Here is a 54,200-nt window from a genome sequence, read left to right as displayed (position 1 = left end):
ATGCGTGCCGCCAAGGTTCCGGTGTCGGTGCGCGAGCTGCTCGATCTGATCAACGCGCTGAAACACAACGTGGTCTTCGCCGACATGGACGAGTTCTACTTTCTGGCGCGCACCATTCTGGTCAAGGACGAGCGGCATTTCGACAAGTTCGACCGGGCGTTCGGCGCCTACTTCAAGGGCCTGGAAAACCTCAATGAACACCTTGAAGCGCTGATCCCCGATGAGTGGCTGCGCAAAGAATTCGAGCGCCTGCTGACCGATGAAGAAAAAGCCAATATCAAGTCCCTGGGCGGTCTCGACAAGTTGATTGAAGAGTTCAAGAAGCGCCTGGAGGAGCAAAAAGAACGCCACGAAGGCGGCAATAAGTGGATCGGCACCGGCGGCACCAGTCCGTTCGGCTCCGGCGGCTATAACCCGGAAGGCGTGCGCGTCGGCGATGCCGGCAAGCGCCAGGGCAAAGCGGTCAAGGTCTGGGATCAGCGCGATTACAAGAACCTCGATGATTCAGTCGAACTCGGCACCCGCAATATCAAGGTGGCCCTGCGTCGCCTACGCAAATTTGCCCGCGAAGGCGCCGCCGAAGAGTTTGATCTCAGTGGCACCATCGACCACACCGCCAAAGACGGCGGTTTGCTCAGCATTCAGATGCGTCCGGAGCGGCGTAACAAGGTCAAATTGCTGATTCTGTTCGACATCGGCGGCTCCATGGACGCCCACGTGAAAGTCTGCGAGGAGCTGTTCTCGGCCTGTAAGACCGAGTTCAAGCACCTGGAGTATTACTACTTCCACAACTGCGTGTACGAGTCGGTGTGGAAAAACAACCTACGGCGCACTTCCGAGCGTTTTAGCACCCTGGATTTGCTGCACAAGTACGGCGCCGACTACAAGGTGGTGTTCGTCGGCGATGCGGCCATGGCGCCCTACGAAATCACCCAGGCCGGCGGCAGCGTCGAGCACTGGAATGAGGAGCCAGGCTACCAGTGGATCAAGCGCTTTATGGCGAAATACAAAAAGCTTATCTGGATCAACCCCTACCCCAAAGAGACCTGGAACTACACCGCCTCGACCAACATCATGCGCGAACTGGTCGATGACCAGATGTACCCGCTGACCCTGACCGGGCTGGAAGAAGGCATGAAGTTTCTCAGCAAATAAAACCCGTGGGAGGGGCTTTAGCCGCAATCGCGGCTAAAGCCCCTCCTGCAAATAGAGGCAAAGCCGGCACTACCATTAGTGCCGATGCCGCGCCAGCACTTGCTTGGTACGCCCAACCCCAAACATAAAGCCAATACTGACCAACAACAGCTCCACCAGCCAAGCCAGCAGTAAGGCGCAGCTCAAGCCCCAAGCGATGGCCTCGGGCGCCAGCAGCACCTGATAGCGGTAGCCGTTATAGGTCTCCAGCAGCAGCTCTTGATTGGCCGCCGTCAGCAGGTGCGTCACCTGCTTATACCAAGGCCCTTGCATGGCCCACCACTCGGCTGTAAGCAAGCTGTCGCGCTGCACCAGGTTGGCGACGCTTTGGCCGTCGCTGCGCATCACCGGATCATCGCTGACCCGGTAGTGCGCCACCAAGGCATCCAGATCGCCCTTGAAGAACTTCTGCGCGGTGGCGCGAAAGCCCTGCAGGCTTTGCAAGGCTTCACTGCGATGGGCATCCAGCCGCTGGCTGTAATCGGTGATAAACCCCGGCACCTGCACGCCCACCAGCAGGCCGAAGGCAAACAGCACTAAACGCAGGTAGCTTCTCAGCATTAATTTCTCCTTATTTTCCCGGATTGCATCCGGGCTACGCGCGGCCATGGGCGATGCACTCACCGCCACGCCACAGGCGCCACTCACCGGGCTGGTAGCAGTTCCACAGCTCGTTACTGGTCAAGGCTTCAGTGGCCAGCAAGGTGACCACATCATTAGGCGTGGTTTGCGCTTTGAAATCCACGCTCAACTGCGCATCTTTCAAACAGGCCGGGCCGAAAGGTGCGCGGCGAGTGATATGCGCCAGCTTGGTCGAGCAAAAACTGAACAACCAGTCGCCATCACTGAGCAGGCAGTTGAATACGCCCAACTGATGGTATTCGCCACAGGTTGCCACCAGCACCGGCAAGAGCACATCCACCGATACGGGTTCCGGGAAGGCTAAGCGCAGGCGATTAAGCAGCGCGCAGAATGCCGCCTCGCTGTCGGTGTCGCCCACTGGCCGGTAAAACCTCTGCGTGGCGGCGAACTCCGGCAACTGGCCGTTGTGGGCAAAGCACCAGTTGCGGCCCCAGAGTTCGCGCACAAAAGGATGGGTATTGGCCAGGCTCACGGCGCCGACATTGGCCTGGCGGATATGGCCAATCACCGCCTGGCTCTTGATCGGGTAGCGCTGCAGCAGTCGCGCCACTTGCGAGTCAACACTCGCGGCCGGGTCTTGAAACAGCCGCAGGCCACGCCCTTCGTAGAAGCCAATGCCCCAGCCATCGCGGTGCGGGCCGGTGCCGCCACCGCGCTGCATCAAGCCGGTAAAGCTGAACACGATATCGGTGGGCACGTTGGCGCTCATGCCGAGCAGTTCACACATCAGTTAGCGTCCTTTAACAGGCCGTTGAAAAACTACCTGCGTTGCCGATACGGCGTTAAAAACAGGCTCAAAATGCTCAGTTACAACACGTAAACTCCGCTTTTTCGCCTGTTTTTGCCTTGTCTCGGCGGCCTCGCCTACATTTTTCAACGGCCTGTTAACAGAGCACGGCTGCGCAACTAGCAGACCGCCGTTGTGCTTTACAGCCGTGGTTCGATGCGCACGCGGCGATCACCACGCGGCTCGATACTGCTATCAATATAGGTGCCGGGGCGTGCTTGCGGTTGCTCGAGAATCTCGCGCAGCGTCGGCTCATCATCGCTGGCCGCCGCCGCTTTGCGCTGGCGACGACGGGCTTGGCTGCTGCGTTCAAGCGGCCAGCGGAGCAACGCAAACAACAGGTAAGCCGCGAAGGCCAGCATGGCATACAGGCTTAAATCGGCCACTGCGCGCCAGGCGTTGTTGCCCACTTTAAACAGCAAATCCAGCGCGGTGATCGCCAGCGCCGGGGCGAACAGCTCTTTGGCCGGATCAACCAGAGTTGGCGCCAGTAACAGCACGGCCATCAGCACCCGCAAGGGCTCGCGCAACCAGCGCCACATCCAGCGCGTGATCCGCCAGCCGACCAGCAGGCAGCCTAAGGCGGCCCCTGCGTACAGGGCCAGAGCAAGCTGATAGTCGTGTTCATTCATGCGTGTGGATGGCCGGGCTGGCAAAAGGGCGCTTATGATAGCGGCTTTTGCCCGCCGAAGCCTCCCCCTGCCATCGGCCCGCACAAGCCCAGAGTAGCCCTCCATGTCGACTGCCCCACTTACCGCCCCGATCGCCCGCACCGTTAACGGTCCAGACCCTTACGTCTGGCTGGAGGAGCGCGACGACAGCGCCGTGCTGAGCTATTTACAGGCCGAAAATGCCTACCTGGAGGTCGAACTGGCCCAGCAGGCGGAACTGCGCGAGGCGCTGTTTAGCGAGATCAAAGGCCGCATTCTGGAAACCGACCTGTCGCTGCCCTCGCCCTGGGGGCCGTGGCTGTACTACCAGCGCACCGCCGCCGGCGATGAATACCCACGGCACTACCGCTGCCCGCGCCCGGCCGACGGCTCGTTAAGCGTTGATCAGGCCCAAGAGCAATTGCTGCTCGACCCCAATGAACTGGCCGACGGCGGTTTTATCTCCCTGGGCGCCTTTACCATCAGCCCCGACCACCGCCTGCTGGCCTACAGCCTGGACACCCATGGCGATGAGATTTACCAGCTGTACGTCAAGGATCTCGCCAGCGGCACCATCACTGCCCTGCCCTTCGAGGATTGCGACGGCAGCCTGACCTGGGCCAACGACAACCAGACGCTGTTCTTCGGCGAGCTGGACGACACCCATCGCCCGCACAAACTCTATCGCCACACCCTGGGCAGCGACGCCGCCGAGCTGGTGTTCGAGGAGTCTGACGGGCGCTTCTTTCTGCATTGCTACCGTTCCAGCTCCGAGCGCCAATTAATCCTGCTGCTGGGCAGCAAAACCACCAGCGAGTCCTGGGTGCTGGATGCCGACACGCCCCAGGGCGCGTTCCGCTGTATGGCCCCCCGTGAGGACGAGCACGAGTATGACGTCGACCACGGCCTGCTCGACGGGCAGTGGAGCTGGCTGATCCGCAGCAACCAGAGCGGCATCAACTTCGCGCTGTACTCGATCAAAGAGAGCGCCGCGAGCGAACCAGCGCCCGAGCGCCGGCACTGGCGCGAACTGCTCGCCCATGACCCGCAGGTGATGCTCGAAGGCCTGAGCCTGAACCACGACGCCTACGTGCTCAGCTTGCGGGTCGCCGGCCTGCCGATCATTCAGGTCCATCCCCACGGCCTGCCGAGTTACCGGGTGCAGCTACCGGATGCGGCCTACAGCCTGTCGGTGCAGGACACCCTGGAATTCGCCAGCCCAGTGATTCGCCTGCGCTACGAAGCGCTCAATCGGCCGGCGCAGATCCGCCAGCTGGAACTGGCCAGCGGCGCCCAGCAGATATTGAAAGAAACCCCGGTGCTCGGCCCCTTCGCTGCCGACGCCTATGTCAGTCAGCGCCTATGGGCCACGGCCAACGATGGCACACAAATCCCGATCAGCCTGGTGGGCAAACGCGAGGTGCTCGGCCAACCGGCACCGCTCTATCTGTACGGCTACGGCGCCTATGGCGAATGCCTCGATCCGTGGTTTTCCCACGCCCGCCTGAGCCTGTTGGAACGCGGTTTTGTGTTTGCCATCGCCCATGTGCGCGGCGGTGGCGAGCTGGGCGAGGCCTGGTACCGCGCCGGCAAACTGGAACATAAACACCACAGCTTCAGCGACTTTATCGCGGTGGCCGAACACCTGATCGCCTGCGGCTACACCGGCCCCGAACAACTGGCCATCAGCGGCGGCAGCGCCGGCGGTTTGCTGATTGGCGCGGTGCTCAATCAACGGCCCGAATTGTTCGCCGCAGCGATTGCTGAGGTGCCGTTTGTGGACGTGCTCAACACCATGCAAAAACCGGATTTACCCCTGACCGTCACCGAGTACGACGAATGGGGCGACCCGACCGACCCAGCGGCCTATGCGCGGATCAAGGCCTACGCGCCTTACGAAAACGTCGTCGCCCAAGGCTATCCGGCGATGCTGGTGGTGGCCGGTTATAACGACAGTCGCGTGCAATATTGGGAAGCGGCCAAGTGGGTGGCTAAACTGCGCGCAACTAAAACCGATACGAATTTGCTGCTGCTAAAAACCGAGCTCGACGCCGGCCACGGTGGCATGAGCGGCCGCTACCAGGCCCTCAAAGACGTCGCCCTGGAGTACAGCTTTTTGCTTAAAGTGTTGGGCTAAGGTCGTGACGGGCCTCGCGTGCCAGCGAGGCCCAAAGCTAGCCATGCAGGCCGGCCGTGGGCGCCCTGGCAATTCAAGGTAGACTGCCCGCCCTTGTGCCCCCCCGCCTCCTATTTTCCCGAGACCGCCATGAAGCGTTTTGTCCTGCTCGATACCGCCCCGATCCCCAATGACGGCGGCGCCCTGTGCCTGTTCGAGTACGGCGAAGACTTTGTGATCAAAATCCAGGGTGGCGATGGCGGTCAGTTGATGAACACCCGCATGCACGGCTCGGAAGACGCCCTGGCGGAAATCCCCTGCAAGCGCATCGCCGGCAGACCCAGCCCGCGGGTGTTGATCGGTGGCCTGGGCATGGGCTTTACCCTGGCCTCGGCGCTCAAGCACATCGGCAAGAATGGCCAGGTGGTGGTGGCCGAACTGGTGCCGGGGGTAATCGAGTGGAATCGCGGCCCGCTGGGGGAGAAATCCGGCCGCCCGCTGCTCGACCCACGCAGCGAGATCCGCCTGGTGGACGTGGCCGATGTGCTGCCCGCCGAGCCCCTGGGTTTCGATTCGATCATGCTCGATGTCGATAACGGCCCCGAAGGCCTGACCAAAAAAGGCAACAGTTGGCTGTATTCCATGGCCGGCTTGCATGCCTGTCACCGGGCACTGCGGCCGGGCGGCATTCTGGCGGTGTGGTCGGCGGGGGCGGATCGCAAGTTTGCCGAGAAAGTCGCCAAGGCCAACTTCAAAGTCGAAGAGGTGCAGGTCTACGCCCACGGTAACAAAGGCGCCAAACACACCCTGTGGATTGCCACCAAGCGTAAGGTGGGTTAGCCGCGCAGCGGCGTAACCCGCCAGCGGCACGAGCGGCACCCGCGACGCCAGCAAGCACCGGGGCGCTTGGGCAATAACCGCGAAAGCGTTAAGCTTTATTCCATGATTAAACGATTTAACAGGTGACAGCATGAGCACGGAAAAATCTGCGGCGACCCTCAAGACCGACCGCATCATCGCCGAGGCCCAGCGTTCGCGCGAAGACGGCTACCGCGACAAGGCGCTGAAAATGTACCCCCACGTCTGCGGTCGTTGCAGCCGTGAGTTTGCCGGCAAACGCCTGAGCGAGCTGACCGTGCACCACCGCGATCACAACCATGACAACAACCCGCAAGACGGCTCCAACTGGGAGCTGCTCTGCCTGTTCTGTCACGACAACGAACACTCGCGCTACACCGACCAGCAATACTTCGCCGAAGGCTCGACCGCCAGCCCCCAAGGGCCGAAATCGACCCACAAGGCTTTCGCCGACCTGGCTGCGTTGCTGAAAAGCAAAGAGTAAGCCGCAGGCAGCAGCTCATAGGATGGGTTGAGACGCGCAGCGCCGATACCCATCGCCATTTCCTGATGGGTATCGTTGCACTCAACCGCATCCTACGGGGTTGCGTGCCGGCCATAACCACGCCGGTTTAATCAGCATTTTTTAAGAGCACCCGCCCGTGGCCAACAGACGCTACAGCTGCATCGGTTTATTCAACCCCAAGTCACCGGCCAATGTCGGCTCGGTAATGCGCGCCGCCGGTTGCTACGGAGTGAACTCGGTGTTCTACACCGGCACCCGCTATGACCGCGCGCAAGACTTCATCACCGACACCAAGAAGGTCCATCAGGATATTCCGCTGATCGGCATCGATGACCTGCAAAAAATCCTGCCACTGGGCTGCACGCCGGTGGCGGTGGAAATGGTCGAAGGCGCCCGGCCGCTGCCGGAATACACCCACCCGGATCGCGCCCTGTATATCTTCGGCCCGGAAGACGGCTCCCTCGGCAAAGAGGTGCTGGACTGGTGCGAAGACGTGATCTACATCCCCACCAACGGCTGCATGAACCTGGCGGCCACCGTCAACGTGGTGCTCTACGACCGTTTGGCCAAAGGCCTGAACACCAAGTCCGGGCCCAAGTTTGCGCCCTGACTGGGTAAAACAAAGGCTCCGCCCCAGTTATGTGTTGAGGTGTGTGTGGGCCTGTTAGGCGATACCTGGTGCGCGGTAATTCGTAGGGTGGGTTAGCGGCGCGGGCGGTGGTTGTTTGCACCACCGCGCAAGCCGGGCGCCGCGTAACCCACCATGCGGTTTGCCGGTCGAGCGCCATGGTGGGTTACGGCGCGGTCGGGTTTTGTGTTGTTGGCAGGCCGTGGTTCGCGCAATCCCCATGGATGGGGTAAATGCCGCAAGCCCGCCGGGAGCGGGCGCGGCCTAACCCACCCTACAAAAGCTGTGTGCAACACGTAACGGGCACATAGCCAAAACAAAGCCTATTTTAAGCCGCCGGCTTGGCTTTAGGCAGGCGCAGCAACTTGCTGTCGAGCACCTTTGACGGCTTGCCGATCAGGCTCTCGCTAAGCTCGATGAAACTCTCGGTATTGACCCTGTCCATGCGCATCAAGCCTTGGGCCACGTCATCCAGGGAATGCTTACCGGCGCTGCGCTGGCGGATTTCCAGGTCCAGTTCCTGCAGCAATACCACCGCCCGCGCCGTGACCGCGCCGGTGGCATGTTCGCCACGCAGGTTGTTGACCTTACTGCTCCAGAGGGTGAGTTTCTTGCGCACCTGCTGGTAGCGCTCCTCGCTCATGCCGCCGGCGCGACGCAGTAATTCGATGGCGTAGTACTCGGCGATGCCTTCGCTGATCCAGTCACTGGCATCGGTGTCGCGAATGCCGCTGAGCACATGCACCAACTCATGGATCAAGGAGCTGGTGCCGTTCTCACTCACCAGCGGCCGCTCGGCATGCATAAACAGCGAGTTGGGGCCCGACAAGGCGCCGCGCCACATGGGATCGCCGGCACCCACCACCAGCAGCTTGCGCGGATCACGGGGGAACACCGCTTGCGCGTGCGGCCACACGAAGGTCAGCAGGGTCAAGGTATCCATGCGGCGCATGCCCGAGCCGATGGGGGCGGCGATGGTGACATCGGTTTCGCCTAAACGCGTACGCCGCGTACCCATCTTGCCGGCCAAGATCCAACCGGTCGGCCGATCAAAGGACTGCGCGGGGTTGTCGATCCGAAAGCGGTTCGGACCGATGCGCGGCCAGCCGCTCTCGACGCTTTTCCAGCCTTTGGGCAGCTCCACTTGCAGGCGTGAAACCAGCTCGACTTTGTCATACAACACTACGTCGGCGGCGGGCACCAGATCATCGCCTCGCAGTAGCGCCCAATCCGCGGTAATCAGCGCCGAGTAGGCCCCGGAGGGCTCGAGCTGATTGATCCGCACCCGATAGCTGAGGCTGGCTTTGCCGCTGGCGGGGGTCCAGGTGGCGTGCCCCCGGCCGTCCTCAGTCCACTGACCGTCGGCCTTAAAGGCCACATAGTGCTCAGCCTTGGGCAGATAAAATTTAACGCTCTGCACCAATTCGCCCTTGGCCAGGGTCAGTTGTACTTCGGCCTCGGCGCTGGCCGGTAAAAACCGCAGCTGATAATCCAGGTCGACTTTTTTAGCCGCCAACCCTGGCGTGCTCAGTAGCAGCAGGCAGGCTGCCAAACGCAGGCGTATACCGATAAACATGAGGCAGAATCCTTATTGGCAGTGCAACTTGCTGCCGGTCGAGCCGGCACAGGCCAGCTAACGGCAAAACATCCAACGTTTCAGGTCGTGTGAAAACGTAGCGAGCGAAGGTTATGCCTGTTTTTAACGCCGCATAACCGAGCGCAGTAGTTTTCACGCGGCCTGACTAACCGGAGCGAAAAATCAGGTAATCCTCCCAGTCATCCTCGGCCACGCTGTTCTCGCTGAGCATGCGCCCGGATTGCGAGATGCGCTCGCGGTGCACCGCATCCACGTCGCCGCTGACTAAATAATGCCAAGCGGGCAAGTCGCGGCCCTCGGACACCAAACGATAGGCGCAGGTTGCCGGCAGCCACTGGAATTGATCGGCTGCCGCTGGCGTCAACTGAATACAGTCGGGAACAAACTTGCGTCTATTAGGGTAGTCGGTGCAACGGCAGCTGGTCAGATCGAGCAGTTTGCAGGCGATGCGGGTGTAGTAAACGCTGCCATCGTCCTCATCTTCGAGCTTTTGCAGGCAGCACAAACCACAGCCATCACAGAGCGACTCCCACTCTTGGCTGTCCAGCTGAGTCAGGCTTTTACGTTTCCAGAAGGGTTGGACTGTGGCGGTCATGAGCAAACACTGAGCTAAACAAAAGGCCGGCAGTCTAGCTTGCCGGCCTTAGCCGGCCAAGGCGGGGATGCCGAACGGCCGGCTAACCGCGCGCAAGCACGACCCGGCCACGCAGCGGCGTGTGGCTTACATCGGGTCGTTGCGACGCAACAGCTCTTCGGGCAGATGCTCGATGTACTCGTCTTCGGCCGGCGGCATTTGCAGGTGATAGCCCTGTTTCTCCAGGTTGGCCAACACCAGCGTGATGTCTTCGCGGGCCAGTTGACGCTCAGGCGTCAGGACCAAATCGAAGGTATGAATCGGCGGGCCGAACGCCACTAACAGGCTTTCCGGTACGCGCTTAAGCGCCTCGCTGCGCTCGACATAGAGGTACATCTCGTTCTTGCGCGGGCTTTTGTAGATGGAGCAGATACGTTTCATGCAGTTTCCTCGGCTAACAACTTCAGCAATGCCTGGCCCATTAACTCGCGCCGCCAGCCACGCAGGGCATCCGGCAGTTGATAAGGGCCGTTCGGAAAGCCGGTTTTCAATAAGGCATCCAGGGTTTTCTTGCGCAGCATCAGCTCTTGCGCCATGTCCAGGCGCTCGGCTTCACGCATGCCAAAGGCGCGCAGTTTTTTCAGCAGCGCCGTGGCTTCCATCGGCAACGGCTCGGGCACCACTGGCGGCCACTCGGCCTCAGGCAGTGCGGCGGCCTGTTTAATCAGCTGCAGCAGGGTTTCACCATCGTGGCGCACGGTGCGCGGGTGCATCTCTTCAATGCGCGACAAGCTGGTCAAGTTATCCGGTTGGGTGCGCGCCAACGGCCACAGAGTGTGATCGCGCAAAATGTGATTGCGCGGCTTGTTGCGGGCCCGCGCCTCACGCTCACGCCAGGCGCACAGCTCACGCAGCACGGCCAGCTGCGCTGGGGTCAGCTTCCAGGCCAGTTTGGCCTCGCGATAGGCCTCCTCGGGCAACACCTCGCGGTGCATATTGCTGACCAGCTCGGCGCCATCTTCCAGCACCCTGGCGGTTTTTTCCGCCGAGAGTTTCGCTGCCAGCACGCGATAGACCTCGGCCAGGTGCACCGCATCTTCGGCGGCGTAGCTGATTTGTGTATCGCTTAGGGGCCGCTGCAGCCAGTCGGAGCGGGTTTCGCCCTTGGGCAGATCAAGCCCCAACACCGCTAGCACCAGCCGCGAATAGCCCATGGAAAAGCCCATGTTCAGATAAGCCGCCGCCAACTGGGTATCAAACAACGGCGCAGGCATGCTGCCGGTCAGGCGCAGCAGCACCTCGAGGTCTTCACTGCAGGCATGCACCACCTTGATCACCGCTGGGTTCTCCAGCAGGGCAGCAAAGGGTTGCCAGTTATTGATCAGCAGCGGATCGATCAAATAAGCACTGCTACCGTCACCGACCTGCACCAAGCCGGCCAGCGGGTAGAAGGTATCGACCCGCATAAACTCGGTGTCCAGGGCCACAAAGGGCAAGTCTTGCCACTCGGCGCAATACAGCGCCAGGCTCGCGTCATCGCGAATCCAATGAATATCAATGGCCATGCAACTCTTCCTTATAAACGGCGGCCATTATTGCTGCCGGCCTTAACAATGCCGGGCAGTATATATCGCCAGCGACCATAGCCGGGCATTCACGGCTTGCCGGGTGGTGCACTCAGTTTTATCCTGCCTGCGCTGCGTCCACTCGCGCTCAGACTAATCAAAGGAATGCCATGAAGAAGCTGCTGGGCCTTATCGCCCTCTTGATCACCGCTGCTACCGGTTACCTGATTCTCGCCCCCAGCCCAATCGATCCCGTGGCCTGGGACGCGCCTGTAGCGCCGGCCATGAGCGGGGTGCTGGCGGTTAACAACGATCTGCAAGGCGCTGAACTGCTCGCCCAAGGCAAACTGGACGGCCCGGAAGACACCGCGGTGGATGCCCAGGGCCGGGCCTATACCGGTCTGCATAACGGCAAAATAGTACGCATTGGCAGCGATGGCACAGTGGCAACCTTCGCCGACACCCAGGGCCGGCCGCTGGGCATGGACTTTGACGCTAAAGGTAATTTGATCGTCGCCGACGCCTTTAAAGGCTTGCTGAGCATCGACCCGCAGGGGCAGATTCGCGTGCTCAGCACCGAAGCCGAAGGCGTGCATTTTCGCTTTACCGACGACCTGGACATCGCCAGCGACGGGCGTATTTACTTCACCGACGCCTCGGACAAATTCGAGCAGCCCGACTACCTGCTCGACCTGCTCGAAGCCCGCCCCCATGGCCGGCTGCTGCGTTACGACCCGGCTACCGGCAAAACCGAACTGCTGCTCAAAGACCTGTACTTTGCCAATGGCGTGGCGCTGTCGGCCAATGAGGACTTTGTACTGGTCAACGAAACCTACCGTTACCGCATCGCGCGCTACTGGCTAAAGGGTGAAAAAGCCGGTCAACACGACATCTTTATCGACAATCTGGTCGGCCTGCCCGACAACTTGCAAGGTGATCGCGCCGGCACTTTCTGGGTGGCGTTGCCCACCCCGCGTCTGGCCGACACCGATGTGCTGCACCGTAAACCCTGGGCCAAGGCCCTGCTGGCCAAACTGCCACGGGCCCTGTGGCCCAAGCCGCAGAAATATGGCCTGGTGCTGGCCATCAACGAAAACGGCGAAATCATCCGCAGCCTGCACGACAGCAGTGGCGAACACCTGCGCATGATCACCTCGGCGAAACCCGTGGGTGATTGGCTGTACCTGGGCAGCCTAAATAACGACCGTATCGGCAAGCTGAAAATCAAGTAAGCCGCGTTAATCAAGCGCCTGCCGCTGTTTTTTGCACTGTTAATAACGCACGGAGCCTGCCATGTCACTCGCCCAACTGCTTAGCCCTGCACAACTGCACGCGCGCCAGGCGCAGCCCAAGCTGGTGCTGCTCGATTGCCGCTTCGCCCTCGACGACCCGGCCTACGGCCAGCGCAGCTATGGCGAGGGGCATATCCCTGGGGCGCAGTTTGCCGACTTGGAGAGCGACCTCTCAGGCACCGTGCAAAAAGGCCGCACCGGCCGGCACCCGCTGCCGGAGTCGATCAAGTTGATCGAGCGGCTGCGGGCCTGGGGCGTCAACAATGACAGCGACATAGTGCTGTATGACGACGGCCCCGGCGCATTCGCGGCACGGGCCTGGTGGTTGCTGGCCTGGCTGGGCAAGCGCGACGGAGTATTTTTGCTTGATGGTGGCTTGAAGGCCTGGCGCGAGGCTGGGTTAAACCTGACCAACACGGCCAGCACACCGGCCGCCGGCAACTTCAGCGGTCAGCCCGACCCGCAATTGCTGCTGACTGCCGCGCAACTGCAGCAACGCCTGGGCGACCCGCAACTGTGTTTGCTGGATGCCCGCGCCTTGCCGCGTTTTCGCGGCGAGGTGGAGCCGCTGGATCCGGTGGCCGGGCATATTCCCGGCGCACAATGCGCGGTATTTACCGACAATCTGGATGGCAATGGCCGCTTCCTGCCGACTGCCCAGCTCCAGCAGCGCTTTGCCGCGCAACTGGGCAGCCGGCCGGCCAGCGGACTGGTGGCCTACTGCGGCTCAGGGGTGACGGCCTGTCACAACCTGTTTGCCCTGTGTTTAGGCGGTTATCCCTTGGCGCCGCTGTATGCCGGTTCCTGGAGCGAATGGATCACCGACCCGCAACGCCCCGTCGCCCTTGGCGATCAGTAACAGCTGCATATAATCCGTGGCGCTTTAGTGCCACGAGTTATATACACAATAAGCAAAAGCCTAAAACAGTTTAAAAACAGCCTTTTACGAATAACTCTTGGTACTACACTCGAACTTATGCGGCTAACGCCGCTTCCGGTTCGGCCTTTAGTTACAACTCGGTTTACTCGCTTTTATGTGTCAGGCCCGCCGGTTACCTTTTACGAGGGATTTATGGGTATTGCCGCCAGCGATTTACGCCAACATGTGATCCGTCCCACCTTGGTTTACTTGGGCCGCCACTCCCCCAGCGCAGAAGCTTTGCTACTCGGGGTCGCCGCCTGTCAATCGGCCCTCGGCGCAGTGCTCACCGACCGCCGCGGCCACGGCCTGTACCGCATCGCCGAACAGCGCCATCAGCAAATTTGGGATCAACATCTGGCCCTCGACCCAGACCTAGCCAGTAAGATTCGCGGTTTAGCCAGCCAGCATGCGTTTCTAACCGCCCCGCACCTGGAGCTGACGGTGAACCTGCGTTACTCCACCGCTATCGCCTGGATGCTGATCGAAGCCGCCGGCAGCAAACTGCCCGACAGCCATGACCTTCTGGGTCTGGGGCAGATTTGGCGGCAAGTGTTTCAGCCCCAAGGGCAGTCGCGCGATTTTCTGAATGCCTGGATAAGCTGCGTGGGCAAACTCAGCCAGGTCGCGTGAGCCGGCACCCCTGTTTTAGAGCGGCCAGTGGCGGCTAACGTTTGCGGCACAGGGTTAAGCCATCGCCGAGCGGCAATAACGACAAATCCAGGCGCGGGTCATCTCTCAAGTGCCGATTGAGCGCCTGAATGGCTCGTGTATCGGCGCTTTCCGGCCGAGCCTCAAGCACCCGACCACTCCACAGGGTGTTATCAAACAACAGCAACCCGCCAGCACGCAGCAATACCAACGCGTGCTCTAAGTAAGCTGGGTAGTTGGCCTTGTCGGCATCGATAAAAATCAGATCAAAACTTTCACCCTGACCGCTGCGCGCAAGTGTCGCCATGGTGTCCAGGGCGGGGCCGAGGCGCAGCTCAATTCGCGCTTCAAGGCCGGCCAGGCGCCAATAGCGGCGCGCAATGCTGGTGTATTCCGCCGAGGTGTCAGCGCAAATCAGCAGCCCATCGTCGCCCATGGCGCCGGCCAGGCACAGGCTGCTGTAGCCGGTGAAGGTGCCAATTTCCAGCAGCCGTTTGGCACCCGTCAACTTGACCAGCAGCGCCATAAACTGGCCCTGCTCCGGGGCGATTTGCCAGCGCGCCACCGGCAACTTCGCGGTTTCTTCACGCAACTGGCGCAGCAGCGCGCTTTCACGCAGCGAGACATCGAGCAGGTACTGATACAGCGGCTCGTCGAGGTTAAGGCTGCGATTGGTCATCCATCCTCCTGCACCAGGCCAGGCACAGCAGCCCTGAGACTGCCGCTGAATTCGGCGCTTTCTTTATTGAGCTTGACGCTGCTGCAAGTACTCCAGCACCGCCGCCTGGTCACCACTGAACTCGATACGTTGCGCCTTGCTGTCACGCTGAAAGGCGTACATGGGGTCGTAGTATTCGCTCAGCAAGCCTTCAATCCACTCACGGTGCAACTGCACTTGGCCGCTGCGTTGTTGCTCGGCCAGGGCTGCAGTCATGCTGGCGGCCAAGCGCTGATAACGCTCGCCGCCCAGACGTTTAAGGATATTGCTCAAACTCTGTTGCAGCCGCTCGGCGAACAGCGCAAAGCCCTGTTCCTGACCATGTACGGCCACAAAATCGGCACACAGGTTGGTCACATAGTCGGCCAGAATCCGCGTCACGCGGCCCTCCAGGCTGTCCTCCAGCCAGATCAGCGGATAGCCCTGCATACCCTGATGCAAGCCTATCGGCAAGGTGCAGCCACCGACCATGCGGCTCTCATCTTCGAGCACAAACTGCTGCTGACCGGCGGCGCGTTTTTTCAACATGTCGATAGCCAAAAGGTTCTCGAAATCGATCTGCGCCGGCTGCGGACTCACCCGTTTACCAAAGCTGGAACCACGGTGATTGGCATGGCCTTCCAGGTCCAGGGCGTTACCCAGTTGGGCCAATACCTCGGTCTTGCCGGTGCCGGTAAGGCCACCGACTATGACGAAATCGCACTGGGCCAACGCCTGCTCGGTGGTTTCCAGCAAAAAGCTGCGCATGGCTTTGTAGCCGCCGATGACTCGTGGATAGTCGATGCCGGCTTCTTCCTTGAGCCACTGTTGGACGAGTTGCGAGCGCAGGCCGCCGCGAAAGCAATACAGATAACCCTCGGGATTGGCCTGAGCAAAGGCCACCCAGGCGGCAACTCGCTCGGCTTTAACCGCGCCGCACACCAGTTGATGACCCAGTTTGATGGCGGCGTCCTGACCACGCTGTTTGTAACAGGTGCCGACTTGTTGCCGCTCAAGGTCATTCATCAGCGGCAAATTGATCACGCCGGGGAACGCGCCTTTGCTGAACTCGACCGGCGCGCGGGCATCCATCATCGGCAGGTCGTTTAAAAATATCTGGCTAAAGTCGGCAGTATTGGCGCGCATCAAAACACCTCGACCGCATGGCTCTGGCGCGCAACCAGAGTACCTATTGGCGCCAGTTCCAGGCCCAACTCCGCCGCCACCGCGAGGAATTCGGCCTCACCCTCGGCGGTGACCGCCACCAGCAAACCGCCGCTGGTTTGTGGGTCACAGAGCAGGAATTTCTGCTCATCGGTCAGCGGCGCCACCTTCTCACCGTAACTGTCGAAGTTGCGGTGGGTGCCACCGGGTACGCAGCCTTGTTCGAGGTAGTAATCGACCCCCGGCAGACGCGGCACAGCGGCGAATTCAAGTTGCGCGGTCAGGCCGCTGCCATCGGCCATTTCCAGCAAATGCCCAAGCAGACCGAAGCCGGTGACATCGGTCATGGCCATGACGCCGGCCAGCTTGCCGAAACGGCTACCGGGCTTGTTCAGGGTGCACATCCACTCACAAGCCAGGCCAACGTCCTCAGGGCGTAACTTCGACTGTTTCTCGGCGGTGGTCAGAATGCCTATCCCCAGCGGCTTGCTCAGGTACAGGCGGCAACCGACGGTGGCGCTGTCGTTGCGCTTCATATGGCGCTTGAGCACCACACCAGTCACCGCCAGGCCGAAAATCGGCTCGGGGGCATCGATCGAATGACCACCGGCCAGGGGAATACCCGCCGCGTCGCACACCGCGCGGCCGCCGCGAATCACCTCGCGGGCCACCTCGGGCGCCAGCACATTGACCGGCCAGCCGAGAATGGCGATGGCCATCAGCGGGTCACCGCCCATGGCGTAAATATCGCTGATGGCATTGGTGGCGGCGATGCGGCCGAAATCATAAGGGTCATCGACTATCGGCATAAAGAAGTCGGTGGTCGACACCACCCCGCGCTCGTCATCCAGGGCATACACAGCCGCATCATCACGCGAGGCATTGCCAACCCAGAGCTTGGGATCGAGGTTTTGCGCGCCGCTGCCGGCCAGGATCACATCCAGCACCTTGGGCGAAATCTTGCAGCCACAGCCGGCGCCATGACTGTATTGGGTAAGGCGGATAGGTTCGTTCATTGAAATTCTCGAGCAACGCATGCAGACAAAAGTGCTGGCAGTCTAACAAAGCATCAAAGAAATCGTGGACGGATCAGAACGTAGGATGGGTGGAGCGCAGCGATACCCATCACCGCGCAGTTCATTTATACCTGCAGCGGGCGCCAGCGTTACGCGATTAAGCCATCCGGCACTCTGCGACAGCGAGCAGCCACCCGTGCTTTGACGCTTATCCGTTTTGCTGGCAAGGTTGCCGCCGCGCATCGCCGGGAGCGCTGCAAGCCATAGCCAGCCACTGCTTAATCGACTACTGGGCATGCCGCCAACAGCAATAGTTTGCGCGCGAAACTTACGGAGCAAGGATTACCCATGACCTCACTCGCGCTCTTACTGATCGGTTTTTCCCTGTTCAGCGCCCTCGTACTGGCCCTCACGCACTTTCGCGACAGTAACTATTCAGGCCTGCCAACCGCCAGGATCATGGGTTTGGTTCTGCTCATGGCCCTCAGCGGCCTGCAGCTTACGCATTTCGCCTGGCTGCATCTGGACTTACCCTGGGTGACCACGGCGCCCTACCGGATAGCGCTGTTTATGGTTGCACCGGCGTTTTTTATGTTCAGCGCCCCCTTATTGACTCCGGCCAAGGACACGCAAAAACAGCTGACGCTGCTATGGCACGCGCTCCCGGTATTAATGGCACCCTGGCTACCCGCAGACGGCGCATTGCCATTGGCTTTCGTGGTCGGTGCCGGCTATCTGTTGTGGCTGGCCCGGCGGATTTATCTGTTGCGCCGCGAACGCAGCCAATACCACCTGGAAATTATCTTGTTGGGCCTGATTTTCCTGATCGCCATCGCGGTATCAGGGCTTGGCCTGTTCCAGCAGGCACTGCCGGCAAAGCTATTTTTCGTGCTGTATGCGATAGCCATCGGTGTAGCGTTTTTTCTGCTGCTGACAACCCTGGGCTTAAGACCGCAACTGGCCAGCGAAATAAGCGAAAGCGCACAAACCAGCTATGCCAACTCGACACTCAGCAACGTCGACTGCCCAACCGCGCTGGCCAAGCTGGATACGCTGATGAATGTTGAGCGCATCTATGCCGACCAAGCATTGAGTTTGCCCAGCTTGGCCGAGCGCCTGGCGCTGAGTAGCCACCAACTCTCGGAGCTGATCAACGCTCAGTTAGGCAAAGGCTTTTCGCGCTACCTGCGCGAGCAACGCACCGCAGCGGCCAAATTGATGCTCTGCGCCGAGCCTTCAGCCTCGGTGCTGTCGGTAGGCTTGAGTGTCGGCTTTAGCTCGCAATCGAACTTCTACGATGCCTTCCGCGAGATCGAGGGCATGACTCCTGGCCAATACCGAAAACTCCACCTGAAACCCAACTCCGTTCAGCAATAAAGGGCTTTTTTGTTCTGAAAAGATCATTGCGGAGCTTAATCGTGCTCCGTTTCGATCAAAGCGGAAGATCATCGCCCAAGCAAAACCGACACTGAGAACTCCAAACACCCGAGGAGCTACTCATGAATATTTATTACCTACTGCTGCTTGAACTGCTCATCTGCATAAGCATGAGCCTGGTGGTCCTGCGCGTACTGTCAGGCCCACTGAGCCATGTACTGGAAAGGATTTGCCCGGATAAACCTGCGGCCATCTTTTGGCTTAGCTACACCAAGGTGATGTTGATCAGTGCGCCTCTGCTGCTGGTACTGACCGTGGATTTGTTCGCCAACTTCAGCAACCCGATGGACAGCCTGCGGCTGGCGCTGATGGCATCCTTGGCCGGACTGCTGCTTGGCCTGCACTCTGTCGGCAAGCGTCTGGGGCAATTTGTGCTCATCCCAAAAGCAGCCGGGAGCCAAGCATGAACATTCTACTCACCGGCGCCAGTGGTTTTATCGGCCGCAATATTGCCTGCCAGTTAAGCGCCGCCGGCCACCAAGTACGCGGTGTGTCGCGCAGCCAAGGGTTCGATTTTTGCCAAATGCAAGGCAGCGCCGATTGGCTGCCACTGCTCGACGGCATTGATGTGGTGATCAACAGCGTTGGCATCATTGGTGAAGCTGCAACCCAGCGCTTCACACCGCTGCACACGCTGGCGCCACAGGCGTTGTTCCGCGCCTGCCACGAAGCCGGCGTGCGCCGGGTGGTGCAAATCTCCGCGTTGGGCGCCGATGCCAGTGCGTTTTCCGCCTATCACCTGAGCAAGCTGGCGGCGGATGACTACCTGCGTAGCCTCGATCTGGACTGGTTCGTGCTGCGCCCATCGCTGGTCTACGGCCACGGTGGGACAAGCTCCGCGCTGTTTATGCGCATGGCCCGCCTGCCGCTAATTCCACTGATTGGCGCAGGGCAGCAGCAATTGCAGCCGGTACATATTAGCGATGTAGTGGCTACGGTAATCGCCTGCCTTAGTGCTCCTCAGGCAAAGCAAACCTTGGACATCGTCGGCAACCAAAGGCTGAGCTTTGCCGAGTGGCTGCAGTGCATGCGTCGCGCACAGGGTCTAGCACCCGGACGAGTGCTACACATTCCACTCATGCTGGCGATGGCCGGCACCTGGTTGGGCCGCTGGTTCAGCCCGCTGCTGCAGCCCGATAACCTGCGCATGCTGCAAACCGGCTACTTGGCTGACGTGCAGCCCATCACCCAATTTCTCGGGCGCAGCCCACGAGCACTAGAACCGCAGCTGTTTTTCTTGGATGCCACAACGACAACCTCAGCAGGGAGCGCGACATGATCTATCTGACCCTAAAGACCCTGCACATTCTGAGCATGGTGCTGTTGTTCGGCACTGGCTTGGGTAGCGCGTTCTACAAATGGATGGCTGATCGCAGCGGTAACGTCGCGCATATCGCGGTGACCAACCGGCATGTAGTACTGGCCGATTGGATTTTTACTACCCCAAGCGTGTTGTTCCAGCCCGTCAGCGGACTGGCCATGGTCTATCTCGCCGGTTACTCGCTCAGCACGGGCTGGATTGCCATCAGCCTTGGGCTGTTCTGTATCGCCGGCGCCTGCTGGTTACCGGTGGTCTGGCTGCAGATTCGCATGCGGCAAATCTCGGCTGCAGCGGCAGCCGAGCAAACCGCGCTTCCCGAGGTTTACTGGCGCATGGCGCGCTGCTGGTTCTGGCTCGGCCTGCCCGCCTTCACCGCCATGGTGCTGGTGGTCGCACTGATGGTGTTTAAACACATTCCAGGAGCAGCATGATGAAAAGCTTGATGCAACAGCTGCTAGGTAACGACTGGGACAAGCTGCATCCCGCCCTGCAGGCGCATTACCAATTCGCCCCCAACATGGACATCGGCCATCTGGACATCGAGTACCCGCGATTTATGCAGCCCATATTGCATCTGCTGTACTGGTGCGGCGCGCTGATCAATCGCGCCGGCAAAAAGGTCGACACTCGGGTAGAAAAACATATCAGTGCCGAGCGCCAATATTGGCGGCGGGCGATGACCTTTGCCGATGGCCAAGTCATCCAGTTCAACAGCTACTGCATCCTGGCGGGCGGCAACCAACTGATCGAATTCGTCAATCCCTTTCTCGGGTTGCAAATGGCCGTTCATGTGCAAGACGGACAACTGCACTACCAAGGCGTGCGCTTCGTGATGAAGCTGGGGTCCGTGCGGCTGCCAATCCCCGAATGGCTGGCGCTGGGCCATACCAGCATTATCGAAACGGGGATGGACAATAACTATTTCGCCATGGATTTTCGCCTGACCCATCCGCTGTTTGGCCAAGTGTTCCGCTATTCAGGGGTTCTGCAAAATATCCGCCAATAACTCACGGTTAATAGCGGCAGATTTAGCCCCATCAGTTACCGGACGCTATGGCCAGCGCGCCTGCCAGAGCGGTAACCAGGCCAATGGCTGCAGAGTTTCTTCGCTTGGTCTGTACTCCGCGCCCAACCAACCCTCATAACCACTGCTGCGTAAGGCGGCCAGCAGCGGGGGAAAGTCCAGCGTACCGGTGCCTGGCTCGCCGCGCCCCGGGCAATCGGCAAACTGCACATGGCCGATGCGCCCGGCCAGCAGGGCGATGCCGGCGGCAATGTCTAGGCCTTGGCGTGCCATGTGGTAGAGATCGAACTGGGCTTGCAGATTGGGATGATCGACGACCCGCAGCAGCTCATCCAACTGCTCGGGGGTATTGATCAGAAAGCCCGGCATATCCAGCGGATTGATCGCCTCGCAGAGCACACCAATCCCCAGCACGGCGAAGGCCTCGGCAGTTTTGCCCAGGTTAGCGATCAGACAGGCCAGCGCCTGCTCGCGGCTAACGCCTGCGGCCAAACGGCCAGCCAACAGATTGACGTAGGCCGGGCGGGCCATGGCCGCATAGGTCAGCGCCTGTTGCAGGGCGGCGTCGAACTCCGCTTGCCGAGCTGGTACCGCCGCCAGGCCTGGCCCGCCGGTCATCAGGTCGCCAGCCGGCAGATTGATCAGCCGCAGCGGTAGATCGGCGCGAGCCAGCGCCTCTTTTAACTGCAGGGCCGGCACTTCATAGGGGAACTGGATTTCCACCCCATCGAAGCCGGCCGCCGCTGCGGCTTGAATGCGCCCAAGCAGCGGCAACTCGCTAAACAGCAGCGACAGATTAGCGGCGATTTTCATGGCTTTGGCTCGCGGTACAACTCGATCAGGGTGGCGGGATCGCGCTGCAAATTGCCCTGGCTGCCGTGCAGACGCATCAGCTGGGCGGCCAGACCGCTGAGCGGCGTGGCCGAGTCCTGCTCGCGGGCCAGTTTTACCGCCGTGTCCAGGTCTTTGAGTAAGGTGCGCACATGCCATTTGATCGGTTCAAATTGGCTGCTGGCCATCTGCGGCGCCAGTATCTGCAAGGGTTTGGAGTCGGCAAAACCGCCACTCAGGGCTTCGGCCAGCAGCGTCGCATCCACCCCGCTCTTCTCGGCCAGAGCCACCACTTCGGCAATCACCAGTGCATTGCAGGCCACCAGCATCTGGTTGCAGACCTTGGTCACTTGGCCCGCGCCCAGCGCACCCATATGGGTGAGGCGCTGACCCAGATGCGCAAGGATCGGCCGCACCCGCGCCACGTCTTCCGCCCGGCCACCGGCCATGATCGCCAGGGTGCCGGCCGTAGCGCCGGCAGTGCCGCCGGAGACCGGCGCATCCAGCCAATGCATGCCCGTTTGCGCGGCTAACTCGGCGGCCATCTCGCGGGTAGCGGCCGGCTCCAGGCTGGAAAAATCCACCAGCAACTGGCCCAGCTGGGCGCCTGCAACGATGCCCGCAGGACCAAATACCACCTGGCGTACCACCCTTGTATCGGCCAGGCACAGCAAGACGATGTCGGCGCTTTGGCACAGCTCAGCCGGGCTGAATACCTGGCGCGCACCGGCGGCGACTAATTCTGCGCACTTGTCCGGCGAGCGGTTCCACACCGTCAAGGGATAACCAGCGGCCAGCAACCGGCGACACATAGGCAGGCCCATCAGGCCAATCCCGGCGAAAGCCAGGGCAGGTAGTGAGTTAGACATAGGAACCCTGCATTAGAAGAAAGACAGGGGGCGAATCCTTACACAGATGGCAAACACGGCCTAGTAGCCTGTCGGTCTGAGACCTGCGCCGACGACACTAAACCGCAACACGGCTAACCCCATCGGTCAGCCGGCCTGAACCGGCTACCCCTACAATCCTAGAAGCCCGTCAGCCCTGCAGGCGCTGCCGAGGCGCGCAAAACCTAAGGCTGCGCTAGCACCTGTTCTGCAACATTACGCAAAGCCAGCAAGGACTCAGCCGACTCGCGCTCAATGCGTTTTTGCAACAGCAGACGGTTGAGCAAGCGCATCACCCATCCAGAAAAGTGGTATTCCAGGGTACGCACAAAGCGTGTACCACACTGCGTGGCTTGGCACTCATAGGTAACCGAGAGATTAAGGCCATGGTTACCGGTTGCACGCGCCTGCCAACGTTGCCCCGCCACATACTCGACAACATCCCAACTAAGCTGGCCCCTACGGCCACCGGCGAAAATATCCTCGTCAAAATGACTGCCGGCAGCTAAAGAACCGCTGGGACCGTACACCCGCACCGAGGATGGATGCCACTCGGGCCAGCGTGTCGCACAACTGGCATACGCCAGCACCTGTTCAGGGCTATAAGCGATCTCGACCTCATGCTGCATAACCGTCACGCAGTGATCGCGCTCCAGCGGCTGCCAATCCAAAGTCCCGCGCAACCAATCCATTAACGGGAACACGATATTGAAATTTTTGCTTTGCATCAGGTCGCGCCGGTGATGCAGTTCATGCAGCCGCCGCATGTGGCGTATCCAGGGCAGCCGAGCTACAGGATGGCGGTCTGGCAGATGCTCGCAGGCATGAAAAATTTCGTAGCTCAGGTAACCGAGCAACATGCTGCTGGCAAACAACCCAGCGACATTGCTGTTAACCAGGCTCAATAACCACCAGACAGCAAACAAACCGCTGCTGTAAATCATGATCAACCAAGCCGGGAAAAGAATTACTCGCCAGTCTTGGGCGGTTTCATAGCGCATCTGCCCAGGCACGAAAAAACTGTGGTGATCGCCGCTGTGGCGCTTATAAAACAGCGCACTCAAACGATGTTTATGGTGCCCAAGATTTTTGTGCACGGTGTATTCGCCCCAGTTAAAAAAGACCAGAGCCAGCACAATGGTCAGCCACTCCAAGGGCCGCACCGCCTCTAAAGTGCTGTAGAAAAACACCAGGCACAGCGCACCATAAGCCAGCACAAATCCGCCATGCAGCCACGGGTTGTAACGCGCATGAATGCCTGCGCGGTAGCGTGCCCGAAAGGCTTGAGTATCGAAGATCATCGCAGCTCCAGGGTGGATGGGTTTGACAGCAGTCTATTGGGCGAATAATTATTGTGATAATTGATATTCAAGATAAGCATTATTCATGAACGTGAATTTACGCCAGATAGATCTAAACCTGCTGCTGGTCTTCGATGCACTGATGCAGGAACAGAATCTTTCGCGCGCAGCACTCCGGCTGCATATGAGCCAGCCGACCGTCAGCAATGCGCTGGCCCGCTTGCGCGCACAGCTGGGGGAGCCGCTATTCAAGCGCACGGCCCGCGGCATGTTACCGACAGCCCAAGCGCAGGCTTTGTACGGGCCGATCCGCCAAGGCTTGCACCTATTGCAGCTGGGGCTGGGGTCGCAGGAGGCCTTTGACTTGCAGGCTGAGCACACCTTCAGGTTATCCATGAATGATTATGCCCAAGCCACGCTGTTGCCGGCCCTGCTCGCGCATTTGAGGTTACTGGCACCGCGCGTGGTGTTGTCGGTGCAAAGCGATGAGGCGGATTCGCTGACCGCTCGGCTGGCGGCGGGAGAACTGGATCTGGCGATTGATTACCTGTACTTCGCCAGCAGCGAGCTCTGCTACCAACCTTTAATCGAAGAACAACTGGTAGTGATCGGCCGCGCCGGGCACCCAGCATTTGTCGGGGGGCTCACCTTGGCTGGCTATCAGCAAAGCCAGCATGTATTGATCCTGCCGCGAGCGGGCCGAGGCTCACCACTGGAAATCATCCTCGGCTCGGCCAAAGTCCGTCGTCAGGCACAGGTGCATGTGCCGCACTATTTGACCATTCCACCGATCGTGGCGCAGTCCGATTTGCTGGGCACGGTACCGCGCCGCTTGGCCGAACACTTTGCACCGATCTATGCGCTGCAGATCTCGCCGCTGCCGGTGACTATCCCGCCAGTGCAAGTAAGCCTTATCTGGCACCGCCAGCAAGAGCTGGCGCCAGGCTTGCGCTGGTTACGCGAACAGATAGCACAGCTATTTCGCCAGCCATCCGGAGCGCTGCAGAGCACCTCACAAACGTAAATGCCCTACTCAGTGCAATAGGCTGCTACCTCTAGCGTGGCTCAACAACAGTTGCTGTCTGCCGTGCGGCAAGCAGCATGGCCACAAAGTCGACCGCAAAGCGATGACAGTCACCAGGCCAACGGGCCGTCAGTAAATTGCCATCGCGCACCGTGAAACCGGGCTGCAGATTGCTGGCGCTGTCGCGCATCGGTAGGCGTGGCCCCGCGATAAAGTCGCTCGGGCTGGCCAAGGCGGCGGTGACTTCGGCCTCAACCGTTTGCGTATAGGTGCGGTAGTAGCGACCGAGCCAGGGCGCGGTTACCAGCCAGGCCAGCAACTCCATACTCAGCCCGAGCAGAGCCGTGGTTTGTCGGCCATGCAACACCGATTTGCCGCTGCGCGGATCAATCGCCCGGGCCAGCAGCAACACGCCGTGACAGACCGCCGCAACGGGTTTGTCGGCCTGGAAAAAATCCACCACCAATGCCTGCGCCCGCTCGGACTCCAGCAGGCTGCGCACCCCCTGGGCGTGCCCACCGGGCACCAGCACGGCTTCAAAATCGGCGGCCGACACCTCGGCGTAGGACAACGGCTTTAAAAAAGCGGCGCTCTGGCTCATGCGCTGATACAACTGCAGGTCGGCGGCTTTCGTCATAAAAAACGGATTGAGAACGCTAAAGCCGCCGCTCACCAGGCGCGGATCGGCATAGGCCGGCAAGCCTTTCGGGGTGGCAAAACGCACTTCAATGCCAGCTTGCTGCAAGGCCTCCCAAGGCACCGCGCTCTCGGTCGGATCGTAGTCAGAATCGGGTAACAGAAACAGAATCATGCCGATGCTCTCGTAGTGACGCCTTCAGTACGGCGATTGTGCTTGATTGCCCGGCATGATGCGCAGTCCGGCGAACTGTTGCATTGACCGGGAGCGGCGCCTAGATTGACATTTCATGCCAAAGCCGCCGAGACAGACTGTGTGAAAACTACTGCGCTCGGTTATGCGGCGTTAAAAACAATCTGGAGACCCGCATGCTCGACCCACGTACCGTCGCCAATACCTACGTGCGCACCCTGCTCGGCGCGGTGCACAAGCAAGGCGTGTCCAGTGCGCAACTGTTGCAGGGTTTGCCGCTGGATGAGGCCATGCTCAGCGCCCCTAACGGCCGCATCGGGGTGGCGCTCGTGCAGCGCATTTGGCAGCGGGCACTGGCCCTGAGCGGCGACCCGGCGCTGGGCCTGCGGGTGGCCGAAGCGCTGCAGCCGAGCAGCTTTCGGATACTCGGGCATGCCACCATGAGCTGCGCCTCGCTGGAGCAGGGTTTGGGCCTGATGCTGCGCTATCAACGCCTGGTCAGCGAGGCCGGAACCCTGGCGATACACAGCCAAACAGCCGCAGCAGTGACCATCATCTACACCGAACAACCGCTGCGTCTGGGCCTGTTGCCCCAGCAGGTCGAGGCCATAGTCGGTGGCATTCTCACTCAGGCGCGCGGGCTGGCGGGGCGCGCCTTGACCCCGCTGGCGGTAAGTTTTCAACACCCGCCGCAGGCCAGCGCCGCCGACTACCGTGAATTTTTCGGCTGTGTCGTGCAGTTTGCAGCGCCCGCGACTCTGCTGAGTTTCGCCCGCGCGGACTTGCAAATCCCGCTGCCCCAGGCCGACGCCGAGCTGTGCCGGGTGCATTGTGAGCTGGCCGAGCGCCAGCTCGACAAGCTGCCGCAGGTCGGTTACGTCAGCACTTTTGCCCTGCAGTGGCTCAGCACCCAGGTCAGCGGTGCCACCCGTCTTGGCGAGCTGGCCCAGAGCCTGGGCATCAGTGTGCGCAGCCTGCAACGCCAATTGCAGCTAGAAGGCCAGAGCTGGACCGCAGTCGTCGACGCGGCCCGCCGGGAAGCGCTGATCGCCTTGCTGCAGCAAAAGCTGCCGCTGGAGCAAGTCGCGCACCGCCTGGGCTACCACGACGCCAGCAGCCTGAGTCGCGCAGCCCGGCGCTGGCTGGGCAAAACCCCGGGGCAATGGCGAGCGGATAACGGCTAACCACCGACACATAAAGCGCCCAGTGCGGCAATCAAACTGCCACTCACTGCGGCGCGCCACTATACTGCTCGGCCTTTTTCCGCTATTGAACCGGAGATACCCATGCTTAAGCGCTTTTCGGCACTGGCTGCCAGCCTTGCCCTGTCCATTTCCTGCAACCTCAGCCAAGCCGCGACTGTGTTGCGCGTATCGGCGATTCCCGATGAGGCGCCGACCGAACTGCAGCGCAAGTTCAAGCCCTTGGGCGCCTACATGGAGCAACAACTCGGCATGCCCGTGGAGTTTGTCCCGGTCAGCGATTACGCCGCCGTGGTTGAGGCGCTGGCCGCCGACCGCCTGGACATGGCCTGGCTGGGCGGTTTCACCTTCGTGCAAACGCGGCTGAAAACCGGCAACGCCATCCCGCTGGTGCAGCGTGAACAGGACGAAAAATTCACCAGCAAGTACATCACCGGTAACCCGGCGGTGCAGTCGCTGCAAGACCTCAAGGGTAAGACCTTCGCCTTTGGTTCGGTGTCGTCCACTTCCGGCAGCCTGATGCCGCGTTACTTTATGCTCAAAGACGGGATCAACCCGGAACAGTTCTTCAGCCGCGTGGCCTACTCCGGCGCCCATGACGCCACCGTCGCCTGGGTGCAGGCCGGCAAGGTCGATGGCGGCGTGCTGAATGCCTCGGTGTGGGACAAGTTGGTCGCCGCCGGCAAGGTCGACACCAGTAAGGTGGTCGTACTGGGCACCACCCCCCCGTTCTACGATTACAACTGGACGGTGCGTGGCAATCTGGACCCGGCACTGGTCGAGAAAATCAAACTCGCCTTCCTCGCCCTCGACCCGGCCAAACCGGCTGACAAGGCGATTCTCGACCTGCAGGCCGCCACCCGCTTTATCCCAACCAAAGCCGAAAACTACCAGGGTATCGAGGACGCGGCGCGCGCAGCCGGCTTGTTGCAGTGAGCCCAAGGCAGCATGGCCTGCGTCTGAGCGATGCCGGCCTGACCTATGCCGACGGCCAAGTGGCGCTGAGCGGCCTCAACTTAAGCGTGGCGGCCGGCGAAAGCATTGCCATCATCGGCCCGTCCGGTGCTGGCAAGACCAGCTTGCTGCATCTGCTGGCCAGCCATTTGCGCCCAAGCTCCGGCCAGGTCGAGCTGCTCGGTCAAGCGCCCTGGGCGCTGCCGGGCTGGCAACGGCAACAACTGCGCAGCCAGATCGGCCTGATTCAGCAAGGCTCGGCCCTGCCCGCCCGGCAGCGGGTGGTCACCGCGGTATTGGCCGGCAAGCTGGGCCAATGGTCGATGGGCAAGAGCCTGCTGAGCCTGGTCTATCCCCTCGACCCCGAGGGCGCTGCCGCAGCACTTGCGCAGCTGGATTTGGCCGACAAGTTGTACCAGCGCTGCGACCAGCTCTCGGGCGGGCAACTGCAACGGGTGGCCATCGCCCGCGTCTTGTACCAGCAACCACAGCTGATTCTGGCCGATGAGCCGGTGTCGGCCATGGACCCGCTGCTCGCCAGCCACACCCTCGGTGTGCTCAATGAATATGCCCAGCAGCACGCCTGCACCTTGCTCGCCAGCCTGCACGCGGTGGATCTGGCGCTGGCGCACTTCAGCCGGGTGCTTGGCCTGCGTGACGGGCGCATCGTCTTCGATCAGCCGGCCCGTTGCATCAGCCCGGCCGACCTGACTGCACTCTATGCCAATGAGCAACTGCAAGCGGCGCACAGTCCCGCAGTGGTGGCACCCAGCATTCCGAGGCAAGTACCGCGATGCTGAGCCAGCGCGACCCCGCCGCCCTGCCGCGCTTGCTGTTCACCTTATTGGCCCTGGCGTTGCTGTGGCCGGGGCTGGTGTTGAGTGAGCTGAATCTGGCGGTGCTGTTTGACGCAGATAACCTGGGCAATATGGGCCAGTTCCTCAGCGGCTTCTGGCCGCCGGCCCACGACCCTGAGTTCCTGCAACTGCTGACCCAGGCCACCTTGCAAACCCTGGCCATCGCCACTGCCGGCATGAGCCTGGCGTTGTTGCTGGCCATCCCGCTGGCGCTGCTGGCGACCCGCGCCCTGTCGATTTCGGCGTTGCCACGCGGCGGCCAACCGGCCTGGTGGGCCAGTGCGCTGCGCTGGCCGGTAAAGGGCTTGCTGATTGTGCTACGCAGCGTGCCGGAGATTGTCTGGGCGCTATTGTTCGTGCGCGCCGTGGGCCTGGGCCCAACCGCCGGGGTGCTGGCGATTGGCATCACCTATGGCGGCATGCTCGGCAAGGTCTATGGCGAGATTTTTGAATCCACCGACCTGCGCCCGACCCGCGCCCTGTTGCTGGCCGGCAGCCCACGGCTGAGCGCCTTCGCCTATGGGGTACTGCCGAATGCCGCCGGGGAAATCCTCTCCTACAGCGTCTATCGCTGGGAGTGTGCGATCCGCGCTTCGGTGGTCATGGGCTTTGTCGGCGCCGGCGGCTTGGGGCAGCAGATCGACCTGTCGCTGCGGATGTTTGCCGGCGCCGAGGTGGCCAGCATGCTGCTGACCTTTCTCGCCTTGGTGCTAGCGGCCGACCTGTTCAGCCGCTGGCTGCGCGGGCGCTTAGCATGAGCCGCGCAATAGGATGTTGGCGATGAAACGTCTGGCTAATCTGACCTTATTAGTGGTGGTGCTAGCGACGCTCTACGCCTCCTTCGCCTACCTCAAGCTGGATTTGTTTGGCCTGTTTACCGGTGACAGTCCGGCGCTAATGTGGCGCTACGCCCAGGGATTCTTGCAGCCGGATTTCTCTGCCGAACTGCTCGGTAAAATCGGCCAAGGCACCTTAGAAACCCTGGCCATGTCGGCCATCGGCACCCTGCTCGCCAGCATTCTTGGTCTGCTGTTGGCACTGCCGGCGGCCGGGCGCTTTGGCGCCTTGGCCAAAGCGCTGACGCGCTTTTTGCTGAATGCTTTGCGGGCTATCCCTGAGCTGGTGTGGGCGGCGTTAATGGTGCTGGCCGCAGGCTTAGGCCCGAATGCCGGCACCCTGGCGCTGGCGTTGCACACCAGCGGCGTGCTCGGTCGCCTGTTTGCCGAAGCCCTGGAAAACACCCCAGCCGCGCCTGCGCAAGCCTTGCGTTTGGCCGGCAGCTCCAGCATCAGTGCCTTCTGCTACGGCACCCTGCCGGGGGTTTGGCCGCAACTGCTGGCCTATGCCCTGTATCGCTGGGAGAACAATATCCGCATGGCCAGCGTACTTGGGTTTGTCGGCGCCGGTGGCCTGGGGCAGATGCTCTATATAAGCCTCAGCCTGTTCCAGCAAGCCCAGGCCGCCAGCGTGATTCTGGCCATGCTGTTACTGGTACTGCTGGTCGACCTGTTCAGTAACTGGGCCCGCCAACGCTGGGTACAGGCCGGTTAACCAACGCCCCGCCCAGATCCCCGCAGCAAGCTGTGCGAACTCTGCCCTGACGTAGGTCGGACGTAGGTTGGGTTAGCGGCGGGGGGCGCGACCTAAGCAGCGCAACAACTTAAGCCGCCGCGTAACCCAACATGGACCTATGCCGCGCTAATTGCGCAAAGAGTCTGAAACCGCTCGGTGGGTTACGCGACGCACTGACGGCGAGGTGAGGTTTTGAGCCTGCGTAGCGCCGCTAACCCCCCCTACGAAAAAACGCCTGCAACACATAACTGGGACATAACCCTTAGAAACCATCCTTAAGCAGGTGATCGAGATTGACCGGATCGCCGGCATGGGCTTTGAGTTTTTCGCGAATATCCGCAAACATCAGGTCGTATTCGTGGTGATTGCGCAGCACCGCGCCAAAACTTGGATGCAGGCCATGCTTGGCGGCAATCCGGGTGGCGGTACTGGCAAAGTTAAAAGCGGTATCGCGGTGCAACTGGAACTCCTCCTCGAACGCCTTACCGTCGATTTCGCCAGTCATACGAAAATGCAGCATCAAGCCCTCGACCGGGTCAGACCGCACCTCGTAGTACAGATCCAGCGCAAACTCTTGAACGCCGGGCATGCCTGGCAGGTTCGCGCGGTGCAAATGTCCTGGCTCAAACATAGTGTTGCTCCTATCGAGGTGAGCGCCATCGGCGCTGGATAAACCGTAACCTACTCTATAACAGGCAACAGCCCAGGCGCTTGCCGTGCATCAATGCAAAGCCGGGTTAGCCCCACGCTCCTGCACCAACACCCAAGGAGCGACGACCACTGTCCACAGTGGCGGATCGCGCTCGAGCCAATCGCTGGCCTGTACAGCCTCAAGCTTGCCCACCTGAGTGGCCGCCAACCAGGCGGCAATGCTGGCCTTGTCATCTTGCGCCACGGCCACCGCCACGGCGACTAAATCCAGCTCGGCACTGACCCAGAGCAGTGCCCCACGGGCAAAAAACGGCTGTAATTCGGCCCAGCTGATGCGCGCCGTTTCACCCAGTAGCTTGGCGTAAAGGATCTCCATGGCGGCTGCGTCAGCGCTGTGGGTATTGGTTGTGTCAGTCATGCTCAACTCCTGTGGGGCGATGTGGGTAATCATAACCTCGCACCGGATGCAGGCAAGCCGTTGACAGCTAAGCTAAAAACCGTAAAACGACGTGAATCTATACGTTTGTTGCAGTTAAGCGACATTGTCCGCCCGCGCAGACCGTGGCCGCTTTCCAAGGGATAAATCGACGTTCTACACTGTGCCGGTACAGTTTTGACCAACACTTAAGCAGCTCAAGGCTTCTGACGCAGTCGTCGTTAGTGGCCAACCAATCAGCACAAACCAATAAAAATACGAGTGGAGCACTATGAATAAAGTCCAGATTTGTAAGCTAGTTGCCGCCATTGCCATGGCCAGTGCCAGCAGTTACTCAATGGCCGCTGACAGCATCAAAATCGCCTTGGCCGGCCCGGTTACCGGCGCTGTCGCGCAGTACGGCGAGATGCAGTTCGTCGGCGCCAAGATGGCCATCGAACAGATCAACAAAGCTGGCGGCGTCAATGGTGCAATGCTCGAAGGCGTGGTTTACGACGACGCCTGCGACCCCAAGCAAGCAGTGGCCGTGGCCAACAAAGTGGTCAACGATGAAATCAAATTCGTAGTCGGCCATCTGTGCTCAAGCTCTACCCAACCGGCCTCCGACATCTACGAAGATGAAGGCATCATCATGGTCACGCCGGCCTCCACCAGCCCGGAAATCACCAACCGCGGCTACAAAATGGTGTTCCGCACCATCGGTCTGGACAGCCTGCAAGGCCCAACCGCCGGCAACTACATTGCCGACGTGGCTAAGCCGAAAACCATCGCGATCATCCACGACAAACAACAATACGGCGAAGGCATTGCCACCGCGGTCAAGCAGACCGTAGAAAGCAAAGGCATGAAGGTCGCGGTGTTCGAAGGCATCAATGCCGGCGACAAAGACTTCTCCTCAATGATCTCCAAGCTCAAACAAGCCAATGTCGACTTCGTGTACTACGGCGGCTATCACCCAGAGCTCGGTCTGATCCTGCGTCAGTCGGCGGAAAAAGGCTTGAAAGCCCGCTTCATGGGCCCAGAAGGCGTGGGTAACAAAGACCTCTCGGCCATTGCCGGTCCGGCCTCCGAAGGCCTGCTGGTAACCTTGCCGAAAGCTTTCGACCTGGACCCAAAAAACCAGGCCCTGGTTGCTGCGTTCAAGGCTAAAAAGGAAGACCCAAGCGGCCCGTTCGTGTTCCCGTCCTACGCCGCTGTGCAAGTGCTTGCCGATGGCATCAAGCAAGCCGCCGGCACCGACACCACCAAAGTGGCTGCAGCATTGCGGGCCAACAGCTTCGAAACGCCAACCGGCAGCCTGAGCTTTGACGCCAAAGGCGATCTGAAAGACTTCAGTTTCGTGGTTTACAACTGGCACCAAGACGCCAGCAAAACCGAAGCCCCACTGAAATAACCCTCGCTACCCGCCAAACCCAAAGCCCACGACTGCTGCCGTGGGCTTTGTTTATCTGCGCTTTGCTGCACCGCGTTACCCACCCAGTTGCAACCGCCACCGGCCCAGTTTGTCCCCGCAGCAGCCCTCGACCGCGGCGCCGCTAAGTTCCAAGGAGTCAGGTAATGCCCGACATTTACCACTACATACAACAGCTGGTTAACGGTCTAACCGTTGGCAGCACCTATGCCTTGATCGCCATTGGCTACACCATGGTCTACGGGATCATCGGCATGATTAACTTCGCCCACGGCGAGGTGTACATGATTGGTTCCTACATCGCCTTTATCGCCATCGCCGGCCTGAGCATGTTCGGCATCGACAGCCTGCCGCTGCTGATGGGCGCGGCCTTTTTAGCCAGCATCATCGTCTGCAGTGCTTACGGTTACGGCATCGAACGTATTGCCTATCGCCCCCTGCGCGGCAGCAACCGACTGATTCCGCTGATCTCAGCGATTGGCGTGTCGATCTTCCTGCAAAACAGCGTCCTGCTCGCCCAAGACTCCAAAGACAAGGCCATCCCCAACCTGATCCCAGGCAACTTCGTGTTTGGCGAAAGCAGCATGAATGGCGTGGTGATTTCCTATATGCAGGTGCTGATCTTCATCGTCACCTTCCTGGTGATGCTGGCGCTGACCATGTTTATCTCCCGCTCCCGCCTGGGCCGCGCCTGCCGCGCCTGCGCCGAAGACATCAAGATGGCCAACCTCTTGGGCATCAACACCAACAACATCATCGCCCTGACCTTCGTGATCGGCGCCACCCTGGCGGCAGTGGCGGCGGTGCTGCTGGGTATGCAATACGGGGTGATCAACCCTAACGCGGGCTTTCTGGTCGGCATCAAGGCCTTTACCGCAGCGGTACTCGGCGGCATTGGCAGCATTCCCGGCGCCATGCTGGGCGGCCTGGTGCTGGGCATCGCCGAAGCCTTCGGTGCCGACATTTTTGGTGACCAATACAAAGACGTGGTGGCCTTTGCCCTGCTGGTGTTGGTGCTGTTGTTTCGTCCGACCGGCATTCTCGGTCGCCCGGAGGTTGAAAAAGTATGAGTGGCATTTTTACCAATCTCAAAACCGCCTGTTTCAGCGCGCTGCTGGTGCTGGCCGTGGCCTACCCGGTGCTGGGCCTGAAACTCAGCACCGTCGGCATCACCCTGGAGGTCCAGGGCGCCAGCCCGGCGCGGCTATGGGCCGTCGCCGCCGCCGCGCTGGGCATGTTTGTCTGGCAGTTGCTGCGCAACCGTATCGGCACTGTGTGGGCCGGCGCCCCCAAACTGCCTAAGCTGTCTGGCCAGGCCAGCAACTGGCTGACCTTGCCCGCCAACCAACGCTGGTTTATCGCCGGCTTGATTATCCTGGCGCTGGTCTGGCCATTTTTCGGCTCCCGCGGCGCGGTGGACATCGCCACCCTGGTCCTGATCTACATCATGCTGGCCCTCGGTCTGAACATCGTGGTCGGTCTGGCCGGGCTGCTGGACCTGGGTTACGTCGGTTTTTACGCCGTCGGCGCTTACAGCTATGCCTTGCTGTCGCACTATTACGGCCTGGGCTTTTGGATTTGCCTGCCGATTGCCGGACTGATGGCGGCCTTCTTCGGCTTTATCCTCGGCTTTCCGGTGTTGCGCCTGCGCGGCGATTACCTGGCCATCGTTACCCTGGGCTTTGGCGAGATCATCCGCATCCTGCTGCGCAACATGACCGAGCTGACCGGCGGCCCCAACGGCATCAGCAACATCGACAAACCCACCTTATTTGGCCTGAGCTTTGAGCGCACCGCCGCCGAAGGAATGCAGACCTTTCACGAGCATTTCGGCCTGGCCTACAACTCGATCAACAAGGTGATCTTCCTCTATCTAGTGGCCTTGCTGCTGGCCCTGCTGGCGCTGTTTGTGATCAACCGGCTGATGCGCATGCCGCTGGGCCGCGCTTGGGAAGCCTTGCGTGAAGACGAAATCGCCTGCCGCGCCCTGGGCATGAACCCGACCGTCATCAAGCTCTCGGCCTTCACCCTCGGCGCTTGCTTTGCAGGTTTTGCCGGCAGTTTCTTCGCCGCCCGCCAAGGTTTGATCACCCCGGAATCCTTCACCTTTATCGAGTCGGCCACCATCCTCGCCATAGTGGTGCTGGGCGGCCTGGGCTCGCAGCTGGGCATCATCCTGGCGGCAACTGTGATGATTCTGCTGCCCGAGTTGATGCGCGAATTCAGCGAATACCGGATGTTGATGTTCGGCGCCCTGATGGTGCTGATGATGATCTGGCGTCCGCAGGGCTTGCTGCCCATGCAGCGCCCGCACCTGGAGCTAAAACCATGAGCCGGCCGATACTTGAAGTCAGCGGCCTGTCCATGCGCTTCGGTGGCTTGCTGGCGGTTAACGGCGTGGCGCTCTCCGTGCAGCCCAAGCAAGTGGTGTCGATGATCGGTCCCAACGGCGCCGGCAAGACCACGGTGTTCAACTGCCTGACCGGCTTCTATCAACCCAGCGGCGGCGTGATCCTGCTCGACGACCTGCCGATCCACCACCTGCCTGGGCATAAAATCGCCCGCAAAGGCGTGGTGCGCACTTTCCAGAACGTGCGTTTATTCAAGGAAATGACCGTCATTGAAAACCTGCTGGTGGCCCAACACCGGCATCTCAACAACAATTTTCTCGCCGGTCTGTTCAAGACCCCAGGCTTTCGCCGCAGCGAACGTGGGGCGATGGAATTTGCTATGCACTGGCTGGAGCAGATCAATCTCGGCGAGTTTGCCAACCGCCTGGCCGGCACCCTCGCTTACGGTCAGCAACGCCGCCTGGAAATTGCCCGCTGCATGATGACCCGCCCGCGCATCCTGATGCTCGACGAGCCGGCCGCCGGACTCAACCCCCGCGAGACCGAAGACCTCAAGGCGCTGATTGGCATGCTGCGCGACCAGCATGACGTCACCGTTCTGCTGATCGAACATGACATGAAGCTGGTGATGAGCATCTCCGACCACATCTACGTGATCAACCAAGGCACGCCCTTGGCCAACGGTACCCCGGAGCAGATCCGCAATAACCCGGACGTGATCAAAGCCTATTTGGGGGAAGCGTAAAGATGTTGTACTTCAATAATGTCTCCACCTTCTACGGCAAGATCCAGGCCCTGCACGACGTCAGCATCGAAGTTAAACAAGGCGAAATCGTCACCCTGATCGGCGCCAACGGCGCCGGCAAATCGACCTTGCTGATGACCCTCTGCGGCTCGCCACAGGCCACCAGCGGCAGCATTCGCTACGAAGGCGAAGAGCTGATCGGCCTCGACACGCCCGAAATCATGCGCAAAAGCATCGCCGTGGTGCCCGAAGGCCGGCGGGTATTTGCCCGTCTGACGGTGGAAGAAAACCTAGCCATGGGCGGTTTCTTCACCGAGAAAGACGACTACCAAGAGCAGATGGACAAGGTCTTGCACCTGTTCCCGCGCCTCAAGGAGCGCTTCGCCCAACGCGCTGGCACCATGTCTGGCGGCGAACAACAGATGCTCGCCATCGGCCGCGCGTTGATGAGCAAACCCAATCTGCTGCTGCTCGACGAACCGAGCCTGGGCCTGGCACCGATCATCATCCAGCAGATTTTTGCCATCATCGAACAACTGCGCAGCGATGGCGTGACGGTGTTTCTGGTTGAGCAAAACGCCAACCAGGCACTGAAACTGGCGGATCGCGCCTACGTGTTGGAAAACGGCCGGATCGTCATGCAAGGCAGCGGCGCCGAACTGCTGGTCGACCCTAAAGTGCGCGATGCCTATTTAGGCGGTTAATCGGCGGCTAAGCACTCTCCCCTTGCCGATGCAGCTGGCAAGGGGATCTTATCGGCAGCAGCATCTTCAGTTTAATGGCCGTGATCGGTCCAAAACCAACGGTCGCGACCAACTGATTCGATCCCCCCCTCTAGACCGGCGCAGAGGTGCGCATGGACTCCCGGTCAGAGAAGGCTGCATGGAACGCCTGGAGCTTGGGGCGATCCTGACGCCAGGCCAGTTCCGGAAAACGAAAATCGAGATAGCCGAGGGCGCAGGCCACGCTGATCTGCGCGATATCGAGCGGTCCGCTCAGGTCGGCGCTGCTGTCTTCCAAGGCCTGGAGGGCACGCGTAACTTTGTCGAGTTGGCCGCTTTTCCAGTCATCCCACTGCAGTTCTTGCGGGCGCACGGCGTTTTCATAACGGACCAGCAAGGCGGCATCCATAAGCCCATCCGCCAGAGCGGCAAGCTTCAGTGCCGTCCAGCGGGCCGTTGGCTCCTGCGGGAAGAGCGTCGGCCCTGCATGCAGGCTGTCCAGGTACTCGCAGATCACCCGACTGTCGTATAGCGACTCGCCAGTAGTCGTTAGCAGAACCGGGATTTTCGCCAGCGGATTAAGCTGATTAACCATGTCGTTTGCTTTAATCGGCAGCACTGCCGTGTCGATCATTTCAATTGAGTCCAGCAGGCCGATTTCACTGGCCAGCACCCGGACTTTTCTGGCAAATGGCGATGCCGCGGCGTAGATCAACTTCATTGTTAACTCCTGAGGTGATGCAACAAAACATGCAAATTCGAAGGGATAGCGCCGTGCCCGGTCTATTGGACGCTGGCTGTATTCGTCTTTAGTATTCACGGCAACTTCAGTGGGCGTATCTCATGGTCATCGACAAAAAAATAAATTCAGCTTCGGTTCGCATGAAAGAGCTGGACCCACTGGATTTTTCACTGGAGCTGCTGCACTTCGGTTTTCGTGGCCTGACCGTGGATGCCGACCGCTACCTGGAAACATTCGCTCTCTCCCGAGTTCACCACCGGATTCTGTACATCATTGCCCGCTTCGATGAAATCAATGTGGGCGATCTTGCCGCGACGCTTGGCGTCAGCAAACAAGCCCTCCACCGGCCGTTGACGCATTTGTTCGAGCGCGAGTTGGTCGGTTACACCCGCCTGCCAGATCGGCATCGCTTCAAGATTCTTGCACTGACCCCCAAGGGACTGGAGGTCGAACAGCAAGCGACCAATCTCGAGCGAGTCGCCATTCGCCAAGCACTGAATACCACCACTGGCGAAGGACAGGCCGCCTGGCACTCGATCATGCAATCCCTGGCCGACCGCCTTGAATGAAAGGCCTCAGGCCGACTGGGTTATCCGCTCCCGCACAACTATGCACTTGGCCAGGGGCTGGATCAGCGCCTCGGTCGCCTCCACGCAGGAAACGATAGTCGGGCTCACCAATAAGGGATCGCAGGCCCCTGTATTCACCAGTTCCAGCACCTTCGGGATATGCGGCCGGACGCTGCAGCCTCCCACCGACAGCGTGACATCGCGCATATACATGCCGAACAGCGGAATTCTCGGATCCTCAAAGATGATCCCGATGCACGAGCAGTGTCCGCCCGGCGCCAGGGCCAGCAGGCCCTTGTGCAACGCCTGCTGCTCGCGGGTGGCCGAGACGACCAGGTCATAACGCTCATTAAGATCGCTGGCAAAGCCGATGTCGACATGCGCCCCGCAGCGCTCGGCCAGCCCCCTCCGGTAATCGTCGCTGTCCAGGTAATCCACGCTGCCAGCGCCGGCGGCCACCGCCATCTGCACGGCTAAAATGCCGAGGCTTTCGGTGCCGCCCACCACCAACACGCGCGCATCCTCGCGGCTGGCCAGCGGCCGGCTGGTGGCGACCCAGGCATCGGTGAGGTTGTCACTGGCGCTGGCCGCGGCAATCGGATTCAGCCCAGGCGGCAGGTGCACCAGCATCGCGTCGGCAAAAGGTACGTAGACGACTTCGGAAAACAACCCGCCCCAGTTGCCGCCAGCCGGCACCCCGTAGGCCGCATACTTGGCGACGCTGGTGCAGGCGGTCGTTCTGCCGCTCAGGCATTGCTTGCAGGTGCCGCAGGAAATCTTCCAGGGCACCGACACCAGATCGCCGCGCTTCAGGGTGCTGACCGCCGACCCCACTTCCAGCACTTCGGCCACGCATTCATGACCAATGACAAACGGCGGTTTGAACGGCGTGGCGCCGGCGATCAGGCGTCTATCCAGGTCGCAGGAGGCCGAGGCGATCGGCCTGACCAAGGCGCCTGCCGGCGAGCTGAGGGCCGGCGTGGGCACTCCCACCCAGACCAATTTTCCGGGTGCTTTGACGATGAGCTCTTTCATAAGCGATTCCTGATCGGCGATGGCCGTTGTATGGCGTGCTCTGTAGTGATTTGGGCTGAGCCGTGCATCTCAAGCACCTTGAGCAAGATGAAGATCGACCAGCAACGCCGGCGAATGGGCATAGAACTCCTGAAAGTCGAGATAGGTTGTTAGCTGCGCGATGAAACTCAGCACGCCAGCATGACCCGTATGCTCGCCAGCCCAAGGCATATAGACGCGAAAACCGGGCGCCTGCCAAGTGCAGGCGGGATCGCAGAGCTTGAGAAGATCGTCGATATTGCCTTGCGAAAATGCCGAATATGCCGCCTCGACAGTGTCGATCAAAACCTGGCGCCTGGGCATGTGCGTACCTTTCGAGTTGGGGGCTGTCGGAGCCTGCAACAGGCCGTGCGAATAAAGGTACGCGGTGAAACACATGACATCAACACTATTGATATGACAAAACAGAGGGCATTCCGGTCTTAAAAATCCATGTCCCGACTACGTGTTGGAGGCCGAATCTTAAGGGGATGGTTTTTTTCACTGAGAACGCCGACTACCAAGAGCAGATGGACAAGGTCTTGCATCTGTTCCCGCGCCTCAAGGAGCGCTTCGGCCAACGCGCTGGCACCATGTCTGGCGGCGAACAACAGATGCTCGCCATCGGCCGCGCGTTGATGAGCAAACCCAATCTTCTGCTGCTCGACGAACTGGGCCTGGGCCTGGCACCGATCATCATCCAGCAGATTTTTGCCATCATCGAACAACTGCGCAGCGATGGCGTGACGGTGTTTCTGGTCGAGCAAAACGCCAACCAGGCACTGAAACTCGCCGACCGCGCCTACGTGTTGGAAAACGGCCGGTTCGTCATGCAAGGCAGCGGCGCCGAACTGCTGGTCGACCCCAAGGTGCGCGACGCTTATCTAGGCGGTTAAGTCCGACGGCTAAAGCGTTGAGCGCTACTTATCAGCGGCATATTCGGCCACCACCTCTTCACTGCCCGCCTTGCTCAGGCCTATTACTTGATAAGCCTGGTGGGGCTGGCCGTAATCCATGCCTGGCGAGCCGGCGGGCATCCCTGGGACTGCCATACCAACCAGATCTGCGCGCTTGGTTAATTCAACAATCTGCGCGGCGGGCACGTGGCCTTCGACGAATTTGCCGTCGATCACCCCGGTATGACAGGAGGCTAGGCCCGGCGGAACGCCAAGGCTTTGTTTGACTGCACTCATATTGGTTTCGACCTTGTCGTTGACCTTGAAGCCATTGGCTTGCAGGTGTTTGATCCAGTCCTTGCAGCAGCCGCAATTGGCGTCACGATGCACGTCGATGCTCAGCGGCTCGGCAGCCTGGGCCGCCCCGCTCAGCAGTACGCCGGCGAGGGTGGCAATACGCAGCGGACTAAACATGCTGAGACTCCTAAAGATGCAGTTAGAGCCCCATGGCCGAGCGGCCGTGAGGCGAGGCAATTAAGTAACGGCTTAGTGACAGCAGCAACCGCCACTGGCGCTGCCAGCCGCTTTACTGGCGGTGGGTGTTGTGGCGGCGAGCAGCTGCGCAGGATAGCCCGCCGCGTCGAGGGCGGCGAGCAATGCGTCACTCTGGGCAGTGCCAGTAACGCGCACTTGGCCAGCCGCCAGGTCGACCACCACTGCTTCGACCCCGGCGAGCGGCGCTAAAGCCTCCTTAATGTGTTTGACGCAAGAGCCGCAGCTCATGCCCTCAACTTTCAGTTCGATATTGCCCATGCTTAATTCCTCAAAAGTGACCGGCTCATTGCAGCCGCAATATCATCTTCAACCTTGCCCTTGCGGTAAGGTCAAGCAGCCTGCCTGCACCGCCTGGAGCTGGTCATAGCGGTACACCGGGCCATCCACACAGGCGTAACTTGCGCCTATGTAGCAATGCCCGCACAGGCCGACGCCGCAATGCATGCGCCGCTCCATGGATAACCAGATTTTATTGGCCGGGATGCCCAGGTTTAAACAGCTGTCGGCGGTGGCCTGCATCAAGGCTTGCGGGCCGCAGCAGAGCACGGCGTCAGGCATTTGCTTGGCAAACAGCTGCTCCAGGTGCACCAAGGGCGAGCCTTGCTGCTGGCCGGCGCCGGCCTGGTCGAAGGTTTCGCTAAAGCTCATCGTCTGCTTCCAGCGCTCACGCTCGCGGCCCAGCACCTGGGTGGCCTGGCGCCGGGCCCCATAGATCACCCGCAAGTGCACGGGCAGGTGGTGCTCGGCGGCTTCATCCAAGAGCCCCGCCAAGGGCGCTAGGCCGCAACCGCCGGCCACCACCAAGACCTGATGGGTGCTGAAAAACAGCGGCCAGCCTTTGCCGAAAGGCCCGCGATAACCCAAGACGGCGCCCGCTGGCAGCTCGAACAAGGCGTTGCTGAGCGCCCCGGTGCGGCGGATCAAGGCGTTAAAGCGGCCCTGTGCATCCGGCTGGCTGACATAGGTAAAAGGCGCCTCACCAAAACCTGGCAGCGCCAGCATAAAGAATTGTCCGGCAATGGTTTGTAGATCGCTGACCCACGGCGACTCAATGGCGAAGCTGAAGTGGCGGGCATCTTCACCATCGTCGTAGTAATCGAGCAGGCGCAGTTTTCTCGGGGTTAGTTCGAGCATGTGCCCACCTTGTGCATGACCCCATGCACGCCAATGCCACCGGGACAGACCCGATCGCAGCGACCACAACCGACGCAGCCGTAACTGCCGAACTGCGCCTTGAAACTGTCGCCAAACTTGTGCGACCAGAAGCGCTGCACCCGTGACCCAGCGCTAACCGTCGGATTTTGGCCGCTCGCCTCTTGCTGAAAGCCTTGGTACAGGCAGGAGTCCCAGACCCGCTCGCGCTGGCTGCCGGCCTCCTCCGGCAGCTCCAGGGGCAAGTCCAGCGGGGCAAAGCACGAGCAGGTCGGACACACCGAGGTGCAGCCCGAGCAGCCCAGGCAGCGCAACCCGACCTCATCCCAGGTTTGACTGGCGATCAACCCCTGATTGAGGCTGGCGATGCCCGCGACTATCTCCCGCTGTGCGCCCTGTTCTTGCGCCACGCAGGCGCTGTTGGCATGGCGTTCGGTCTGCCAGTCGTCTTGCGCCAGGGGCAAATCCAGCCCACGCAGGGCCGCCGCGCCGGCGCTGGAGGCGACCAGCAGCAGCCAGTCCGCCGTGGCCGAGGCACGCGGCAATAGAATCAGATCGGCGTTGTCACTGTGCACCTGGGGACCGCTACCCAGGGTGCTGCAAAAGCCGCCTGAACAACTGTGCAGACAATCGATGCCCACCAGCAGGGTGACGCGGCGGCGCGTTTGATAATGTCGGTCGGCGGCGAAGAACTGATCCTGATAGGCCACCGCCTGCAGGTCGCAGGCATGCAGGCCGAACAGCACCTGGGCGGTTACCGCAGGCAGCGCCGAGTAAAAATTGCCGCCGCTGAAACGAAACAGCAACTCGCGCTCGGGGAAGAAGAAGCTCTTGGCCGAAAACGGTGGCGGCTCGGCCAGCGGCAAGAACTCGCCCAGATCACTGGCCGCCACCGGCTGCCAATGCTGACCGCCCTGGCCATCCGGGCGCACCTCGTAGAGCTGACGGTCTTGCGCCAGATGGCTGCGCAGGCGTTCGACCCGATCCAGGCTATAGGCTTGCATAGCGGTTCACCTCGGCGGCGCCGGCCTGAATCTGCGGCGCCACGCCCGGCGCCAGGGCTTGCACCGCCACGGCGCAAGCCTTGAGTTCGGGCATTTTGGTGCGCGGGTCTTGGGCGTCGTTGGTCAGCCGATTACAGGGCGCCTCACGAAAATGATAGGGCATGGACAGCAGGCCCCTGGGCAGGTCATCGGTGAACTGCACGCGAGTCTCCAGCCAGCCACGCCGGGAACTGACGCGCACGCCCTGAGCATCCTGCAACTGCAGGGCGGCGCCATCGTCCGGGTGCATAAATAACAGGCCACGGGGCGTCTCGCGCTCCAGCAGTGGCGACTTGCGCGTCATGGAACCGCAGCCGTAGTGAAAGTGCAGGCGCTGGGTGGTGAAGAAGAACGGATACTCGGCGTCCGGGCATTCGGCCGGCGGCGCATAGGACACCGGCAGCAAACGCCCGCGACCTATAGGGAAGTGCTCGCCATGCAGCAGCGGCGAGCCCTGGGGATGGGCCGCGTCGCAGGGCCACTGCAGGCCGTGGTTAGCCTCCAGCGTGGGGTAGTTCATGGCAGCAAAGAGCGGCGTCAAGGAGGTCATCTCGGCGAACACGGCCTCGGCATCGCCCCAGCCCATGCCCGAGTAGCCCATGCGCGCCGCCAGTTCCGCGAGAATCTGCCAGTCGCTGCGGGCCTTGCCGGGTGGCGTTATGGCCTGGCGAATGCGTTGCACCCGGCGCTCGCAGTTGGTGAAGGTGCCCTCCTTCTCGGCAAACGCCGCCGCCGGCAACACCACATCGGCACACTTGGCGGTTTCGGTCAGGGTTAGCTCGACCACCACCAAAAAGTCCAGCGCGGCCAGGGCGCGGGCCACCTGATTCTGGTCCGGGTCGGTCAGCAGCGGCTCCTCACCCATGATCATCAGCGCCCGCAGCTCACCCAGTTGCGCCGCGTGGGTCATCCCCAGGGAGGTCAGCCCCGGCTGCGCCGGCATCGGAGTGCCCCAGGCCTGGGCAAACTTGGCCTGCACCAGGGGATCGGCGGCGCTCTGATAACCGGGATAGACATTCGGCAAGCAGCCCATGTCGCACGCGCCCTGGACATTATTCTGCCCGCGCAGCGGCGCTATGCCGGTGCCCGGCCGCCCAACCTGACCGCAGGCCAACGCCAGATTGGAAACCGCTATGACGTTATTGGTGCCGCTCTGAAATTGGGTGATGCCCATGCCATAGGCGATCAGGGCCGCGCCCGCCTGACTGTAGCGCCGCGCCACTGCCAGCAGATCGGCCTCTGGCACCCCGGTAATGGCGCTGGTCTGCTCCGGCGTCAGCGCCGCCAGATGCCGGAGCAAGGGCCCGACATCCTCACAACGGGCGGCCAGGAAGGGCTGATTCTCCCAACCGTTGGCGAAGATGATCTGCAGCAGGCCATTGAGCAGCGCGATATTAGTGCCCAGACGCACCTGCAGGTGGATGTCGGCCAGGCGCGCCAGCCGGGTTTTGCGCGGGTCGACCACAATCAAACAGGCACCGCGCGCCTGCGCCCGCAGCATGCGGGCGCCGAGCATGGCGTGGTTCTCGGTGACATCGGCGCCGATCACCAGAATCACCTCGGCCTGATCGATGTCGGCAATGCTGTTGGTCATGGCGCCGGACCCCAGGGTTAGCCCCAAGCCGGCCACCGAGGGACTGTGGCAGATGCGCGCGCAATGGTCGATGTTGTTGCTCTTGAGCACCGCACGAGCGAATTTTTGCGCCGCGTAGTTATCTTCGTTAGTGGCCCGGGCGCAGCTGATCACCCCGACGCCCGACGGCCCCAGCTCATCCATGGCCAACCTGAACTCACTGGCCACCCGCGCCAACGCTTCGTCCCAACTGGCGCGGCGAAACACCCCGTGCTCCTTGATCAAGGGGTTGGTCAGGCGGTTCTGTGGGTCTATGGCAAAGCTGGTGGCCCAGCCCTTGGCACACAGCTGGCCCTGGCTGACCGGGTGCCCCGGTTGCGGCTCGACGCCTATTACCCGGCCGTCCTCGACCCGCAGGCCGATACCGCAACCCACCCCGCAGAAAGTGCAAATGCTCGGCACTACACGCATCACCCCGCCTCCCTCGTCGCCTGTGCCCAGGTTAGTGGCGGGGCGATGGCGGCTGTTTGATCAAGATCAAAATGTGCTGCATGCAGCAGCGCAAAAATATCCCTGTCCCCTGTGGATCACCAGCATTGGAGGAATTGAAAATGGTCAATATCGTACGCAAACCCCTAGAGCCTGAAGAGAAAGCCGGCAAGGGACTGAGCCGCATGGATCTACGCCAGCCGCTGGAGAACTTGCGCCGGCAAGTCGATCAGCTATTCGAGGACTTCCACATCGGCGACTTGCACCTGCCTTTTCGGCGTAATCCTTTCGATGCCGAGCCCACTTGGCGGCGTGAGCTACTGGGCCACAGCATGCCGGCCGTGGATATCGCCGAGAAAGACAAATTCTTCGAACTCACCGCCGAATTGCCCGGTCTGGACGAGAACAATATCGAGATCAAATTGTCCGACGGCAACATGCTGATTCGCGGCGAGAAAATGGAGAAAACCGAGGAGAAGAAGCAAGGTTACTACCTCTCCGAGCGCCACTATGGCGCCTTCGAGCGCATCTTCAATCTGCCCAAAGGCATCGACCCAGAGCGCATTGAGGCAAGCTTCAGCAAGGGTATTCTGACCGTCAAAATGCCGAAGAAACCTGAGGCCAGCAAACCGGAAAAAGTCATTCCGATAAAAATCAACTGAGCCTTGCCCATGCCCCCGGCCATCGAGCATGACCGGGGGCTTTTTGTTTGGCGCTATCCCCGTTATGTGTTGCGCCGAGGCGCAGCTCTTCGTAGGAGCGCTTCAACTATTGGCCGGTGCTTATAGCGCGTCAGCCGCCGGTGGTTTGACCGCCAGGATATTGCAGGGCGCCTGGTACAGCACATATTCGGTGGTACTGCCGAGCAAGGTTTCCAGGCCATGGCGCTGTACCGTGCCCATCACCAGCACGTCGGCCTGAGACTGCAGGGCAAACTCGGCAATGGTATTGATCGCCGAGCCCATGACGAAATGCCGTCGCTCGGGCGGCACGCCATAGCGATCGGCCAGGGCGTCAAACGCCAGGTGCAAGGAGTTGCGCAACTCCCCGGCATAGTCCGCCGACCAGGCTGCCGCGCCCGCCGCACCTTCCCAGAAAATCGCCGGCGACAGGTCATAGGTGTTTAACAAGTGCAGCTCGGCATCGCATTGCAAGGCCAGGGCATTGGCCGCCTGAATGATCTGATCGTTAAGCCCGGGGATCTGCGTCTGCGGGCTGGCCGAGTCGACCGCCGCCAACACCTTACGCGGCAAGACATGCTCGGCCACGCTGACCAGGTGCACCGGCACCGGACACTCGCGCAGCAAGTGCCAGTCCAGCGGGGTGATAAATACTCGCTTGAGCGCCGACTCGTGCTGCACATCCTTGATCAACAAATCCGGCTGCATCTGCGCCACATGCAGGAGGGTTTCCGCCAGCGGCTGGTTACTCCAGACCACCTCGATGGTCACCGGGATGCCCTTGGCGCTTAACCCCGCCGTCTCTTTTTGCAACCAGCGGCGCCGCTCTTCTAACTGCCCCTCACGGGGCAGCTCCTGAAAGTTATCGTCAAACACCGCCAGGGGCTCAATAAATACCGCGATATGCAGCGCCGCCCCACTCGCCTCGGCCAGCGCCATGGCACGTTGCAACGCCGCATGGTGACGCATGCTCGGGTCGGCGATCAGCAGCAGCCGTTGATATTGGCCCATGTGCATTCTCCCAAAAATGAAGTTTCGCCGCCGTTCGCAGCGCCGCGGCTGCTGCTGTTTAGCCCATGGTCTGCTAGCCGCCCAGCGTGCCACATGCGGCTATCGGTGCTGCAAAGTGGCGCTCCACGGCAGGTGGCTGCCGATTGTTGCTCACAACTAACAACACGTACTTTGAGCTTCGCAAAGATCAACAGATGGCTTATTGATCCTTATCAAATAACCACAAAGTTTAAGGCTGTGTACCCGTTAGCCGTGGCGCCAAGCTTGTAGCTCTTGGTAGGAGGTTTGCGGCGTTCAACACGTAACGGACTCACAGCTAAACTTAAGGCTGCAACGTCCGCACCTCATGACTCACGCGATAAACATAATTACGCTTTGGACTAAAAAAAGACCGTTGATCCGTTAGCAGATTAAGAGCCGACACACGGCAACCTCTTGAGCTGACAAGCGTTAATTTAGCTTCTATATGACGTTAGGGGCTGACTTTCTTAACCGCAGAATTAAGGATTTTCGCCATGTCGACATACCGTTATATAAGCCCTTCGGCGGCCAAGATAAATGCGCCAATAGCTTGCCATAACTGCCCGCTCAAGCATTGCTGCCTGCCGCTTGGCCTGGATCGAGTCGACATTGAAGAATTTGAACACATCATCAAACAGCGCAAACCGCTGCACAAAAACGAGTATCTGTTTCGTCCCGTCGATCCCATGCAACAGCTTTACACGGTGCTTAGCGGCACGTTGAAGCACTGTTACCTGGACATGGAGGGCAATGAGCGGATCAGCGATTTCTACCTGCCCGGCGAGCTGGTCGGCCTGGATGCCATTGGCGCGGATTACTACCGTGGCTATGCGCAAGCCTTGGACACCACAACGGTCTGCAGCATCCCCCTGCATCAGCTGGAGGAGCTGGCCGGACGCTTCCCGCACATACGGCAGCGCTTGCTGAACCTGTTGAGTCGGCAGATCCACTACAGCCACCAGAACCTCAACCACTCCCGAGAAAACGCCGAACAACGCCTGACGGCATTTCTGCTTGACCTGTCAGCCCGTTACGGCAAATGCGGGCGCTCGGCGACACGCTTTAGCCTGCCAATGAGCCGCGGTGAAATTGCCAACTACCTGGGTCTAACCGGAGAAACCATCAGCCGCCTGTTGAGCCGCTATCGCCAACAAGGGCTGATTGAACTGCAAGGCCGGGAAATCCAGTTGCTGCATCTACCGGCGCAGGCAGCGATCTTGAGCAGTAACCCTCTACCCGCAAAGCATTGCGCCTGAGTTCCGGGTAACGCGCGCTGCCTCAGCGCCAGCAACCCCACGGCATGACGGCAAAGCGCTAACGCAGTGGTGTTTATAGCGCCTCCTTCACCTTCGCCCCGAGCCGCACCCGCTTCAATAGCGCGGAATTGACGATCACCGACAGCGACGACAGCGCCATGGCGGCCGCCGCCAGAATCGGATTGAGCAAGCCAAAGGCCGCGATCGGGATACCAACGCTGTTGTAGATAAAGGCCCAGAACAGGTTCTGTTTGATCTTGCGCATGGTTGCCCGCGATAGCTGGATGGAAGCCACCACATCGCGCACATCGTTCTTGATCAGGATGATGCTGCCGGTTTCCTTGGCCACATCGGAGCCCGAGCCGATGGCGATGCCGATGTCGGCGGCGGCCAGGGCCGGTGCATCGTTGACCCCATCGCCGACCATGGCCACCACCTGACCTTCACTTTGCAACTGGCGAATCACCGCGACCTTGTCGTCCGGCAAAACTTCGGCAATCACCCGCTGGATGCCCACCAGCCGCGCGACCGCCTCGGCGGTGCGCTGGTTGTCGCCACTGAGCAGCACCACCTGAATGCCATTGGCCTTGAGCGCCGCCACGGCTTCGGCAGCCTCTGGCTTGACCGTATCGGCCACGGCGATTATCCCCAGCAAACGGTTGTCGACACCCACCAACATGGCGGTCTTGCCATCGGCCTCCAGGGCGCTGAGGGTCGCCTCGGCAGCCGCAATGCTAATCCCCTGGCGAGCGAACAGGCGCCGATTGCCCAGCCAGACTTGACGCTTGTCGACCGTGCCTTGGATGCCATGGCCGGCAATGCCCTGAATGCCACTGGCCGGCGGCAGGCTGATGCCGCGATGGCGGGCGGCGCGCACTATGGCCTCGCCCAGCGGATGTTCGGAGCCGGACTCGACGGCGGCCGCCAGCTGCAAGACTTCGACCTCCAGCGCCGCGCCGAACGGCAGCACATCGGTCACGCTGGGTTCGCCACGGGTAATGGTGCCGGTCTTATCGAACACCACGGTGCTGAGTTTTTCCGCCCGTTCCAGCACTTCGCCACCGCGAATCAGGATGCCGCTATCGGCCCCCTTGCCGACCCCGACCATCAGCGCGGCGGGCGTCGCCACGCCGAGGGCGCAGGGGCAGGAGATAATCAGCACCGCAATAAAGGCCATCAGCCCTTGCGGGAAATTCCCCGCCAGCGTCCAGCCGACCAGCGCCAGCAGCGCCACCGCCACCACCGCCGGCACAAAATAAGCAGTGACCTGGTCGGCCAGGCGCTGAATCTGCGCGGTACTGGCCTGCGCCTCTTCGACCATCTTGATGATCTGCGCCAGCGCCGTGTCGGCACCGATGCGGCTGGCCTTGAAACTGAACACCCCGCTGCCATTCAGGGTGCCGCCAATCACGCTGCTGCCCGGGCGCTTGTCGACGGGCATGGATTCGCCGGTCAGCATCGACTCATCGACGTTCGACTGGCCTTCTATAATGTCACCGTCGGTGGGGATTTTTTCACCGGGTTTGACCAGCAATAATTCGCCGACCATCACGCTTTCCGCCGGCAGATCGACCTCCTCGCCATCGCGGATCACGTGGGCGATCGCCGGTTTCAGATCGAGCAGCCGCCGTACCGCCGCCGAGGATTTTTTCTTGATGATCTCCTCCATGTATTTGCCCAACAGCACGAAGGCGATGATTACCGCCGACACCTCGAAATAAACGTCGCGCTCCCCCACCTTGACCGGCAACACCTCGGGAAAGAACAGCACCGCGACGCTGTAGAAGTAGGCCACCGAGGTGCCCAGGGCAATCAGAAAATCCATGTTGATGGTGCGGGTGCGGATGGCATTCCAGGCGCCCTTATAGAAACTCCAGCCACCAATAAACTGCACCGGCGTCACCAGCAGGAACAACCACATGCCCCAGGTGAAAAATGGCAGCGCGTCGAACGGCACCCAACTCATCAGCATGGCGCCGGTGGCCAGCCCGATAAAGGCGCCGGCGCGCAGCAGCGCCAAGGCCAGCACCCCGGTCAGGGCGATGGCCACGCGGGTTTGCATCGCCTTAAGCTCGGTTTCCGGCGACTCGAAGGTGCGCAGGCAACTGTCGCTGCAAAAGTAATAGTGGCGGCCGCCGCGCTCGCACGACAGCGCCGTGGCCTTGTCCACCAGCATCCCGCAGATCGGGTCTTTGGCCAGTTGTTTGCCGCTGGGCGCGGCGCTGTTGAGCGCAGCCAAAGCAGGCGCATGGCCAGACGCGGCAGCCCCATGCTCGGGGCAAGGCTGCGCGGCGACTGCGCCTTTGGCGTAACGGGTTGCATCGGCCAAGAACGCCGCCTGGCAATGGGCCGAGCAGAACCAATAGCGGCGGCCGGCAAACTCCGTGCTTGCGGCTGCCGTGGCCGCCTGCACGGCCATGCCGCAGACCGGATCGACTACGGGCTCAGACGCTGCGGCGGCCGGCAAAATGGTTGCTTGGTCAAGTTTTTTGCTCGGCATGAGATCTCTCCCTGAACAGCACTTCGACGTAATGCTTAACCAGCACATGAGCATTTTTAAGGCTATGCACCCGTTAGTGGTTGGCTTCGCTTATGTAGGGTGTGTTAGCCGCGTAGCGGCGTAACGCACCAACGGATACGGTGAGATCCAAGCGCGAAGCGGGTTGTCGCAAAGTGGTGCGGTTCGCAGGCTCACCAGCACCCTACGAAGCCAAAGCACTTTCAACCACTAACGAGTACATAGCCATTGTTAACCCGCTATTCGCCAGCGCTCAGCCTGACTTGCCGTGCAGCTTGCAGTGCAGCTTGCAGTGCAGCCAGGCAAACAGGCTGCCGACCAACAGTCCCCAGAGGCTCAATACCAAGAGCGGGCCGAGGAAGGTCGCGACGTCGAAGGCGTGCGGTGTCTGCAGGCGAGCGAAATCCAGACCATGAAACAACGCATTGAGAAAAGCGATGCCCTGCCCAGGCCACAAGGCATAGAGCAGCGCACAGACGGTGTAGGAAATCGCCATGGTCAGGGCCAGGGCTAAACCGGTTTTCCAGGGCGTGTGCATAGTTAACTCCTCGAGTTCGGCGGGCCGCCAGCGGCGGCTTTCGCTGGACGACTAAACGAGCAAGGCACAAAGGCCGGGGTGCGCTCGCGGTAGCTGAGGTAGGCCGCGCCGAATTGCGCCACCATCTCGGTTTCTTCGCGCTTGGCCAGCTTGGCGTACGCCAGCAGCAGGATCGGCAACATCACCAGGGTAATCAGAGTCGGCCACTGCAACAGAAAGCCGAACATGATCAGCGCAAAGCCCACGTACTGCGGATGGCGAATATGCCCATAGGGCCCATCGAGGGCCAGACCAGCACTGGCCTGGGCTCGATAGAGCACCCGCCACGCCGCCGCCAACAGCCAGAAGCCGGCGAAAATCAGCAGATTACTGAGCAAATGAAACGGCCCCCAGTGCGGATTAACCTGCCAGCCAAACATCACCTCCAACAGATGACCGGCGTCATGGGAGAGGAAGTCGATACCGGGAAACTGCTGAGTAAGCCAGGGCAACAACAGGTAGAGAGTCAGCGGGAAACCGTACATCTCGGTAAACAGCGCCACCACGAAGGCCGCAAACATGCCCAGCGAGCGCCAGTCGCGGCTCGTTCTGGGCCTGATAAAACTGGCGGCAAACAGGATAAACACCAGCGAATTGATGATGACCAGCGGCCACAGGCCATAGGCCGATTCGGCATGGTTCATGGTCGATCCTCCTCGTCCGCGCGCGGCCCATGCCGATGGCCGTGACCATGGTGCATAAACAAGTGCATCAACGGGCAGGCCGCCAGCAGCAGGTAGGGCAATATACCCAGCAGGTGCGCGCGATGCTCGGCGAGCAAAAAGAACCCGGCAATGCCGACAAAACCCCAAAACACCCAGCGGTACCTGGAATTATCCGCGTGTGCTAAGTGCTGCATATCGACCTCCATTGCGACTAAGGAAGCATTAACCGCGATGATGGATAGCGCTGCGCTCAACCCATCCTACGACTGCCGTTCACTTAGCCGCAGGCATCTTCATCATCGAGGATTGCTGGTCCATCATCTTCATCATCATGTCCATCATTCCGCCCATGCCTCCCATACCACCCATACCACCCATGCCCGCAGCGTCCTTGGCGCCGGCCATGCCCATACCCATGCCAGGTCCAGGACAACCCGCCCCACCCTGTTTCTGCATCAGAGCCATGCCGTCTTTCATCGCCGCCATGCCTTCTTGCATGGCGGCCTGACGCTCGGCTGGGGTCTTGGCGGCGGTGGCTTTGTCATGGGCGGCCTGCATTTTCTGCATTTGCTCGGTCATCGCCGGGTTCAAGGCCGGTTGCACCGTGGCCTCGGCAGCAGCGGCGTTGGCCGGTACTGCATCTGGGTGATGGGCATCCTCGGCAACGGCCATAAACGTACTGCTGGCCAAGATGGCGGCCAGTACCAATTTCATTTGCATGTGCATGATGAACTCCAAATGGTGAGGGAATAGCAGCAAGCGCAAAACCGCGCCGAATAGGCGCAACGGAACAGAGCGCCCGCTAAGCGGGCGCCCTGAAATTCTCGATTAATCGTTAAAGCGGACGAACAGCAGGCGCGCTGGTGGCTCCGGTGGAACCCGGCGGCGCAGTGCAAGAAAGGCAAAAGTCGAAATATTGGCAGGCGCTAATAGTGCGAGGGCCGGTAACAACAGCAGGAAGCCCCAGCTCAAGATACCCAGCGTCGGCAACTGCAACGCCGGGCTGATTACCACCGCGGCGTCGGCGCAATGCTGCAGGCAACCACTGGCGTGCGCAGTATGTTGATCCACCTGCTGCGCAGCCAAGAGGCTGGCGTGCGGCGCGGCCAGATCGTGCCGCGGTTGCACCAAGCAACCCTGCGCCACCGCCACCAGCAACGCCAACAGCCACACCGCCAAGGTGAGGCGCAGAAGACCGCGACGCTGCTGACGGAACCAATCCATGCCGTGCTCCATGACGTGCTCCAAAGGTTGCTAAGCCATGTCAATGTTCAGTCTAGACGGCGCTGCGGCGCCCAAACTGATCTAAGTCAAACCCACGACGGTTTGCCGCTCACTCGGGCGCTTGGTAGCTGATGCCATTGGGGCCGGCGCCGACTCGGTGATTGGCAATGACTTGTCGGCTGGCGCTGTCGATCACCGAGAAAGTGCCAGCCTGCAGATTGCTGACAAACACGTAAGCCCCATCGCGACTGATGGCCACGCCGTGGGCACCCTTGCCGGTGGTCAGGGTGGCGACCACCTTGAGCGTCTGCGGATCGACCACCGAAACCCGGTCATCCGGCTCCGTGCTGCTGCCCTGATTGGCCACATAGACCTGGCGGCCATCGACGGTCGCGTACATCTGCACCGGCGTTCGGCCGACCGCGACTTTACCGCTCAGACGCTGGCTCTGGGTGTCGATAATCCCCAGCGCGTTCTCGCCGCTTAGCGACACATAGGCCTGCCGCCCATCGGGGGCGAAGCCGACTTGCACCGGGGCTTTACCCACGGCAATTTGCGCGGTTTCTTTTAGGGTTGCGGTGTCGATCACCGAGACGCTGGCGCCACGCATATTGGCGACATACAACGCCTTGCCATCCGGACTCAGGCGCAAGCCATGGGGGAAGCTGCCGGTCTTGACCGTAGCAATCTGCTTGCGCTGCCCCAGGTCAAACACCCGCAACAGGTTCGCCGCCGAGTCGCTCACGAAGGCCCGCTGGCCACTCAGGTCGGTCACTACATGGGCCGGGTGTTCGCCAGCCGGCAAGCTAAACGCCGGCTTATCCAGCGCGGCGGTGCTGAATACCTGCAACTCACCGCCGCTCTTGGCCCCGGCTTGGTGCTGCGCATGGGCCGGCATGCCCACCACCAACAGCCAACGGTCGTCGGCACTGACTTGCAGATTATGCGGGGCAATATTCAGCGCAATAGTCTTGGTCTCACCCGTAGCGAGCCGCACCTGACTGATCGAACTGTCACGCTCATTGGCGGTGTACACGGTGCCAACGGGAGCGGCCCACGCCAGATTCAGCGCCAGCGTAAGGGTCGAGGCCAACAGCAGTTTGAAGGTAGACATGGGCACTTATCCTTTTCGCCAAACCGGGACAGTTACGAGGGGGCGTTCGACGGCCATTCGCCCGCCTACCAAGTTGCGCCGCCAGCGCCAGCCGAGCATTGATCCTGATCAACTAGCCCGCATTGCCGCTCAGGGCAAAACGAAGCGAAACAGCTCGGCGGACTTGCCCGGCAAGGTCAGTTTAAGCACCGCTTTGCTGCCCGCCACGGCCTGATAAGTCCCTTGCGCCATAAGCGAATTGGCACCGGAGGGAGCCAGCGGCAACACCTGCTTGGCGCTGCCGCTCAACAGGGTGACCTCCCCTTGCGCACCTGCGCTGTCGATCGGTGCACCGGCATGATCGCTCAAATAGACCATCAGCATGCCACCGGCCAGGCTCAGCTCGGCAGTGTTTCCCGAACTGGCCTCGGTGATCAGCCCGCCATGCTGCGGCGCTTGCGGCGCATCCTCATGGGCGTAGGCGACGCTCGCGGCAAGCAGCAAGCTGCTGCTCAACAACAAACTGCTGAAGGTTTTTTTCAGGGTAATTGCGTTCATGGTGGACCTCGGGTTGGGATTGGGATTGGGATTGGGATTGGGATTAAAAACGTAGGATGTGGTGGAGCGCAGCGATACCCATCGTCTTGCGCATTGATGGGTATCGCTGCGCTCC

At 60.8% G+C, this 54,200-nt stretch carries 60 protein-coding genes and 1 pseudogene (1 of these 61 running past the window's edge); 28 read left to right on the top strand and 33 right to left on the bottom strand.

The window, feature by feature from the left end:
- Positions 1–1,155, top strand: partial view of a VWA domain-containing protein gene (locus Q8R10_RS04305; protein WP_305651343.1) — the 3' portion only. Its footprint begins 24 nt before the window's first position; the window shows 1,155 of its 1,179 coding nt (coding positions 25–1,179); its start codon lies beyond the left edge, outside the window; its stop codon occupies positions 1,153–1,155.
- A 75-nt stretch (positions 1,156–1,230) separates the two neighbouring features.
- Here Q8R10_RS04305 and Q8R10_RS04300 read toward each other — a convergent pair whose 3' ends face one another.
- From Q8R10_RS04300 to Q8R10_RS04290, 3 genes are all read right to left on the bottom strand, one after another.
- Complete coding sequence (locus Q8R10_RS04300) at positions 1,231–1,755, bottom strand: DUF2937 family protein (RefSeq protein WP_305651341.1); 525 nt, start codon at positions 1,753–1,755, stop codon at positions 1,231–1,233.
- A gap of 34 nt (positions 1,756–1,789) precedes the next feature.
- Positions 1,790–2,563, bottom strand: coding sequence for a class II glutamine amidotransferase (locus Q8R10_RS04295; protein WP_305651339.1), 774 nt, complete (start codon positions 2,561–2,563; stop codon positions 1,790–1,792).
- 200 nt (positions 2,564–2,763) lie between these two features.
- Entirely contained in the window at positions 2,764–3,255 is a 492-nt protein-coding gene (locus Q8R10_RS04290) for an MFS transporter (RefSeq protein WP_305651337.1), read from the bottom strand.
- A 103-nt stretch (positions 3,256–3,358) separates the two neighbouring features.
- Between Q8R10_RS04290 and Q8R10_RS04285 the strand changes: the two genes are divergently transcribed.
- The 4 genes from Q8R10_RS04285 (at position 3,359) to Q8R10_RS04270 (ending at position 7,362) form a co-directional block, all read left to right on the top strand.
- Positions 3,359–5,410, top strand: coding sequence for a S9 family peptidase (locus tag Q8R10_RS04285; RefSeq protein ID WP_305651336.1), 2,052 nt, complete (start codon positions 3,359–3,361; stop codon positions 5,408–5,410).
- Positions 5,411–5,539: 129 nt separating this feature from the next.
- Entirely contained in the window at positions 5,540–6,229 is a 690-nt protein-coding gene (locus Q8R10_RS04280; RefSeq protein WP_305651334.1) for a hypothetical protein, read from the top strand.
- 130 nt (positions 6,230–6,359) lie between these two features.
- Entirely contained in the window at positions 6,360–6,731 is a 372-nt protein-coding gene (locus Q8R10_RS04275; protein WP_305651332.1) for a YajD family HNH nuclease, read from the top strand.
- 157 nt (positions 6,732–6,888) lie between these two features.
- Entirely contained in the window at positions 6,889–7,362 is a 474-nt protein-coding gene (locus Q8R10_RS04270) for an RNA methyltransferase (protein ID WP_305651330.1), read from the top strand.
- A gap of 346 nt (positions 7,363–7,708) precedes the next feature.
- Here the strand turns inward: Q8R10_RS04270 and Q8R10_RS04265 are convergent, their stop codons facing one another.
- The 4 genes from Q8R10_RS04265 to rnd all read right to left on the bottom strand — a co-directional run bounded on the left by Q8R10_RS04265 (position 7,709) and on the right by rnd (position 11,116).
- Positions 7,709–8,956 (bottom strand): hypothetical protein, encoded by a 1,248-nt coding sequence (locus Q8R10_RS04265; protein ID WP_305651328.1) that lies wholly within the window; start codon positions 8,954–8,956, stop codon positions 7,709–7,711.
- 166 nt (positions 8,957–9,122) lie between these two features.
- Positions 9,123–9,572: a YcgN family cysteine cluster protein gene (locus Q8R10_RS04260; protein ID WP_305651327.1), complete on the bottom strand. Its 450-nt coding sequence runs from the start codon at positions 9,570–9,572 to the stop codon at positions 9,123–9,125.
- Positions 9,573–9,698: 126 nt separating this feature from the next.
- Positions 9,699–9,992 carry a YcgL domain-containing protein gene (locus tag Q8R10_RS04255; protein ID WP_305651325.1) on the bottom strand — a complete coding sequence of 98 codons (294 nt, stop codon included), beginning with the start codon at positions 9,990–9,992 and terminating at the stop codon, positions 9,699–9,701.
- Positions 9,989–11,116 carry a ribonuclease D gene (rnd, locus tag Q8R10_RS04250; protein ID WP_305651323.1) on the bottom strand — a complete coding sequence of 376 codons (1,128 nt, stop codon included), beginning with the start codon at positions 11,114–11,116 and terminating at the stop codon, positions 9,989–9,991. Before rnd ends, Q8R10_RS04255 begins: the two co-directional genes overlap by 4 nt.
- Before the next feature lie 170 nt (positions 11,117–11,286).
- Between rnd and Q8R10_RS04245 the strand changes: the two genes are divergently transcribed.
- The 3 genes from Q8R10_RS04245 to Q8R10_RS04235 all read left to right on the top strand — a co-directional run bounded on the left by Q8R10_RS04245 (position 11,287) and on the right by Q8R10_RS04235 (position 13,960).
- Positions 11,287–12,348, top strand: coding sequence for an SMP-30/gluconolactonase/LRE family protein (locus tag Q8R10_RS04245; RefSeq protein WP_305651321.1), 1,062 nt, complete (start codon positions 11,287–11,289; stop codon positions 12,346–12,348).
- A gap of 61 nt (positions 12,349–12,409) precedes the next feature.
- Positions 12,410–13,267 carry a sulfurtransferase gene (locus Q8R10_RS04240; RefSeq protein ID WP_305651319.1) on the top strand — a complete coding sequence of 286 codons (858 nt, stop codon included), beginning with the start codon at positions 12,410–12,412 and terminating at the stop codon, positions 13,265–13,267.
- Positions 13,268–13,480: 213 nt separating this feature from the next.
- Positions 13,481–13,960, top strand: a complete 480-nt coding sequence (locus tag Q8R10_RS04235; protein ID WP_305651317.1) for a hypothetical protein — start codon at positions 13,481–13,483, stop codon at positions 13,958–13,960.
- A 34-nt stretch (positions 13,961–13,994) separates the two neighbouring features.
- Here the strand turns inward: Q8R10_RS04235 and Q8R10_RS04230 are convergent, their stop codons facing one another.
- The 3 genes from Q8R10_RS04230 to selD all read right to left on the bottom strand — a co-directional run bounded on the left by Q8R10_RS04230 (position 13,995) and on the right by selD (position 16,855).
- Positions 13,995–14,657, bottom strand: a complete 663-nt coding sequence (locus Q8R10_RS04230) for an O-methyltransferase (protein WP_305651315.1) — start codon at positions 14,655–14,657, stop codon at positions 13,995–13,997.
- A gap of 63 nt (positions 14,658–14,720) precedes the next feature.
- Entirely contained in the window at positions 14,721–15,821 is a 1,101-nt protein-coding gene (gene mnmH, locus Q8R10_RS04225; protein WP_305651313.1) for a tRNA 2-selenouridine(34) synthase MnmH, read from the bottom strand.
- On the bottom strand, positions 15,821–16,855 hold the full coding sequence (selD, locus tag Q8R10_RS04220) for a selenide, water dikinase SelD (protein WP_305651311.1): 1,035 nt from the start codon (positions 16,853–16,855) through the stop codon (positions 15,821–15,823). Before selD ends, mnmH begins: the two co-directional genes overlap by 1 nt.
- Positions 16,856–17,203: 348 nt before the next feature.
- Between selD and Q8R10_RS04215 the strand changes: the two genes are divergently transcribed.
- The 5 genes from Q8R10_RS04215 (at position 17,204) to Q8R10_RS04195 (ending at position 20,619) form a co-directional block, all read left to right on the top strand.
- Positions 17,204–18,232, top strand: a complete 1,029-nt coding sequence (locus Q8R10_RS04215) for a helix-turn-helix domain-containing protein (protein WP_305651309.1) — start codon at positions 17,204–17,206, stop codon at positions 18,230–18,232.
- Positions 18,233–18,354: 122 nt separating this feature from the next.
- Entirely contained in the window at positions 18,355–18,699 is a 345-nt protein-coding gene (locus Q8R10_RS04210; protein WP_305651307.1) for a hypothetical protein, read from the top strand.
- Positions 18,696–19,571, top strand: a complete 876-nt coding sequence (locus tag Q8R10_RS04205) for a complex I NDUFA9 subunit family protein (protein WP_305651306.1) — start codon at positions 18,696–18,698, stop codon at positions 19,569–19,571. Before Q8R10_RS04210 ends, Q8R10_RS04205 begins: the two co-directional genes overlap by 4 nt.
- Complete coding sequence (locus tag Q8R10_RS04200; protein WP_305651304.1) at positions 19,568–20,044, top strand: DUF2269 domain-containing protein; 477 nt, start codon at positions 19,568–19,570, stop codon at positions 20,042–20,044. Before Q8R10_RS04205 ends, Q8R10_RS04200 begins: the two co-directional genes overlap by 4 nt.
- Entirely contained in the window at positions 20,044–20,619 is a 576-nt protein-coding gene (locus tag Q8R10_RS04195) for a DUF4166 domain-containing protein (RefSeq protein WP_305651302.1), read from the top strand. The genes Q8R10_RS04200 and Q8R10_RS04195 overlap by 1 nt, the downstream gene beginning before the upstream one ends.
- A 45-nt stretch (positions 20,620–20,664) precedes the next feature.
- On the opposite strand, the gene Q8R10_RS04190 is transcribed toward Q8R10_RS04195, so the two are convergent.
- The 3 genes from Q8R10_RS04190 to Q8R10_RS04180 form a co-directional block, all read right to left on the bottom strand.
- Complete coding sequence (locus tag Q8R10_RS04190) at positions 20,665–21,450, bottom strand: hydroxypyruvate isomerase family protein (RefSeq protein ID WP_305651300.1); 786 nt, start codon at positions 21,448–21,450, stop codon at positions 20,665–20,667.
- Positions 21,447–22,337 (bottom strand): NAD(P)-dependent oxidoreductase, encoded by an 891-nt coding sequence (locus Q8R10_RS04185; RefSeq protein ID WP_305651299.1) that lies wholly within the window; start codon positions 22,335–22,337, stop codon positions 21,447–21,449. Before Q8R10_RS04185 ends, Q8R10_RS04190 begins: the two co-directional genes overlap by 4 nt.
- A 203-nt stretch (positions 22,338–22,540) precedes the next feature.
- The gene (locus Q8R10_RS04180; protein WP_305651297.1) at positions 22,541–23,656 is read right to left on the bottom strand and encodes an SRPBCC family protein; all 1,116 of its coding nucleotides are present in this window, start codon (positions 23,654–23,656) and stop codon (positions 22,541–22,543) included.
- 85 nt (positions 23,657–23,741) lie between these two features.
- Between Q8R10_RS04180 and Q8R10_RS04175 the strand changes: the two genes are divergently transcribed.
- Positions 23,742–24,680 carry a LysR family transcriptional regulator gene (locus Q8R10_RS04175; protein WP_305651295.1) on the top strand — a complete coding sequence of 313 codons (939 nt, stop codon included), beginning with the start codon at positions 23,742–23,744 and terminating at the stop codon, positions 24,678–24,680.
- 31 nt (positions 24,681–24,711) lie between these two features.
- Here Q8R10_RS04175 and Q8R10_RS04170 read toward each other — a convergent pair whose 3' ends face one another.
- Positions 24,712–25,491, bottom strand: coding sequence for a type 1 glutamine amidotransferase domain-containing protein (locus Q8R10_RS04170; RefSeq protein ID WP_305651293.1), 780 nt, complete (start codon positions 25,489–25,491; stop codon positions 24,712–24,714).
- 194 nt (positions 25,492–25,685) lie between these two features.
- On the opposite strand from Q8R10_RS04170, the gene Q8R10_RS04165 reads away from it, so the two are divergent.
- The 5 genes from Q8R10_RS04165 (at position 25,686) to phnE (ending at position 30,073) form a co-directional block, all read left to right on the top strand.
- Positions 25,686–26,693: an AraC family transcriptional regulator gene (locus tag Q8R10_RS04165; protein WP_305651291.1), complete on the top strand. Its 1,008-nt coding sequence runs from the start codon at positions 25,686–25,688 to the stop codon at positions 26,691–26,693.
- Positions 26,694–26,795: 102 nt separating this feature from the next.
- Positions 26,796–27,647 carry a putative selenate ABC transporter substrate-binding protein gene (locus tag Q8R10_RS04160; protein ID WP_305651288.1) on the top strand — a complete coding sequence of 284 codons (852 nt, stop codon included), beginning with the start codon at positions 26,796–26,798 and terminating at the stop codon, positions 27,645–27,647.
- Positions 27,644–28,465 (top strand): phosphonate ABC transporter ATP-binding protein, encoded by an 822-nt coding sequence (locus Q8R10_RS04155; RefSeq protein WP_305651286.1) that lies wholly within the window; start codon positions 27,644–27,646, stop codon positions 28,463–28,465. The genes Q8R10_RS04160 and Q8R10_RS04155 overlap by 4 nt, the downstream gene beginning before the upstream one ends.
- On the top strand, positions 28,459–29,280 hold the full coding sequence (locus Q8R10_RS04150) for an ABC transporter permease (RefSeq protein ID WP_305651284.1): 822 nt from the start codon (positions 28,459–28,461) through the stop codon (positions 29,278–29,280). Before Q8R10_RS04155 ends, Q8R10_RS04150 begins: the two co-directional genes overlap by 7 nt.
- Positions 29,281–29,302: 22 nt before the next feature.
- Positions 29,303–30,073: a phosphonate ABC transporter, permease protein PhnE gene (gene phnE, locus Q8R10_RS04145; protein WP_305651283.1), complete on the top strand. Its 771-nt coding sequence runs from the start codon at positions 29,303–29,305 to the stop codon at positions 30,071–30,073.
- 283 nt (positions 30,074–30,356) lie between these two features.
- Here the strand turns inward: phnE and Q8R10_RS04140 are convergent, their stop codons facing one another.
- Both Q8R10_RS04140 and Q8R10_RS04135 read right to left on the bottom strand, forming a co-directional pair.
- Entirely contained in the window at positions 30,357–30,725 is a 369-nt protein-coding gene (locus Q8R10_RS04140; RefSeq protein WP_305651281.1) for a DUF5064 family protein, read from the bottom strand.
- A 90-nt stretch (positions 30,726–30,815) separates the two neighbouring features.
- A complete protein-coding gene (locus tag Q8R10_RS04135; RefSeq protein ID WP_305651279.1) occupies positions 30,816–31,163 on the bottom strand; it encodes a DUF2288 domain-containing protein in 348 nt (115 codons plus the stop codon).
- A gap of 289 nt (positions 31,164–31,452) precedes the next feature.
- Between Q8R10_RS04135 and Q8R10_RS04130 the strand changes: the two genes are divergently transcribed.
- The 5 genes from Q8R10_RS04130 (at position 31,453) to Q8R10_RS04110 (ending at position 36,392) form a co-directional block, all read left to right on the top strand.
- Positions 31,453–32,574, top strand: a complete 1,122-nt coding sequence (locus Q8R10_RS04130) for a branched-chain amino acid ABC transporter substrate-binding protein (RefSeq protein WP_305651277.1) — start codon at positions 31,453–31,455, stop codon at positions 32,572–32,574.
- Positions 32,575–32,738: 164 nt separating this feature from the next.
- Positions 32,739–33,662 (top strand): high-affinity branched-chain amino acid ABC transporter permease LivH, encoded by a 924-nt coding sequence (gene livH / locus Q8R10_RS04125; protein ID WP_305651275.1) that lies wholly within the window; start codon positions 32,739–32,741, stop codon positions 33,660–33,662.
- On the top strand, positions 33,659–34,924 hold the full coding sequence (locus Q8R10_RS04120) for a high-affinity branched-chain amino acid ABC transporter permease LivM (protein WP_371133288.1): 1,266 nt from the start codon (positions 33,659–33,661) through the stop codon (positions 34,922–34,924). Before livH ends, Q8R10_RS04120 begins: the two co-directional genes overlap by 4 nt.
- Positions 34,921–35,688, top strand: a complete 768-nt coding sequence (gene livG, locus Q8R10_RS04115; RefSeq protein ID WP_305651273.1) for a high-affinity branched-chain amino acid ABC transporter ATP-binding protein LivG — start codon at positions 34,921–34,923, stop codon at positions 35,686–35,688. Before Q8R10_RS04120 ends, livG begins: the two co-directional genes overlap by 4 nt.
- Positions 35,689–35,690: 2 nt before the next feature.
- On the top strand, positions 35,691–36,392 hold the full coding sequence (locus tag Q8R10_RS04110; RefSeq protein WP_305651272.1) for an ABC transporter ATP-binding protein: 702 nt from the start codon (positions 35,691–35,693) through the stop codon (positions 36,390–36,392).
- 130 nt (positions 36,393–36,522) lie between these two features.
- On the opposite strand, the gene Q8R10_RS04105 is transcribed toward Q8R10_RS04110, so the two are convergent.
- Positions 36,523–37,131 (bottom strand): glutathione S-transferase N-terminal domain-containing protein, encoded by a 609-nt coding sequence (locus Q8R10_RS04105; RefSeq protein WP_305651394.1) that lies wholly within the window; start codon positions 37,129–37,131, stop codon positions 36,523–36,525.
- Positions 37,132–37,253: 122 nt separating this feature from the next.
- Here Q8R10_RS04105 and Q8R10_RS04100 point away from each other — a divergent pair, with 122 nt between their 5' ends.
- Positions 37,254–37,721 carry a MarR family winged helix-turn-helix transcriptional regulator gene (locus Q8R10_RS04100; protein ID WP_305651270.1) on the top strand — a complete coding sequence of 156 codons (468 nt, stop codon included), beginning with the start codon at positions 37,254–37,256 and terminating at the stop codon, positions 37,719–37,721.
- A 6-nt stretch (positions 37,722–37,727) separates the two neighbouring features.
- On the opposite strand, the gene Q8R10_RS04095 is transcribed toward Q8R10_RS04100, so the two are convergent.
- Complete coding sequence (locus Q8R10_RS04095; RefSeq protein ID WP_305651268.1) at positions 37,728–38,756, bottom strand: zinc-binding dehydrogenase; 1,029 nt, start codon at positions 38,754–38,756, stop codon at positions 37,728–37,730.
- 69 nt (positions 38,757–38,825) lie between these two features.
- Positions 38,826–39,080: a nuclear transport factor 2 family protein gene (locus Q8R10_RS04090; RefSeq protein ID WP_305651266.1), complete on the bottom strand. Its 255-nt coding sequence runs from the start codon at positions 39,078–39,080 to the stop codon at positions 38,826–38,828.
- A 191-nt stretch (positions 39,081–39,271) separates the two neighbouring features.
- Between Q8R10_RS04090 and Q8R10_RS04085 the strand changes: the two are divergent.
- A pseudogene (locus Q8R10_RS04085) lies at positions 39,272–39,670 on the top strand (ATP-binding cassette domain-containing protein); the annotation flags it as partial.
- A gap of 24 nt (positions 39,671–39,694) precedes the next feature.
- On the opposite strand, the gene Q8R10_RS04080 reads toward Q8R10_RS04085, so the two are convergent.
- From Q8R10_RS04080 to fdhF, 5 genes are all read right to left on the bottom strand, one after another.
- The gene (locus tag Q8R10_RS04080; RefSeq protein ID WP_305651264.1) at positions 39,695–40,144 is read right to left on the bottom strand and encodes a DUF411 domain-containing protein; all 450 of its coding nucleotides are present in this window, start codon (positions 40,142–40,144) and stop codon (positions 39,695–39,697) included.
- A gap of 72 nt (positions 40,145–40,216) precedes the next feature.
- Complete coding sequence (locus Q8R10_RS04075; protein WP_305651262.1) at positions 40,217–40,483, bottom strand: heavy-metal-associated domain-containing protein; 267 nt, start codon at positions 40,481–40,483, stop codon at positions 40,217–40,219.
- A gap of 48 nt (positions 40,484–40,531) precedes the next feature.
- Entirely contained in the window at positions 40,532–41,359 is an 828-nt protein-coding gene (locus Q8R10_RS04070; protein WP_305651260.1) for an FAD/NAD(P)-binding protein, read from the bottom strand.
- Positions 41,347–42,381, bottom strand: a complete 1,035-nt coding sequence (locus Q8R10_RS04065) for a 4Fe-4S dicluster domain-containing protein (protein ID WP_305651259.1) — start codon at positions 42,379–42,381, stop codon at positions 41,347–41,349. Before Q8R10_RS04065 ends, Q8R10_RS04070 begins: the two co-directional genes overlap by 13 nt.
- Positions 42,368–44,464, bottom strand: a complete 2,097-nt coding sequence (gene fdhF / locus Q8R10_RS04060) for a formate dehydrogenase subunit alpha (RefSeq protein ID WP_305651258.1) — start codon at positions 44,462–44,464, stop codon at positions 42,368–42,370. The genes Q8R10_RS04065 and fdhF overlap by 14 nt, the downstream gene beginning before the upstream one ends.
- A gap of 140 nt (positions 44,465–44,604) precedes the next feature.
- Between fdhF and Q8R10_RS04055 the strand changes: the two genes are divergently transcribed.
- A complete protein-coding gene (locus Q8R10_RS04055) occupies positions 44,605–45,144 on the top strand; it encodes an Hsp20/alpha crystallin family protein (protein ID WP_305651257.1) in 540 nt (179 codons plus the stop codon).
- Between the two features lie 120 nt (positions 45,145–45,264).
- Here Q8R10_RS04055 and Q8R10_RS04050 read toward each other — a convergent pair whose 3' ends face one another.
- Positions 45,265–46,173 (bottom strand): universal stress protein, encoded by a 909-nt coding sequence (locus Q8R10_RS04050; RefSeq protein ID WP_305651255.1) that lies wholly within the window; start codon positions 46,171–46,173, stop codon positions 45,265–45,267.
- A gap of 515 nt (positions 46,174–46,688) precedes the next feature.
- On the opposite strand from Q8R10_RS04050, the gene Q8R10_RS04045 reads away from it, so the two are divergent.
- Complete coding sequence (locus Q8R10_RS04045) at positions 46,689–47,450, top strand: helix-turn-helix domain-containing protein (RefSeq protein WP_305651253.1); 762 nt, start codon at positions 46,689–46,691, stop codon at positions 47,448–47,450.
- Between the two features lie 73 nt (positions 47,451–47,523).
- Here Q8R10_RS04045 and Q8R10_RS04040 read toward each other — a convergent pair whose 3' ends face one another.
- The 8 genes from Q8R10_RS04040 to Q8R10_RS04005 all read right to left on the bottom strand — a co-directional run bounded on the left by Q8R10_RS04040 (position 47,524) and on the right by Q8R10_RS04005 (position 54,085).
- A complete protein-coding gene (locus tag Q8R10_RS04040; protein ID WP_305651252.1) occupies positions 47,524–49,950 on the bottom strand; it encodes a heavy metal translocating P-type ATPase in 2,427 nt (808 codons plus the stop codon).
- Positions 49,951–50,221: 271 nt separating this feature from the next.
- Positions 50,222–50,506, bottom strand: a complete 285-nt coding sequence (locus tag Q8R10_RS04035) for a DUF5676 family membrane protein (RefSeq protein WP_305651250.1) — start codon at positions 50,504–50,506, stop codon at positions 50,222–50,224.
- Positions 50,507–50,508: 2 nt separating this feature from the next.
- A complete protein-coding gene (locus tag Q8R10_RS04030) occupies positions 50,509–51,189 on the bottom strand; it encodes an isoprenylcysteine carboxylmethyltransferase family protein (RefSeq protein ID WP_305651249.1) in 681 nt (226 codons plus the stop codon).
- Positions 51,186–51,404 (bottom strand): DUF2933 domain-containing protein, encoded by a 219-nt coding sequence (locus tag Q8R10_RS04025; protein ID WP_305651248.1) that lies wholly within the window; start codon positions 51,402–51,404, stop codon positions 51,186–51,188. The genes Q8R10_RS04030 and Q8R10_RS04025 overlap by 4 nt, the downstream gene beginning before the upstream one ends.
- A 79-nt stretch (positions 51,405–51,483) precedes the next feature.
- Positions 51,484–51,936: a hypothetical protein gene (locus Q8R10_RS04020; RefSeq protein ID WP_305651246.1), complete on the bottom strand. Its 453-nt coding sequence runs from the start codon at positions 51,934–51,936 to the stop codon at positions 51,484–51,486.
- A gap of 102 nt (positions 51,937–52,038) precedes the next feature.
- Positions 52,039–52,434, bottom strand: a complete 396-nt coding sequence (locus tag Q8R10_RS04015; protein ID WP_305651244.1) for a hypothetical protein — start codon at positions 52,432–52,434, stop codon at positions 52,039–52,041.
- Positions 52,435–52,543: 109 nt separating this feature from the next.
- Positions 52,544–53,548, bottom strand: coding sequence for a cytochrome D1 domain-containing protein (locus tag Q8R10_RS04010; protein WP_305651242.1), 1,005 nt, complete (start codon positions 53,546–53,548; stop codon positions 52,544–52,546).
- A 129-nt stretch (positions 53,549–53,677) separates the two neighbouring features.
- On the bottom strand, positions 53,678–54,085 hold the full coding sequence (locus tag Q8R10_RS04005) for a hypothetical protein (protein ID WP_305651240.1): 408 nt from the start codon (positions 54,083–54,085) through the stop codon (positions 53,678–53,680).
- Positions 54,086–54,200: the final 115 nt, after the last annotated feature.

Source organism: Pseudomonas sp. (genome assembly GCF_030698175.1).
GTDB lineage: Bacteria > Pseudomonadota > Gammaproteobacteria > Pseudomonadales > Pseudomonadaceae > Aquipseudomonas.
Note: the sequence above shows the minus strand (reverse complement) of the source record. Positions and strands in the feature narration are given on the sequence as shown.

Coding starts and splice junctions, on each gene's coding strand:
- livH (WP_305651275.1), top strand. CDS start 32,739: ATGCCCGACATTTACCACTACATACAACAGCTGGTTAACGGTCTAACC.
- Q8R10_RS04105 (WP_305651394.1), bottom strand. CDS start 37,131: ATGAAGTTGATCTACGCCGCGGCATCGCCATTTGCCAGAAAAGTCCGG.
- Q8R10_RS04185 (WP_305651299.1), bottom strand. CDS start 22,337: ATGTCTAACTCACTACCTGCCCTGGCTTTCGCCGGGATTGGCCTGATG.
- Q8R10_RS04170 (WP_305651293.1), bottom strand. CDS start 25,491: ATGATTCTGTTTCTGTTACCCGATTCTGACTACGATCCGACCGAGAGC.
- Q8R10_RS04265 (WP_305651328.1), bottom strand. CDS start 8,956: ATGTTTATCGGTATACGCCTGCGTTTGGCAGCCTGCCTGCTGCTACTG.
- livG (WP_305651273.1), top strand. CDS start 34,921: ATGAGCCGGCCGATACTTGAAGTCAGCGGCCTGTCCATGCGCTTCGGT.
- Q8R10_RS04030 (WP_305651249.1), bottom strand. CDS start 51,189: ATGAACCATGCCGAATCGGCCTATGGCCTGTGGCCGCTGGTCATCATC.
- Q8R10_RS04075 (WP_305651262.1), bottom strand. CDS start 40,483: ATGGGCAATATCGAACTGAAAGTTGAGGGCATGAGCTGCGGCTCTTGC.
- Q8R10_RS04255 (WP_305651325.1), bottom strand. CDS start 9,992: ATGAAACGTATCTGCTCCATCTACAAAAGCCCGCGCAAGAACGAGATG.
- Q8R10_RS04165 (WP_305651291.1), top strand. CDS start 25,686: ATGCTCGACCCACGTACCGTCGCCAATACCTACGTGCGCACCCTGCTC.
- Q8R10_RS04275 (WP_305651332.1), top strand. CDS start 6,360: ATGAGCACGGAAAAATCTGCGGCGACCCTCAAGACCGACCGCATCATC.
- Q8R10_RS04050 (WP_305651255.1), bottom strand. CDS start 46,173: ATGGGCCAATATCAACGGCTGCTGCTGATCGCCGACCCGAGCATGCGT.
- Q8R10_RS04205 (WP_305651306.1), top strand. CDS start 18,696: ATGAACATTCTACTCACCGGCGCCAGTGGTTTTATCGGCCGCAATATT.
- Q8R10_RS04135 (WP_305651279.1), bottom strand. CDS start 31,163: ATGACTGACACAACCAATACCCACAGCGCTGACGCAGCCGCCATGGAG.
- Q8R10_RS04025 (WP_305651248.1), bottom strand. CDS start 51,404: ATGCAGCACTTAGCACACGCGGATAATTCCAGGTACCGCTGGGTGTTT.
- Q8R10_RS04045 (WP_305651253.1), top strand. CDS start 46,689: ATGTCGACATACCGTTATATAAGCCCTTCGGCGGCCAAGATAAATGCG.
- Q8R10_RS04195 (WP_305651302.1), top strand. CDS start 20,044: ATGAAAAGCTTGATGCAACAGCTGCTAGGTAACGACTGGGACAAGCTG.
- Q8R10_RS04285 (WP_305651336.1), top strand. CDS start 3,359: ATGTCGACTGCCCCACTTACCGCCCCGATCGCCCGCACCGTTAACGGT.
- rnd (WP_305651323.1), bottom strand. CDS start 11,116: ATGGCCATTGATATTCATTGGATTCGCGATGACGCGAGCCTGGCGCTG.
- mnmH (WP_305651313.1), bottom strand. CDS start 15,821: ATGCGCGCCAATACTGCCGACTTTAGCCAGATATTTTTAAACGACCTG.
- Q8R10_RS04295 (WP_305651339.1), bottom strand. CDS start 2,563: ATGTGTGAACTGCTCGGCATGAGCGCCAACGTGCCCACCGATATCGTG.
- Q8R10_RS04065 (WP_305651259.1), bottom strand. CDS start 42,381: ATGCAAGCCTATAGCCTGGATCGGGTCGAACGCCTGCGCAGCCATCTG.
- Q8R10_RS04230 (WP_305651315.1), bottom strand. CDS start 14,657: ATGACCAATCGCAGCCTTAACCTCGACGAGCCGCTGTATCAGTACCTG.
- Q8R10_RS04235 (WP_305651317.1), top strand. CDS start 13,481: ATGGGTATTGCCGCCAGCGATTTACGCCAACATGTGATCCGTCCCACC.
- Q8R10_RS04150 (WP_305651284.1), top strand. CDS start 28,459: ATGCTGAGCCAGCGCGACCCCGCCGCCCTGCCGCGCTTGCTGTTCACC.
- Q8R10_RS04035 (WP_305651250.1), bottom strand. CDS start 50,506: ATGCACACGCCCTGGAAAACCGGTTTAGCCCTGGCCCTGACCATGGCG.
- Q8R10_RS04095 (WP_305651268.1), bottom strand. CDS start 38,756: ATGAAAGAGCTCATCGTCAAAGCACCCGGAAAATTGGTCTGGGTGGGA.
- Q8R10_RS04180 (WP_305651297.1), bottom strand. CDS start 23,656: ATGATCTTCGATACTCAAGCCTTTCGGGCACGCTACCGCGCAGGCATT.
- Q8R10_RS04210 (WP_305651307.1), top strand. CDS start 18,355: ATGAATATTTATTACCTACTGCTGCTTGAACTGCTCATCTGCATAAGC.
- Q8R10_RS04240 (WP_305651319.1), top strand. CDS start 12,410: ATGTCACTCGCCCAACTGCTTAGCCCTGCACAACTGCACGCGCGCCAG.
- Q8R10_RS04245 (WP_305651321.1), top strand. CDS start 11,287: ATGAAGAAGCTGCTGGGCCTTATCGCCCTCTTGATCACCGCTGCTACC.
- Q8R10_RS04040 (WP_305651252.1), bottom strand. CDS start 49,950: ATGCCGAGCAAAAAACTTGACCAAGCAACCATTTTGCCGGCCGCCGCA.
- phnE (WP_305651283.1), top strand. CDS start 29,303: ATGAAACGTCTGGCTAATCTGACCTTATTAGTGGTGGTGCTAGCGACG.
- Q8R10_RS04175 (WP_305651295.1), top strand. CDS start 23,742: ATGAACGTGAATTTACGCCAGATAGATCTAAACCTGCTGCTGGTCTTC.
- Q8R10_RS04130 (WP_305651277.1), top strand. CDS start 31,453: ATGAATAAAGTCCAGATTTGTAAGCTAGTTGCCGCCATTGCCATGGCC.
- fdhF (WP_305651258.1), bottom strand. CDS start 44,464: ATGCGTGTAGTGCCGAGCATTTGCACTTTCTGCGGGGTGGGTTGCGGT.
- Q8R10_RS04140 (WP_305651281.1), bottom strand. CDS start 30,725: ATGTTTGAGCCAGGACATTTGCACCGCGCGAACCTGCCAGGCATGCCC.
- Q8R10_RS04110 (WP_305651272.1), top strand. CDS start 35,691: ATGTTGTACTTCAATAATGTCTCCACCTTCTACGGCAAGATCCAGGCC.
- Q8R10_RS04055 (WP_305651257.1), top strand. CDS start 44,605: ATGGTCAATATCGTACGCAAACCCCTAGAGCCTGAAGAGAAAGCCGGC.
- Q8R10_RS04280 (WP_305651334.1), top strand. CDS start 5,540: ATGAAGCGTTTTGTCCTGCTCGATACCGCCCCGATCCCCAATGACGGC.
- Q8R10_RS04080 (WP_305651264.1), bottom strand. CDS start 40,144: ATGTTTAGTCCGCTGCGTATTGCCACCCTCGCCGGCGTACTGCTGAGC.
- Q8R10_RS04015 (WP_305651244.1), bottom strand. CDS start 52,434: ATGGATTGGTTCCGTCAGCAGCGTCGCGGTCTTCTGCGCCTCACCTTG.
- Q8R10_RS04300 (WP_305651341.1), bottom strand. CDS start 1,755: ATGCTGAGAAGCTACCTGCGTTTAGTGCTGTTTGCCTTCGGCCTGCTG.
- selD (WP_305651311.1), bottom strand. CDS start 16,855: ATGAACGAACCTATCCGCCTTACCCAATACAGTCATGGCGCCGGCTGT.
- Q8R10_RS04070 (WP_305651260.1), bottom strand. CDS start 41,359: ATGCTCGAACTAACCCCGAGAAAACTGCGCCTGCTCGATTACTACGAC.
- Q8R10_RS04200 (WP_305651304.1), top strand. CDS start 19,568: ATGATCTATCTGACCCTAAAGACCCTGCACATTCTGAGCATGGTGCTG.
- Q8R10_RS04005 (WP_305651240.1), bottom strand. CDS start 54,085: ATGAACGCAATTACCCTGAAAAAAACCTTCAGCAGTTTGTTGTTGAGC.
- Q8R10_RS04260 (WP_305651327.1), bottom strand. CDS start 9,572: ATGACCGCCACAGTCCAACCCTTCTGGAAACGTAAAAGCCTGACTCAG.
- Q8R10_RS04010 (WP_305651242.1), bottom strand. CDS start 53,548: ATGTCTACCTTCAAACTGCTGTTGGCCTCGACCCTTACGCTGGCGCTG.
- Q8R10_RS04290 (WP_305651337.1), bottom strand. CDS start 3,255: ATGAATGAACACGACTATCAGCTTGCTCTGGCCCTGTACGCAGGGGCC.
- Q8R10_RS04160 (WP_305651288.1), top strand. CDS start 26,796: ATGCTTAAGCGCTTTTCGGCACTGGCTGCCAGCCTTGCCCTGTCCATT.
- Q8R10_RS04190 (WP_305651300.1), bottom strand. CDS start 21,450: ATGAAAATCGCCGCTAATCTGTCGCTGCTGTTTAGCGAGTTGCCGCTG.
- Q8R10_RS04120 (WP_371133288.1), top strand. CDS start 33,659: ATGAGTGGCATTTTTACCAATCTCAAAACCGCCTGTTTCAGCGCGCTG.
- Q8R10_RS04020 (WP_305651246.1), bottom strand. CDS start 51,936: ATGCACATGCAAATGAAATTGGTACTGGCCGCCATCTTGGCCAGCAGT.
- Q8R10_RS04100 (WP_305651270.1), top strand. CDS start 37,254: ATGGTCATCGACAAAAAAATAAATTCAGCTTCGGTTCGCATGAAAGAG.
- Q8R10_RS04215 (WP_305651309.1), top strand. CDS start 17,204: ATGACCTCACTCGCGCTCTTACTGATCGGTTTTTCCCTGTTCAGCGCC.